Below are 57,671 nucleotides of genomic sequence, written 5' to 3'. Positions count from 1 at the left end.
GCCCTGTTACAGGGTGACCACCATTTTCAAAACGTTGGCGATAAACACTACCGTCACGGGTAATTTCTACCTCAAGCCAACTAGACAGCGCATTAACAACTGAGGAACCCACACCGTGAAGACCTCCAGAAGTCTTATAACCACCCTGTCCAAATTTACCACCAGCGTGGAGAACAGTGAAAATAACTTCAACTGTTGGTTTACCCATGGCATGCATACCTGTCGGCATCCCACGTCCAGAGTCAGAAACAGAAACGGAACCATCCTTATTTAGGGTAACAGCGATAACATCACCAAAACCAGAAAGAGCTTCATCGACCGCATTGTCGACAATCTCCCAAACGAGGTGGTGAAGTCCTGTTCCATCTGTTGAGCCAATGTACATTCCAGGGCGCTTGCGAACCGCATCCAACCCTTCTAGTACCTGAATGGCATCATCATTATAATTATTTACATTAATTTCTTTTTTAGCCAAGAGTGACCTCCAAAATTTTCATCCTTATTATTTTATAAGTTTTCAGAAGAATTTGCAAAAGAAATCAAGAAAGTCCAAAAGATATCTTAAGGCTGACTGACTTTGTCAATTACTAGGCTGTATGCTATAATTATCTCATGAAAATCTTATTGTTAATCCTAATCGCCTACTTGCTAGGTTCCATTCAGACCGGCCTCTGGATTGGGAAACTATTCTTCCATATCAATCTTCGTGAGCATGGCTCTGGAAATACTGGAACAACCAATACCTTTCGTGTTCTAGGTAAGACTGCTGGTACCATCACCTTCTTGGTGGATATGTTCAAGGGTACCTTGGCTGTTCTTCTTCCTATCTGGCTTGGTGTTACAGAGGTTTCACCTCTAGTCATTGGTTTCTTTGCCATTATCGGACATGTTTTTCCAATCTTTGCTGGATTTAAAGGTGGGAAGGCCGTTGCGACAAGTGCCGGGGTGCTTCTTGGTTTCGCCCCACTCTACTGTGTCTTCCTACTCTTGGTCTTTGCCCTAACACTCTATCTAACCAGCATGATCTCATTTTCTAGTGTCACTGCTGCAATTGTTGGACTGATTACCTTGGCTGTGTTTCCAGCCATCCACTTCTTGCTAGATGGCTATGACCTTATTTTCACTGGGGTCCTTACCATCATGGCTTTGATTATTATCTTCCGCCACACTGAAAATATGGGGCGAATCCGTAGGCATCAAGAAAACTTGGTACCTTTTGGACTTAATTTAACCAAACAAAATCCAAATAAATAATACAGATCTATCAACCACTAGCAAAAAGCTAGTGGTTTTCTTGTTCTCCTTATCAAACAATGCTTTCCAAGTCAAAGAATAAAGATCCGAAGTCTACACCTCGGATCTTTTTTAGGCTTAAGCTTTAAAGCTAACTCCATTTTCTTTCAATTTTTTAACTGTCGCAGGTCCGACACCCTTGAGGGCAAGAACTTCTTCTTCAGTCACAGTAGCAAAAGCCTCTGCTGAAGTCAAACCTTCATTGTAAAGAGTCTCTACAAGGTTTGAACGAAGGCCTTCAACTTCTGGAAGTTCTGCAAAAGCTTCAAGACTAAGGTCTTTAGCTGCTACTTCTTCCTTAGCAACTGTCTTAGTTTCAGCAACAGGTTGTGGTGCTACTGGTGGGACTGGTGGAACAGGCGCAACTGGTGGGACAGGGGCTTTAACATTATTGAAAAGTCCTTGTTTTTTCAAACGGTGTTTAAAAGCTTTCTTTTTATTTTTTACTTTAGCCATGTTTAGTATTCTCCTATTTTAATCGACGACACCTTTCCATAAAGTACTGTCGCCATTTTCTTTTTCATCCTCTATTAATAGTGACGTTCCCCGAACAAGCCATCTGGCATATCATGGAAACCTTTGCCAGCACGATAGTTGGCAAACTTGCCAATTAGGAAATTGTAAGCATCCAATTTGGCTTCATAACGGTAACTTGCATCACGTGCACGCTCATCGCCATCTTCTTCCCAGATTTTCTTGCTAGCGGCCAAGGCCGTTTCGTTTACTTTAACTTGGGTAACAACCCAGGCTTCGAAGTCTTTTAGAAATTCTTGTTCGTAGGTCATATTTTCCTCTTCATTTTAAAAACCAGCTTAACGCTGGCTTCATTTTCTACTAATAGTGTGTAGAGCTCATAGCCTTACAGTCTCCTATTATAACAAATAATTAGAAATTTGACTAGGTTCTAAACTCTGCATATAAGGCTTTAATGTCATTTGGACGTGTGCGGCAGCAACCACCTAAAATCTTAACCCCAAACTGATCATGCCAATCCTTGCTGTGTTCCACTAAGGTCAGAGCATCCTTATCCTTAGGTTTCCAAGTCTGCGTACTACCATCATAAACCTCACCTGAGTTGGGGTAAGTAATGAGGGCTTTTCCAGTATTTTTAAGAATAGCAAGAGCCTGATTATAGAGCAGAGGCGAACTACAGTTGATTCCTAGAGCCAAGATTTGGTCTGACTGGGAAACAAGCTGGGCAATCTCATCTAGAGAAGTCCCATCACTGATAGTGCCTGGTTCTTGGACTGTAAAACTGATATAAGCTTCTGCTTCTGGAAATTCTTCAGCCAGAAGTTCAATCAAAGCTTGTGCTTCCAGACGATTAGGAATGGTTTCCAAAGCCAACAAATCGACACCCTGATTTAGGAGAATTTGAATGCGAGGGCGATGAAACTCCTTAAGTTCCTTGATAGTTATCCGACCATAATCACCAGTGTACTCAGAACCATTGGCCAAATAGGCTGCGTAAGGACCGACATCACCAGAAATCAATGGATAAGGACGCTTAGCTTTCTCACTGTCATCCAAAGTTGCCCAGACCTTATCGCGTGCATTCTTTGCCAACTGAACTGTCAAGGCAATAATCTGCTCCGCTTCTTTCTCAGTAAGTCCAGCGTCTATCAAGCCTGGTAAGGTTGCCTGATAAGACGATGTGGTAATCAAATCAGACCCAGCAGCTACATAGGTTTCATGGATTTTTTGAATAACTTCTGGCTTGTCAAGCAGGTACTTGGCTGACCAGAGTTTCCCAGAAATATCATAACCCAAGCTCTCCATCTCTGTTCCCAGAGCCCCATGAAGAATGAGGGGAGATTTATTCTCTAAATAGTCTTTAAATATTGCCATGCAAGGCCTCCTTACCATTTCTTAAAACGAAGGTAGTGATAGATCATTTACACTAAAGACAAAAACTCGGATTTCTCCGAGCTCTTCTTACAATTCTGCCAAAATCGTATCCCATGCTTCATCATAACCGTCACGTGTGACAGATGAAAAGACGATGAAATGGTCATTTTTATCAAAATTGAGTTTTTTCTTAATGATAGATTCGTGCTTGTTCCATTTTCCGCGAGGAATCTTGTCAGCCTTAGTCGCCACAACGATAACTGGAATTTCATAATACTTAAGAAATTCATACATTTGAATATCGTCTTGAGTTGGTTCATGTCGGAGGTCAACCAAGCTAACAACCACACGAAGATTGTCTCGAGTCACGAGATACTCCTCAATCATTTTCCCCCATTTGGCACGTTCTTTTTTGGACACACGGGCATATCCGTAACCCGGCACATCCACAAAGCGTAGCTTGTCGTCAATATTGTAGAAATTAAGCAACTGAGTTTTTCCTGGTTTCCCAGAAGTACGTGCGAGGTTTTTACGACCAAGAAGTGTATTGATAAAGCTTGATTTACCAACATTCGAGCGTCCTGCTAAGGCAACCTCAGGGAGGTCATCTTGGGGATAGTGACTCTTATTTGCTGCACTGAGCAAAATCTCAGCATTGTGCGTATTTAGGACTTGTTCTTCAGCCATAGGTCCTCCTTACGCTGTTTCCAAAACTGGAGCAGCTGTACCGTCAACGGCTTCTTTGGTAATACGAACCTTAGTCACATCTTCCTGGCTAGGAATTTCAAACATGACATCCATCATGACTTCTTCAATGATAGAGCGAAGCCCACGCGCACCAGTCTTACGTTCAATCGCCTTACTTGCAATAGCTTCAAGAGCATCTTGGTCAAACTCAAGTTCAACCCCATCATAAGACAAAAGGGTTTGGTACTGTTTAACCAAGGCATTTCTAGGCTCTGTCAAGATACGAACCAAGTCGTCAACCGTTAACTGTTCAAGGGCCGCAAGGACTGGCAAACGTCCGATAAACTCAGGGATAAGACCGAATTTTTGGATATCTTCAGCCACAATTTCCTGCATGTATGATGAGTCATCATCAATCGCCTTATTATTTTGACCAAAACCAATGATTTTCTCACCAAGACGTTGCTTAACGATATCTTCGATACCATCAAAAGCACCACCCACGATAAAGAGAATATTCTTCGTATCAATTTGAATCATCTCTTGGTTAGGGTGTTTACGACCACCTTGAGGTGGAACGCTGGCTACTGTTCCTTCAATAATCTTCAAGAGGGCTTGTTGAACCCCTTCACCAGAAACGTCACGAGTGATTGATACGTTTTCACCTTTTTTAGCAATCTTATCAATCTCGTCGACATAGATGATGCCACGTTCCGCACGTTCAATATTGAAGTCTGCCGCTTGGATCAGTTTGAGGAGGATATTTTCCACGTCCTCACCCACATAACCTGCCTCAGTCAATGATGTCGCATCCGCAATCGCGAAAGGAACATTCAAGCTACGAGCCAAGGTCTGAGCCAAGAAAGTCTTCCCTGAACCAGTCGGTCCAATCATGAGAATATTTGATTTTTGCAAATCAACATCATTGTCTTCACGACTTTCTGTGAAGTTGATACGTTTATAGTGGTTGTAAACAGCTACCGCCAAGGCACGTTTAGCACGGTCTTGCCCCACGACATAGTTGTTCAAAATATCCAAAAGTTCTTTTGGCTTTGGAGTTTCAGCCAAGTCAGCCAAAACTTCTTCTGCCATTTCCTCACGAATGATTTCTTGTGACAAGGCCACACATTCGTTACAGATAAAGACGCCATTCCCAGCGATAATTTTCTTTACTTCTTCTTGGTTTTTGCCACAAAATGAACAATAAACCATTTCTTCATTACGATTTCCAGCCATTTATTCCTCACTCTTTTCTAAAATAGGGTGCCATAGAAGGCGTGAATAGTATTGACAAGGTTGGTAAAAGCATTTAAAAAGAGAAAAACTGCTAACCCATAACGTTTCTTGCGAAAGGCAGGAATGGCAGAGAGTACACAAAGTACTCCCAATAATGCAGTAAATAACCCAAAAACACTACGTTGCATGAACCTAGTCTCCTTCTTTTTCATAGCGACTTATGCTAAAGTCGTAGGCATTTTTATCATCCTTGGCCACACGTTCGTGTGATACCACTTTAAATGCCGTCATATCTAGTTGTGGAAAATACGTATCTCCCTCTAAATCAGCCTCAATAGTTGTCTTGATGAATGCATCATAATGCCCATCAAAAGCCTTGTAGACACCAGCACCACCAGCAATATAGAGATCCTTATCTTGCTGTTCAAACCAAGCTAGGGCTTCCTCAACACTCGTAACAGTCGTTACACCCTCACAGTCGAAGTCCTTGTCTCGTGTCAAAATCAAGGTTTCACGTCCTGGTAGACAACGACGGTTCATGCCATCAAAGGTCACACGCCCCATGAGAATTGCTGAGCCCATGGTCGTTTTCTTGAAATGTGCCAGTTCAGCAGGCAAATGCCAAGGCATGGTGTGATTCTTCCCAATAACATGGTTATGAGCTTCCGCCCAAATAGCAATGAGTTGTTTAGACACAGTATTTCCTTTTCTTTTTAAGTTTACAATCCATTCTAACAAAAAAAGAGAAAAAGAGCTTGGAAAAACTTTGCCAGCTCTTTATGGGCTTAATTCATAAGCATTTATTAAATTGCTAAGTCAAATTTGAGTTGAGGTTTAACAGGATCATAGTCAACCAATTCGAAATCTTCTGGTTTGATATCGAAGAAATTAGTCCCATCAGGAACATTGAGGACCAAACGTGGTTGGCAATCAGATGGCTGACGTTTGAGAAGTTCTTCAGCTTGCTCAAATTGATTGTCATAGATATGGAGATTGTTGATGAAATAAAAGAATTTACCAACTTTCCAACCAAAGTGCTTGGCAATCATCATCTGAAGAGCCACATACTGCATGGCATTAATATGATGAGCCACCAACATATCGTTAGAACGTTGCGTCAAAGTGGCGTCCAAATAAATGCCCTCGCCCACACGGCGAACGTCAAACATAGTTTGGAAGGCACAAGGCTGAAGTCCTGCTGTCGCCTCGAAGGCCTCGTAATCCCAAAGGGAAATGACATTGCGACGGTTCCACGGATTAACCTCCAACTGTGCCAGCAAACGGTTAATGATATCGTGCTTCTTAACAACCGCTCCATAACGCTGACCGATTGAACGCTTGTCTCCATTATTGGCAGGCACGCCTTCAACTTCCCAGTCATTCCAATAGTGAACATTGTATTTGTCTTCAAGGACATCTAGGCTGTTTGTCTGGTCTTGATAAATCCAAAACACTTCTTTGATGGCAGATTTGATAGCGATAGGACGAAGAGTGGTAATTGGAAACTCTCCCTTGCTCAAGTCATATTCTGCAAAAGCTCCTGTGATGTATTTGGAATTAGCTGTGGTGCCATCCTTGTATTTAGGACGTGCTTGCTCCGACCAAACGCCTTCTTCCATGATTTTAGTGATATTTTCTTTAAAAATAGTGTCTGCTTTTGTCATGATTTACCTCTTTATTCTATTGAAAACAAAGTATTTTTTGAGACTTCCCTTAAGTGATTACGGACGTCTGCGAACTTCTTCGAAGTTCCAAGACTAATTTTTGAGCCTATGGTCTCAAAAATTCCGAGTGTCTGTAAACAAAACACTTTATTTACAGACACTTATCTCACAGCGGAAAGTCTCACTTAACGCTCGCAATGATTTCAATATATAACAACAATTTTACTTTTCTAACATAGCTAAAAAACAAGTAGGTTACCACTTCAATTTTACCCTATTCTGGTGTAAATGAGAAATATAAGCTATGGAATAGCAAAAGTAAGTCGTTTGAAATCCTTTAACCCTCATCAAAAAATGAGATATAACTAACTATCAAAGTTTTTTCAAGGCGAAAGCGCTCTTTTATGGTAAAATCACTATAGATTAGTATCTTTTGGATACTCTACAATGAAGAAAAAAGGAAACATCATATGTCTATTGGAATTGATAAGATTGGTTTTGCGACCAGTCAATATGTTCTAAACATGGCTGATCTCGCTCTTGCCCGTGGGGCTGAGCCTGAAAAATTCAGCAAGGGGCTGATGCTTGATGCAACCAGTATTACGCCGATTACAGAAGATATCGTGACGCTTGCCTCTGATGCGGCGGCTGATATCTTAAATGACGACGATAAAAAAGCTATCGATATGGTCATCGTGGCTACTGAGTCTTCTATCGACCAGTCCAAGGCTGCTGCTGTCTACGTTCACAGCCTCTTAGGTATTCAACCTTTTGCCCGTTCTTTTGAAATGAAGGAAGCTTGTTACGCTGCAACTGCTGGACTTAACTATGCTAAGTTGCATGTGGCAACTCACCCAGATAGCAAGGTGCTGGTTATCGCTAGTGATATTGCCCGCTATGGTGTCGGATCTTCTGGGGAGTCAACTCAGGGAGCTGGGGCTGTAGCTATGCTAGTCAGTCAGAATCCACGTATTTTGGAACTTGCTGATGATAATGTGGCACAAACTCGTGATGTCATGGACTTCTGGCGTCCAAACTACAGTTCAACGCCTTTTGTTCAAGGCATTTATTCAACTAAGCAGTACCTTGACAGTTTGAAGACAACTTGGGCAGCTTATCAAGAACGCCATCAGGCTGATTTTGCTGATTTTGCCGCTTTTTGTCTCCATCTTCCTTATCCTAAGCTAGCTCTTAAGGGACTTAACAAGATTATTCCAAAAGATTTGAATCCAGAGAATAAAGAGCGTCTGACAAACAACTTCGATGCTTCAATTACCTATAGTCGTCAAATTGGAAACATCTATACAGGGTCACTCTATCTTGGACTTCTGTCTTTGCTTGAACAGTCGCAAGACCTTAAAGCTGGAGATAAGATTGGCTTCTTCTCTTACGGTTCTGGGGCAGTCTCTGAGATTTTCTCAGGACGTCTGGTTGAAGGATACAAAGACCTGCTTCGTTCGGACCGCCTAGATACCTTCGCCAAACGTCAACAATTAAGCGTTACTAATTATGAAAAACTTTTCTATGAGGAGGCTCAGTTGGATGACACTGGTTCTACTCAATTCGCTGATTACCAAACCGGAGCTTTCCGTTTAGCTGAAATCTCTGAACACCAACGTATCTATAAAGGAAATTAATATGACAAAACTCTCTTGGACTGGTTTTTCCAAGAAGACACCGCAAGAACGTAAGGAGCATTTGAAAAAGAATGCTCTTTTGTCTCAGGAAAATCAAGATCTTCTGGATAAGGACCAACAACTTACCCTTGAAACAGCCAATCAAATGGCTGAAAATGTTATTGGTCGCTTTACACTACCCTTTGCCATTTGCCCAGATGTGTTGGTAGATGGTGTGACCTATCAGGTTCCCATGGTTACCGAGGAACCTTCAGTTGTGGCTGCTGCTTCCTACGCTAGCAAACTCATTAAGCGTTCTGGTGGTTTCACGACTACAATCCATGACCGTCAAATGATTGGCCAAGTTGCCCTCTTTGACGTTCCTGATAAGGTTGCTGCCTCAAGTAAAATTCAAGCAGCCAGTCAGGACCTTATAGAAATTGCCAAAGAGGCTCACCCTTCTATTGTTAAGCGTGGGGGTGGCCCTCGCAAGCTCTGGACTGAGACTAAAGGAGATTTCCTCATTGTCTATCTAGCCGTTGATACCCAAGAAGCCATGGGAGCCAATATGGTCAACACTATGATGGAGGCCCTGGTGCCAGAATTGGAAAACCTATCAGAAGGTCAAAGCCTTATGGCTATTCTCTCAAATCTAGCCACTGAGAGTCTTGTGACAACGACTTGTCGTCTTAGCACGCGCTTCCTCAGTCGAAATAAGGAAGAGGCACATGACCTGGCTAAGAAAATGGAGATGGCCAGCCAACTGGCTCAGGTGGACCCCTACCGAGCAGCTACCCATAATAAGGGAATTTTCAATGGTATCGATGCCCTAGTTATCGCAACTGGAAATGATTGGCGAGCAGTTGAGGCTGGTAGCCATGCCTATGCTAGCAAGGATGGTAGCTACTGTGGTCTATCCACATGGACTTATGATCAGGAAGCTAAGGAACTTGTTGGAGAATTAACCCTCCCCATACCAATCGCAACCCGTGGAGGTTCTATCGGACTTAACCCTAGTGCTTCTATCGCCCATGACTTGCTTAATCATCCAGATGCTAAAACACTAGCTAGTATCATCGTCTCTCTTGGTTTAGCACAAAATCTAGCTGCTCTCAAAGCTCTGACTTCAACAGGAATACAGGCAGGACATATGAAACTCCAAGCCAAATCCCTGGCCTTGTTAGCTGGGGCTAGTCCTGAAGAGATGCCTCAAGTTTTGGCTGAACTTCTCAAGGCCAAACATATGAACCAAGAAACTGCACAAGCAATTTTGGAGAAACTCAGAAACCATAAGTAGTGCATCAGAATCAATACACTCCGCCTTATCACATAAAAAATAAAGATGTTGGAAATATTATTTCAACATCTTTTTCATATCTTCCAAGTTCTGACTTGACTTGAATTTCTATAATGTTATAATCTAGTTATGAAAACTAGATAAAGAGGTTTTTATAATTTGACAACACAACAATACCCTCTCTGGGAAGAATTACCAGAGATTGAACTCTATTTGGATCAGGTTTTGCTCTATGTCAACCAGGTCACTCAAAGCACTCTGGGACCAAACGACAAGGGGCTAACCGCCTCTATGGTCAATAATTATGTCAAACACGGCCATGTCGCAAAACCCATCAAGAAAAAATATAATGCTGCTCAGGTAGCTAGACTTATTGTCATCACTAGTCTAAAGACCGTCTTTGAGATTTCTGAGATTGCTAAAACCTTAGAAATCCTACGAACAGATGCTGAAAGCCAAAAGAGCTACTACAATGACTTTGTAGCCTGTATGAATGGTCAGTTTCCTCAAGAAGCTCCACAAGTCATACTCTCAGCCTGTCAGACGCTTCAATGCTACCGAGCTACCCATCAACTTTTGAACGACCTTGAAGGAGGAAATAATGTCTAATACTGCTACTTTTAATACTTCTCCCAACCTCAAACTCAGTAAAAAACTTAGCTTTGGTGAGGAAGTGGCAAACAGCGTGACACACGCCGTCGGTGCTGTGGCCATGCTAGTCTTACTGCCAATTACTGCTGTTCATGCCAACAATGGCTACGGCATGACAGCTGCTGTCGGGATGTCTGTTTTCGTTATCAGCCTATTCCTCATGTTTTTGAGCTCAGCCATCTACCATGCTATGGATTACAATTCACCCCACAAGATGGTTTTAAGAATTATTGACCACAGCATGATTTATATCGCCATTGCTGGAAGCTACACCCCTGTTGCCCTCTCACTGGTTGGCGGATGGCTAGGCTATAGCATCATCATCCTCCAATGGGGAACAACAATTTTTGGTATTCTCTATAAAATCTTTGCTAAAAAAATCAATGAAAAGTTCTCCCTCTTCCTCTATCTGATGATGGGATGGTTAGTTATCTTCATTATTCCAGCTATCGTCACTAAGACAGGGCCAGCCTTTTGGGGACTCATGCTTGCTGGAGGATTGTCATACACGGTTGGTGCAGCTTTCTATGCTAAGAAAAAACCATACTTCCACATGATTTGGCACCTCTTCATCATGCTGGCTTCAGCGCTTCAATATCTGGGTATCGTCTACTTCATGCTTCCTTAAGCTAATACTAGACTTCTAGGTGTTATGGTATAATAAGGCATACGGAGGTAAATCATATGAAAAAAGAACTCAGACGAGATCCAAACAACAAAATCATTGCCGGTGTTTGTTCTGGTATCGCTAAATATCTTGACATCGACCCTGTCATTATTCGCCTCATTTGGGCTGCAGCGATTTTCTTATTCGGAACAGGCTTTCTTTTCTACATCATTTGCTGGATTATTATCCCAGAAGAAAGCAAGTGGTAAGTTATCATTGAATATACAAAAAAGGTTTGCCAATTGGTAAACCTTTTTTAGATTGAAGATAAAGTTTTGGGAATTTCTTTAGATAATATCAATCATTAGATGAACTTGTCCAGTGGATGATTTCAGGAATCTAGGAAGCTCCACTATGTATTATTCATATTAGCAAACAATAACCTTATTCCCGTGAAAGTAAGTCTTCATGGTCTCTAATCCACTTTTTTATTTGGTATAAAAGTGGTAAAAAATCTTTTCCCAAATCAGTTAAACCATAATAAACTGGAGAACCTGTACTAGCTTTTCCGTCACGACTAATGATATTAATTGACTCTAACTCACGAAGATTTTGAGCAAGAACTTTTCGAGATATAGTCTTCAACCTTCTTTCAAGTTCTGCAAAATGAAGTCTCTCATTTTCTAACGTTAAAATAATAAATATAGCCCATTTCCCTAACAAAGGTTGAGCAAGCTTGCGTAAATAGATTTCGTTTTTCATGTTACCTCTAGGTACCTTCTTTTTCTCATTATTGAAGTCTGTTACTATTGTACTACATTCGAAAGGAGCAAAGCATGGTATTTTTTAAAACAAGAGAATTCGAATTTGAAACACGACGTGTCATGTGGTACTGTCCAAATGGTGGAAGTGACTTTGCCGAGGTTGAAAATATTTGCCGACAAATCACAGATGGCAACTACGAATCTTGGTATCATGGCTGGAAAAATGGTGCTGAAAAACTATTAAAACGTAGTCAAAGATATTCCTCTAAAATTAGTCGAGGACATGCTTTTTTGCGAGCCAGTCGTTATTTCCAAGCCTCTGAATTTTTCCTTTCCCCTTTGGATAAAAGAAAAATAGACGTCTATCAACTATCAGTTAAATATTTTTATGAGGGACTAAATACGTTAGAAATTCCTTATCGTTTGGAAAACATTCCTTATGATGATATATCGTTACGTTCTCTTTATTTCACTCATAAGACAAAAACATGCAAAGGAACACTCTTTATCTGTGGTGGTTTCGATGCCTTGTTAGAAGAACTTTACTTTACAAATGTTGTTGCAGGAATCGAAGAAGGTTATGATGTCATCATTTTTGAGGGACCAGGTCAATCCTCTGTCCTTAGAGAACATCATCTTCCATTTATTCTTAATTGGGAAAAGGTTTGCCAAGTCGTAATTAATTACTACAAAAATCAAGTTTCTAAACCTTTCATCGGAATCGGTCTATCCTTGGGTGGTTTGCTAATGGCTCGCGCACAAGGAAATAAAAATGACTTATTTGATAGTATTGTTTTATATAATTATTTCCCAAGTGTACTAGAATCCTTCAAAAATAATATCCCTAGAATATTCCATCGTTTCATTGGTGATACAATGCCAAGTTTTGTTGAAAAGTTAGCTATGTTTTATATTCAAAGAAATAAGTTTTTAAATTGGCAGGTTGAACATGCAAAATGGAATTTTGGAGCATCCTCACTATCTTCTTTGATTAATCGCTGTAAGGAATTTAAGGAAGTAACAATTACGGGGCCCGTTCTCGTACTTTTAGCTGCCAATGATATGTATTACGATAAACAACTAGGTTTTAAGTATTTTGAATCCATACCCTCGAAAGAGAAAAAGTTAATTATTTTTGATAAAGAAAACTACTCAAGCGACCTTCACTGTCAGAATGGTTCTGCTTTTGATAGTAATGACGAAATCTTTGAATGGTTAAGTGAAATAGAGTTACCTTAATTTATAGATATATGTAAACAAAAAAGTGATACAGACCTAAATTTCTTACCATTTAGGTCTGTATCACTTTCTTTTTTTATTTTCTCAAGCGGAAAATCAAATAGCTGACATTAACAAGGAGTAAAACACTCCAAAGAATGAGAAAGGGAATATTTCCTCGGACAGCATTGTGCCAAATACCTAGGGCGTATAAGGCCATAAAGACTAGTGAGCCTAGAACTGCTGTTCCCTTATTGTTTTGTGGTTGTTTAGACATATGAACCTCCTTTGATTGCTTGTTCTGATCCGGTTTAAAGCCATAAACCAGAGCGAGAAAAAGTCTGGCTTGGCGTTTGACATCATTTGCCAAAGACCTATGAGACTGGGCATAGATGCCTTTTGGATTGTAGAAAGATTTATCAAACTGTTCAGGCGCTTGCTGTCCCCAACGTTTTTTCAATTTGTTGGGTGAACGAAAGCCCCTAGTCATTCGATTACGAAAATCAGGGTCATGTGGTTGGACCGGCTCCACATCCAGTTGCCAGTGGCGTTTGAAATTACCATAGTTAAAACTGGCACCATTAACCACCCCACTCTCAGTCACCTGCTCCGCATCGACCTCATTGAGAAAGTTTCCCTGACTATCCAGAATAAACTCAATCCGATTATAGAGAAGAATTTTTAGATTAACACTTGGCATCCCATCAGGATAAACCGCCTTGCCATCACAGATAGAAACCTTCTGGTGCAAACGTCCCTGATCAAACATGGTGAAAGGCTTCCATCTCAGATAGACAGCCAAAGCTTCTTTATCTGTCATCCCCGGCTTTTTATAATGCTTTCGCACATACTGGGCCTGTTGACTAGAAATCAGGTATCGTAGCTGATGGATTTGTCGCTCTATAGAAACATTCTTAGACAAACTATCATCAGGAAAAGCCAGATCTACCAATTTCACGACATCCTTCCAGAAGGAATCATGCGGTGCTAAGTCAGGATCAAAATAAGATAAAAGGTGTTGGGTTTCTTCAAGCTCTCCCGATAAATCCTCTGGCATCCCTATATAAGCTAACAATAGCTTTAGTACTTGCAATGGCTGGTAGTCCCTTTGCCAGTCCTCCCATAAGTTTCGAAAGGCTTTTGAACCAATGAGCATCACATCTCTCCTCGATAATATATGTAAATTTAATCAGTCGTCTTTTTGATGAACTCCTCTATCTTTGCTGCTACCTCTTTGGTCTGATAGTGATAAAGATAATGCGGAGAATCATAAAAAGTCACTTCGATATTTTTCTGGTCCTTTGTAAAGCTAGTCGCATAATGCCGCCAGTCCTCCTGGCTAAAACCAGTCCCTTCACCATTCGAGACCATCAGTAAGGTTGGAATTTGTGAATCAATGCTAGAAGTAACCTTTTTCGCATTTTCTTTAACAGACAGGCTCTCATTTAACATAGCCTTTGACAAAATTTGACGATAGGCTATCCGTTGATAGAGGCGGCGGTCATTACTACTTAGATTGGTATTAGGCACATATAAACGACTCGGTAAATACCTTAATAAGCCCAATTGACTTCCCCAACGAGCCATACGTAAGATCTGAGGGTGCATTGTTAAATGAGCGTAACTTTCTGGTAGGGCCCAATCTAAACCAATGATAGCTTTCACTTCACTAGGATATTTTTCCTGCCACAGAAGTGTCTCTAAGGAGGCCATCGAATGAGAGAGGATAATATAAGGACCTGAGACATGAGCCTTGGCTAGGGCTTGTCGTGTCTCTGAAAGAACCTCAGAAACATCTCGGGACTTAGACGTGTCCTCACTGTAACCATAGCCAGCCCTTTCTACAACGACTATTCTGTATCGCTTCGAAAGCCCATCATACAAGTCTTTAAAATCTAGAATAGGAGAGGCCGTTCCAGCACCAGATAGAAAAACTAGAGTTTGTGACCCCTCCCCCTTTACAAAAATGCTCATTTCATGACCATTGACAGACACCATCTGACCGATAGGTTTGAGAGAAACCTTCTCTCTTTGCAAGGCTAATCTGTGATAAGTAAAGCTAGCCAGTAACAAGAGCAGGACTGCTCCCAGCAGAAATAAAAGTCTTTTCCTAAAAACGTGCATGGTTTATCCTACTAAAAAGTCAGCTAGCTTAGCTAACCGACTTTCTGATTTATTCGGCATCTGGGCGTGATTTGCGAGCAATATCAGCAAGGATATTTTCTACAAATTCTGACACAGCTTCAGTGTGTGTTTGTTTTTGTCCATAGCGACGAACGTTAACAGTTCCGTCTTCCATTTCCTTATCACCAACAATCAATTGGTAAGGGATTTTTTGTGTTTGAGACGCACGAATCTTGTATTGCATTTTCTCGTTACGTTCATCCACTTCAACACGGATACCACGGTCACGAAGTTGTTTAGCAACTTCCCAAGCGTAATCTGTGTGGGCTTCATTTGAAACTGGAATAACAGTCACTTGTTGAGGTGCCAACCAAGTTGGGAAGGCTCCTTTATAGTTTTCAATAAGGATAGCTGTAAAGCGTTCCATTGTTGAAATAACCCCACGGTGAATCATAACTGGACGGTGTTCTTCCCCATCAGCTCCGATGTATTTTAGGTCAAAGCGTTCTGGAAGCAAGAAGTCCAATTGGATAGTAGAAAGTGTTTCTTCATTACCAAGGGCAGTCTTCACTTGGATATCAAGTTTTGGACCGTAGAAGGCAGCTTCACCTTCTGCTTCAAAGTAGTCGAGTTCCATGTCATCCATGGCTGATTTCAACATACTTTGAGCATTTTCCCACATTTCATCATTGTCAAAGTATTTGTGAGTATCTTTAGGGTCGCGGTATGACAAACGGAAACGATAGTCAGTCAAGTTGAAATCTTCGTAAACGTCGATAATCAATTGAAGCGTACGTTGGAACTCATCTTTGATTTGTTCAGGTGTTACGAAAGTATGACCGTCATTAAGTGACATTTCACGCACACGTTGAAGTCCTGTAAGAGCACCAGATTTTTCATAACGGTGCATCATACCAATTTCAGCGATACGGATAGGCAATTCGCGGTAAGAGTGCACATGGTGTTTGTAAACTTCGATGTGGTGAGGACAGTTCATTGGACGAAGGACAAAGGCTTCACCATCTCCCATATCCATTGTTGGGAACATATCTTCACGGTAGTGATCCCAGTGACCTGAAGTTTTGTATAGCTCAACTGAGGCAATTGGTGGAGTGTATACGTGTTGGTAGCCTGCTGCTACTTCCTTGTCCACGATGTAGCGTTCCAAGACACGACGAATTGTCGCACCGTTTGGCAACCAGAATGGAAGACCTTGACCAACCTCTTGAGAAATCATGAACAAATCAAGTTCTTTACCAAGTTTACGGTGGTCACGTTCTTTAGCTTCTTCAAGGCGTTTAAGGTAAGCCTTGAGATCTTTTTTATCGAACCAAGCTGTACCATAAATACGTTGCATCATAGCATTATCGCTATTTCCACGCCAGTAGGCACCTGCAACATTCAAAAGGTGGAAAACTTGGATACGACCAGTTGATGGCACGTGTGGGCCACGGCAAAGGTCAACGTATTCACCTTGACGGTAGATTGTCAAACCACCTTCGTCTTCTGAGTGTTCTTCAATCAATTCCAATTTATATGGGTCATTTTTGAAGATTTCACGCGCCTCGTCTTTAGTCACTTCTTCACGAATTGATGGGAAGTTTTCTTTAACGATTTTCTTCATTTCTTCTTCGATACGAGGAAGATCTTCGTTAGAAATTTGACCAGCTTCATTGTCAGTATCGTAGTAGAAACCATCTTCGATAGCTGGACCAACACCCAAGTGGATGTCTGGGAAGAGGCGACGAGCTGCTTGTGCAAACAAGTGGGCCGCTGAGTGACGCAAAATTGGAAGGGCATCTTCGTGATCAGGTGTCACGATTTCGATGCTTCCATCTTCAGTGATAGCACGTGTAGTATCAATCAATTTACCGTTGAATTTACCAGCAAGAGCTTTCCTAGCCAAAGAGTTGCTGATAGATTGTGCAATTTCAAAAGTTGTAACGCCAGATTCGAATTCACGAACAGCGCCATCTGGGAAAGTAATGTTAATCATAATTAAGATGTCAGAGCCCTAAAGGAAGAGCCCTTTCGTCCTTTCTATTTAATGTTTTTGTTGTAATAATTTGTTTCTAGAATGCTTTGCAATTCTGTCTTATGCCAACCAGCACCAATCATCATCTTGTTGATATTAAATTCTAATTCCCTACCATCAGTTAGGACGAAGCAAAGTTTGTAACCAATAAACAAACGTTTCTTAAACTGATATGACTTGATCATCTCTTCAGGCAGTGTAGCGATAATCTCCCCTAATTTTCCTAAAGGTGTAATAGAAATAATGAAAATCTCTGTTTCTGTAAAAACAATTAGGAAATAGGCATTGGCTGTTCCACCAAGTCTCTGGGTAGCATAGATAGCGTGCATAGTCTCAGCAAGACTAGCATCCACACCGTGGTCAATCAAGTAGGCCTTGATAGCTTCAAATTTGAACCCCATCATATTCTCCTTCAACTAAAAAGATAGTGCCACTTCATTCTAAACAGTCCTTTTTGTAATCAATAGAAAGAATATTTAGTCACAAAGTAAAGCTTTTCTATCTATACTAGACATTCTAAAAATTTCAAAGTATCCCGAACAACATAAAAAGCGACATCCTCAAAAGGACGTCGCAACGTGGTTCCACCTTAGTTCGTGTACGACAAAAAATGCGTCTGTCCTACACCTCTGATTGGCTCTAACGTGGCCACCGTTTTATGTTTGCATAAAAAATTTATCGAGTAGTCCCAATCATGTCCTCTGCGTGATTCCCAGCGACACACGCTCTCTGAAAGATTTCCCATGACTGATATGTCTCTATGCGTTATTATAGCATGAAACTGTAATTTTTCAAGCTAATTATCTTTTTTATTAATCAATTCTAAGATTTTATCTGACTAGGAAAATCTGATAGCTTTCCTAATCCAATAGTTTCGTGATATTTTTGATTTTCTTGACCTGTTTGGCTGATCCTTTAAGGATACGAACAGAACCATTAACAGGCAAGGTAATAGCCTTGGTTGGCAAGTAAGTCACCATACGCGTCAAGCGTTTCATGGTACTATCTTCACCATTCAAATCATTGTGGAAATCCTTAGAAATCGTGAGGTCCAAGTAATACTCATAGACACGTTTTCCAAAGTTTTCGGCAGAAATTTCATAGAGCTTCTCAGCCCACTTTGTCTCATCTTTTTCCGGCGTTGCTATAGCCGCTTCCAAAATTGCCCCAGCTAAATCATTATCATGATAATAAAGCGTTCCAAACATCTGGTCCGTAATCACATTATCCAAATAAGGATTTCCATGAGCAATAATCGGAGTACCGCTAGCCAAGGCTTCCAGATAGGTCAAGCCCTGAGTCTCACTGGTTGATGCCGAGATGAAGAAATTAGCAGCCTTATAGTAAAGAGCTGTTTCGCCAGGTGCAATCATACCTGTGAAAACCACCTTATCCAGAATACCAAGTTTCTTGGCTTGGGACTTCAGGTCTGGTAGGTAAGGGCCATCGCCAGCAACAACTAACCGAACCTTATCGTCTTCCTCTAAAACCGAAGGTAGAGCCGCCAGAACTGCTTGGATATTTTTCTCATAAGAGACACGAGACAAGCTCAACAACATGGTTTCATCCGAAGCAATACCAAGCTTGGCTCTCAAGTCCGCTACATCTTCTTCGGTAATCTCTGGACGCTGGAATTTTTCAAGTTCAATGCCTGTTGGAATGACCCGTTTTTCAGCAGCAATCTTGTACTTGAGTAAAAGGTCATAAACAATCTCGCTCGGACAGATAACCCCATCCAGATCGCTCATAAAGCCACGAACAATGTACTTAACCATACTTGGACGGATGACCATACCTTTGGCAATATAGCGGACATAGTCTTCATACTGAGTATGATAGGTGTGCACAACAGGAATCCTAAGTTCACGCGCAATGGCAATCCCTAGAAGCCCCAAGGAGAACTCTGTCTGCGTGTGAATAATATCAAGCTTGTACTGTTTTGCAATTTCTAGAGCCTTAGAAAAGCCACGATAAGCCACTCGGCGATCCTTAAAAGCAAAGAAAGGCACACTAGGAATACGGACAATCTGCCAGTCTTCATAGCGGTCAACATCTCTATCAGTCGTGGTAAAGATAAAGACTGTATGCCCCATTTTTTCCAACTGCGTCTTCAGTGTGCGAATACTGGTCGCAACACCTGATACCTGTGGAAAATAGGTATCTGTAAACAATCCGATACGCATTTAAATCTCCAATACTTCTTTGTAGGCTTCAACAAGTTTTTGGGCGACATCATCAATCGAGCGACTTTCCGCAACCTTGTAACCTTCTTCACGTTTGTCCACTTTACCATCGATAATATCTTGCAAGGCAACTACAAATTCGTCCACGTTATGCCCGAATGAAGCAGATTTGTCATCAACCCAGCCCTCATAAACAGGAATATCACGCAAAACCACATGTTGGTGACTGGCAAAGGCCTCTAGCACTACGATTCCTTCGGTTTCCTCATAGGACGGAAAAAAGAAGGCATTAGCACCACTCATAGCTCCCTGGAAGACAGCTCCCTTGAAGTAACCTGGGAAGCTGACATTATCAGGGTGCTTGCCATTGACAATGTCTCGAATCTTCTTAGGAATCAGCCATTTGCTGATACTCCCTAACCAAATGAAACGAACATGGGGCATCTTTTCAGCAACCTTGACGAAATCTTCAATTCCTTTTCGTTGGAAATAAAGACCCGCACAAATAACCACTGGCTGTCCTTCCTCGATACCAAAGTAGTCTCGGAAAACTTCTTCCTTACGTGTATCCTTACCGTATTTTTTCAGATCAATCCCATTTGAAACAGCAATGATTGGTGTGGTAACTCCGTAAGACTGAATCAATTTTTTGGAATACTCAGATGGTGTAATCACGTAATCGGCCTTTTGATACATGTGGGCCAAATATTTCCCAAAAAGTGGGGCCAAAAGGTTAGAACCGATGAATGAATTCTCAAAGTCTTCACGTGTCGAATGACCATGCATGATGACCTTCTTGCCACGGCGTTTTGCAGCATGCAACAACATCAAGCTACGTGGACCATAAGTATTAATATGAACGACATCGTAATCACCCAAGATGTCCGTTGTATAGGGAATCCCCGCCAAGTCCAAGGCATGCATCTGATGGTGGAGAGCCCGTCCGATTCCTGATTTTTCAAGAACCGATTTTCCTTCAAGATAAAGTAGAACTTTCATACTCCTCATTATAGCTTAATTTAGTAGAAATTTCATCCTGCAGTTGGCTTTATCTTGATTTCTCATTTAATGAGATAGGCATTCCAACACTAAAAAAGATCGAGCATTCTCGATCTTTTAGGTCATCATCTTAAACGTCTTTACGGCGACGATGGCTATATGCTACACCCATGACTGCTGCCATTTCTGCTGCCACACCGAGGGCAAGCAAGGCAGTATCGTTAGCTTGACCAGTCTCTGGAAGTTGAGGTCCTGATTTCTCAGAGGATTGAACTGGCTTAGCTGGTTTTGGCGTCACTGGTGGAGTAGGCGGTGTTGGTGGTGTCGGCGGAACCACTGGTGGTTTAGGTGGGACACTTGGTGGTGTCGGTGGTGTTGGCGGTGTAGGAGGTTTTGGAGGAATGTAACTATTGTTAAATTCTGTATCCAAAGGAAGAAGAACTGCTGCTACAAGCAGATTTTCCTTTTCACCCACAGTCTTGGTAACAGTCACCTGGAATTTAGCTACCATGTTATCATAAACCACATCGGCTTCATTGCCCTTGACTTCTTCAACAGTGTAGTAGTAAACACCTGGTTTGTCATAGACAATGTTTTCAAAACTAATGTTTCCTTTTGAATTATTGGTCACTGTTTGGATAACATTACCCTTGTCGTCCTTAAGAACGAAGCTAAATTCACCATCTTTGAGGTTACGGCCCGTAAGAACCTTGGTCAATTCGAATTTGGCCTTGGCTGGTTGCACTTCTTTAACATAGTTATTAAAGACAGTGTCTTTTGGATTAGCGACCGTTGATACCAAAGCATCGCCATCTCGGGTCACTGTAATCCAGACAGTCGCTTTCATACCATCATAAATGATATCTTCGTTAGTTCCCTTAACTTCTTCAACAGTATAAGTGTAAGTTCCTGCCTTATCAAAGTGAAGTTCACTAAATGCAACACGACCATCAGCTGTATTACCAACAGTTTCGACAATATGGCCTGCACTATCTTTGAGGACAAATTGGAACTCATTAGCAGTCAAAGTTTGGTTAACACCTGCCTTAGTCAATTCCTTACTGAACTGAATAGCAGCTTTAGCTGGAGTCACAAACTTGTTGTTAAAGATGGTGTCTTTTGGATTAACTACGGTTGAAACAAGAGCATCACCATCACGTGTTACCGTGATAGAAACAGCAGCTTTCATCGTATCATAGACAATTGCATCATCCTTACCTGCAAGTTCTTCAACAGTGTAGTTGTAGGTACCTACCTTATTAAAGGTCAACTCACTAAAGGCAACCTGACCGTCAGCTGTATTTCCAACAGTTTCAAGGACTTTTCCAAAACGGTCTTTAAGGACAAATTGGAATTGATCTGCTTTTAGATCTTGCTTAACACCTGCCTTGGTCAATTCCTTACCAAATGCAATTTTGGCCTTGGCTGGTGTTACTAATTTATTGTTAAAGATAACGTCTTCTGGATAGACAACCTTGGCAACCAATTTAACTTGGTTATCTACAGTTTCACGAACAACCTGAATAGTGATATTGGCTTCGAGTTTGTCGTATACCACATCTTCGTCATTTCCTGGAACTTCAGTCACACGATAATGATAGACGCCTGGCTTGCTAAGTGAGAGATCTGAAAAGACAATTTTACCCTTGGCATCATTAGTGGTTTCCCCTAACTCAACAGGATTGGCACCATCAGTCACATCAAGGAGTTTGAATGTAAACTCTTTATCTTTGAGGTCTCTACCGGTCAATTCCTTCTCAAGTTCAAGATTGAAATGAGCGAGGTTATCCCCGATGGCATCTCCACGACCTCCAACCAAGCGAATGGTTGACTTGTAAGAATCAGAAACAACATCGGCATGAAGCTTAATGCGGTTGACAGGGTTGGTTGCTTCTTCAACAGGTTGTGTCAAACGGGTTTGATACCAAACATAAACCATGCGGTCTAACTGATTAAGTTTAAGCTCAAAATGGGTGTCGTCATAAGAGAAACTCTTAATCAGGTCCATAGCTGATCCCTTGTCAATCCAAGGATCTGCCGAATCAATGTAGCGGAGTTGCAAAGAACCGTCCACAAATCGTTGATTGTCAGACCAAGTGTCAATCAATCTCAAGTTGTTAAGAACACGACGTGAGTAGTTAAGACGCATCTGCCAATTCAAAAGCGTAGGATCATTCTTGTCTTGACTACCCCACTTAGAAATAACCTCTTGACCTGGAGGAGGTGACTGCACTTTACCCACTGAAACATGAATGATACGTCCCTCAAAATCAAGAGTGAGATGTTCCCCTTCATCTACTTCTTCAGAATAAAGGGTATCCAACTCCAAACTCATGAGCTTATTGTTGGGATGTGTTTGGAAATAGTTATTAAAGGTCGTTGTGACACGATTCTTCTCAGGATCAATTTGAGCCAGACCTACAATTTGATTGTCTGGATTATAGACATTGATATCGTAGCTAGTACGGAAACGCAACTGCTCAGGCAAATTAAAAATGACCTGATCCCCTTCATTGATAGTCATATCATCAGGGAAAGGAATATTGTGGTAGACAACCTTGCTAGTAGCGTACTTACTATTTCCGTTCGGAAATTCTATTTCCACATCAGGATTTTGAACAGTGATTTCAGTTCCTGTCTTTGTCACCTTGACATCCGCTGGGATCGGACGACTTAGGTTGGTAACCTTAAGTCCGAAATTATCAGACGAAGCGGAACTCGTATTGTTTGCTGCAGCGAGGTCGCTAGCGCTAGCTTCTCGTGTTTCATTGACTGTAACAGGTTTCTCACTGAGCCCCTCACTAGTCTTATCTTGTGATGAACTTGTTTGCTCAGAGCTTGCAACCGTTTGCTCTTGAAGCGCAACTTCACTAGAAACAGCAGTTACTAAGATAGCACTGGTACTTTCTGCTTGAACGGTAGGTTCAGCTGTCACTTCTTGACTTGAGGCACTAGTGCTTGTCCTTTGGCCCCCACCATCAGACTCACTGGCTTCCTCAAGTACACTCGTCGCTGGTTGGCCTTTAGGCTCTTCAGCTTGATCTGCTTTGGCGGTACTTACACCAAAAACTGCAGACGAAAGTAAGACCGAAGCAACGCCCACCGTAAACTTACGGATTGAGAAACGCTGCCTCGAATCACCGAATCGGTTATTCATGATTCTATCCTCCCATTTTTACAAATCTTAACATTTTTGCAACCCTTTTCATTCTGAATTATACACTATTTTCAGAACTTTGCAAGATAATTATTTACCCCTTTGGAGGTTTTGTAAAGCTTTCTAAGATATCAATAGATAGTGAAATTTTCAAACCCTTATATTATAAGCTTTCTTTCGGAGTCTCTCTTTTAATATTGTTTTTCTTTCTCATTTTATTGACATAATTTTAATTAAATTTCCGTCTGAAAAATGCTAAAATTCAGATTTTTTCTTTAAAAAATGAGAAGGTTTTCTTATTTAAAAGCAGAAAAAAACTGCCATTCTTAAAGGAATAACAGTCGTCTTTAAATTTATTAAGAAAATGAGCATAAACACTCATTTAAAGTATTTTAGGCAAGCTCTTTGAGAAACTCCACTAAGATAGCAGCTGATTGTTTCCCCGCCTGAATAATGAATTCGTCAAAAGTAATATTAGCGTCATGGGCTGCTGTATCACTCATAGCACGAACAACGATGAAAGATTTCTTGACACTGTGTGCAGCTTGAGCAATTGCTGCTCCCTCCATCTCTACAGCCAAGACTTCTGGAAAATGCCCCTTAATAATATCAATCTTGTCTTGACCTGCAATGAAGCTATCACCAGTCGCAATAAGACCAATTTTAGAGTCGATAGAGGCTTGAGCCAAAACCTTTTCAAAAGTCTCTACAAAGCTAGGGTCACTTTCAAAGTAGAGTGGTTGCATAGACATTTGCCCATAGTCATAGCCAAATGCTGTCAAGTCAACATCGTGATAGGCCAATTTTGATGCCACAACGACATCTCCAATTTTAAGTCCAGGTGCTACTGCTCCTGCAGAACCAGTGTTAATGAGGGCATCAACGCCAAAGTGGTCTGCCAAAACAGCCACAGACATGGCTGACATAACCTTACCAACACCTGATTGCACCAAAACGACGTCGTGTTTTCCCAAGCGTCCTGTGTAGTAGGTATTGCCAAGAACAGTTTCTTCAACCTTATTTTCCAATTGCTCCACTAGAAGCACTAACTCCTGCTCCATGGCAGCGATAATTCCAATTTTCATATAGTTCCTTTTCAGCTTGTAATCTTGTCTGAATCAGTAGACAGAGCTATCTGACTCATAGACTTATTAGAAATAAAAGACAGCAATGAAGAGAATAATCAAGAGGACGACAACCCAAAAGAGGATGCGATTAAGCTTGTGTTGGAATTGATTGCGTTTAGCATTCTCAATCCGACGGCTCTTGTAAGCAGAGGGCTGATAATTAGCTTCATAGTCCTCATCATAGAACTCTTGATCATAGTCCTCATAATAAGGATGTTCCTCTAAATCGATTTCCCCACGCTTAGCCTGCTCAATGACATCGTCAGTCAAAAGTGGCTTACTCATAACTTATTTTCCTCCAAAATGAAGTGCATAGTATTGGAGAGCGATGATGGTTTTAGCATCTTGAATTGCACCTGAAGCTACGAGTTCCATACATTCCGCATAAGTCAACTCATAGATTTCAAGAAACTCATCTTCGTCAAGTGGGCGTGGATTTTCAACAGGCTTGAGGTTTGTAGCCACATAGAGCTTGATTTTTTCATTACAGAAACCAATGGCTGTGTAAAACTCATGAATCAATTTAAGTTCACCCTTATACTGAGTCTCCTCTTCAAGTTCACGCGCTGCTGCAGCCATCTCTTCACCAGCTTCACCGACTTCCAGTTTACCCGCAGGAATCTCGTAAGAAACTGCCTCAATAGCCTTGCGGTATTGCTTGACGATGATGATTTTTCCTTCTGGGGTAACCGCTAAAACAGCTACTGCTCCCTTGTGAAAGATGAGTTCACGACCAGCTGTCTTACCGTCTGGCAAGAGGACTTCGTCTACTGCAACTTCAAAAATATGTCCCTTAAATTTTGACTCACGTTTAAGTGTTTTTTCTTCAAACTCCATGACTTGACTCCTTTAATCTATGACCCCAATCTAAATCATCTCTCCAATAGAAGTAAGACTTAGATAGGCTTAAGCCTACTTATGTTGGCTTGGGTGGTGAGGTTTCTTAATGGCATAGCCTTCTTTATTGACCTGACGGCCACGTCCAATGGCTACGCTGTCCGCTGGCACATCATCTGTAATAGTTGAACCAGCTGCTGTGAGGGCGTTATCCCCAATTTCAAGCGGTGCAATCAAGGTTGAATTGCTTCCGATAAAGACGTTGTTAGCAATTTGGGTCTTGAATTTATGTTGACCATCATAGTTAACGGTAATTGTTCCAGCACCAAAGTTAACGTCAGAACCAACTTCCGCATTACCAATGTAGGTCAAGTGACCAGCCTTAGTATTTTCACCGATGGTAGAACCCTTAACCTCGACGAAGTTACCGATATGAACGCCTTCTTTGAGAATTGAATCCGGACGAACATGGGCAAATGGACCAACAGTAACACCTTCTTCAACCACTGAGTGCTCAATCATAGAGTTAGTGATAACAGTATTGGCACCGATAGTTGAATCAACAATATAAGTCCCATTGGTAAGCACTGACTCTGCACCGACTTTAGTTTGCCCTTTAAGCGTAACATTGGCTTCAATGACAACGTCTGGCTCAATTTCCACATCCACATCGATATAAGTAGCGTTTGGATTTTGGAAAGTAACACCATTAACCATGTGAGCTTGGTTGATGCGACGACGCATAACATCTTCTGCCGTAGCCAAGGCAACACGGTCGTTAACCCCGAGACTTTCTTCAAAGTCACGAAGAGTGAAGGCACCTACTTTTTCACCATTCTCACGGAAAATAGAAATAACATCAGTCAAATAGTATTCCCCTTGAGCGTTGTTAGTGTTGATATTTTTAAGTGCTTCGAAGAGACGTTTATTGTCAAAGACATAAGTCCCTGTATTGATTTCTTTGACCTGTTGTTCGAATTCGTTGGCATCTTTTTGCTCAACAATCTTAGTCACTTCGCCATTTTCGTTACGGATAATACGACCATAACCAAACGGATTGTCCGCAGTTGCAGTCAAGATAGTGGCAACATTTTTGTGATTAACATGGAAATCAATAAGGTTTTTAAGGCTTTCACCGGTAATCAAAGGCGTGTCACCGGCGATAACAAGCGTTTGCCCTTCAAGTCCAGCCAACTCTTCTTCAGCCATCATTACTGCGTGACCAGTCCCCAACTGCTCAGTTTGCATAGTGAAGGCAGATTGACCGTCCAAAACCTCACGAACAAGCTCAGCCTTGTGACCAATAACAGTAACGTTTTTAGCTGGTTCGATAGCTGAAACTGCACGGAAGACATGCTCAAGCATAGTGATGCCTGAAACCTTGTGCAATACTTTTGGAAGATCTGATTTCATGCGAGTTCCTTTACCCGCAGCAAGGATAATAGCGTAATTACTCATTTTCTTTTTCCTTCTTAAGATTTATTTGTGATGGTTTCCTTCGAGGCGGTCTTAGCCTTGAGCCCCAAATCTCAGGACCTCAACCTCCCACTGGGATAGCCTACGAAAGAAAGGGGCCTTGAAAACATAGTCTCTCATTTCTTAGAAAAGATGTCCTCATAACAGACGTTTTTTAGGGCCTCTGATTATCTATAATCGCCCTATTATACCATAAATGAAAAGGTTTTGGCAGAATGAAAGGTAATGAAAAAAGAGCTGACGCTCTTTTTCTAAGAATAGTTATCCTATAACCATTCTTTGTATTTCTTAATATAGATATGCTTCACAAAGGTAACACTAAGCATATACAAAGTAATGATGATAAACAAGAGAATGAAATAGAGACCGTTTAGATGGCTGAGTTTTAAGAGACTAGCCAATGGACTGTATGGAAGAGAAGTCACAAAGAAAGCAGCAAATAAGGTTGTCACAACAACTGATAGTGCTGGGTGACTTTGAATAAATGGTAGTTTTGGTGAACGTAACATGTGGATAACCATGGTTTGAGACCACATAGATTCGATAAACCAACCTGTTTGGAAAATAATGATAAAGGCTGCTGCTTCTGGTGAACCATGAACATAGCCATGCCCCAAAATCATTGGCACAATGATGAAATAGAGCAAGATATATGTCAAAATATCAAATACGGACGAAATAGGTCCTATCCAAGCCATGAAACGCATGATTGATTTGGCTTCCCAGATATGTGGCTCTTTAAGAAATTCCTTGTCCACATTGTCAAATGGAAGGGCGATACAAGAGATATCATAGACAAGATTTAGGACAATCAAATGCACAGGTGCCATTGGTAGGAATGGTAAGAAAATGCTGGCAAAGAGGAGAGAAAAGATATTCCCGAAATTTGAAGAAACGGTCATCTTGATATATTTGGTCATATTAGCATAGACCTTCCGTCCTTCAACCAAACCTTTTTCCAAGACCATTAAATCCTTATCAAGCAAGATAACATCTGCAGTTTCTTTGGCGATATCAACAGCTGTATCCACAGAAATCCCCACATCTGACACCTTCATGGATGGGGCATCGTTGATACCATCACCCATATAGCCTACCTTATGCCCATTTTCCTTAAGGCTTAGGATAATTCGTGCCTTTTGGTCTGGGGATAACTTAGCAAAGACTGTTGTCGTTTCCACAGCCTTAGCCAAATCTTGATCTGACATGGTATCAAGATCACTTCCAAGTAGAATGTGCGTCACATCTAGACCAACTTTTTCACAGACAGCCTGTGTCACCTTATCATTGTCTCCAGTCAAAATTTTTGTGGTCACACCATATTCCGCCAAAGCCTTGATAGCAGGTGCTGCTGATGGTTTTGGTGGGTCAAGGAAGGCAAGATATCCCGTCAAAATCATATCACTTTCATCTTCGACACTAAAGACGTCATTTTCATTAAGCTGTGATTTGTAGCTAACACCGAGAACACGCAAACCTTGTTCATTCAACTGTGCAACTTCCGCAAGGACTTCCTCACGAACATCGTCAGTCAATGGGATAATGTCTCCCTTGTATTCCACATAGTTAGAAACAGAGAGCATTTCTTCAAGGGCACCTTTTGTCACCATGCTAACAAATCCATCAGTGTCTTGAACAATGACACTCATGCGACGACGTTCAAAATCAAAAGGTAGCTCATCAATCTTGTGGAAGGTCTGGTCAAGGTCACGAACGATGTCATGTTTCTTAGCTTCTCTTTCAGTTCGGCTAATAATGGCACGGTCCATAAGATTTTTTAAGCCAGTTTGGAAATAAGAATTAAGATAGGCTCTCCGAAGTACTGATAGGTCAAGGTCACCATGGATATCAAGAGGGTACTCAAGAACGATTTCATCCTGAGTCAGGGTTCCTGTCTTATCCGTACAAAGGATGTCGATAGCCCCTAGGTCTTGAATAGCATTAAGTTTTTTGATGACCACCTTTTCCTTGGCCATAATAATAGAACCCTTGGCAAGACTGGCTGTGATAATCATCGGCAACATTTCTGGGGTCAAACCGACTCCCACACTAAGGGCAAAGACGCCGGCTTCAAGCCAGTCCCCATCTGTTAAACCGTTAATCACAAAAACAACAGGAACCATAACTAACATGAGTCGAATCAAGAGCCAAGAAATGGAATTCATCTCACGTTCAAATGAAGTTGGTTCGTCATAAGTATTGATGGTCTGCTCAATTGCTCCCATCATGGTTTCATCACCAACAACTAAAACCAAGGCAGTTGCACGACCAGAGATAACATTAGTTCCCATGAAAGCAAGGCTCTCACTTTCAAGCAGGCTCTCTAGATTTTGACCATCTGCTTTAGCCAGACAAGCTTTTTCCACAGCATCGCTTTCACCTGTCAAGCCAGACTGTTGAACAAAGAAATCACGAGAATCTAGTAAGACCACATCAGCCGGAATCATATCTCCCGCACTTAGTTTGACCACATCTCCAACCACAATTTCATCAATTGGGATTTCTTGCTCACTGCCATCTCGAAGTATTGTTGCTGTATTGACAATCATGCGAGACAAATTACTGGCAGCCTTGTCGCTACGAAGTTCTTGAATAAAACGGATACCACCAGATATCAAAACTAGAGTGACAATGATGATAGAAGTCGTTGGGTCTTCTTCACCCGGTTTAGCAAGCCAGACATTGGTGATAAAGGAAACCAGAGCAATGACTAAGAGAATAACAGTAAAGGGATTGATGATAGATTCATAAATCTTTTTGATGATAGAATCCTCTTGTCCTTTAGTTATGACATTTTCCCCATAAAGGTCACGGTTTTCTTCTACTTGGTCTTCCTTCAAGCCATCCAAATGAGTCTTGTAGCGAGTAAGGGTTGTTTCAAGTGGCTCTTGAAGAGCAGCAATAAGTCTTTCTTTATTTGTTGACATTGGAATCTCCTTATTTAATCAGGAGCCAATCACTTATGGAGTCCCTAAGACACTAATCAGCGATTGACTGGTTAGGTGCGGTTCGGGGTGATCGTCGATTAGTCTCATAGGTTTCTCCTTTCATTTTTTTACATAGTGGGTGGACCTCAGACAAAAGAAAAGAGTCCTACCCATATACAGGTAAGACTCTATAAACTCGAGGTTGATTTTTTAATAGATTCTGTCAAAAAATGGACCGTTCAAGCTTTAGCTCCGCAAGGCGATGAAATGAGCTTAGTCTTGACCTTGGCGATCAGGACTGTTGACCAACGAGTAGTGTCTCCACTGCTTTGCGGTAGTCATCCGTATCCTTGTGGTAGCCTCACCTACCGTATTTCACTGAAAATAATACTCCTAAGGCGGTAACTTGTCAAGGGGAAAAGTTACTTTTTTGCTTGAGTGGGTAATAAAAAAAGAGCTTCCGCTCTTTTTTGTAAGATATTCTTTTGTAAAATGGATTTTTTTAGACTTTCCTTAAGTGAGTAGGGACGTCAGCGAACTTCTTCGAAGCTCCATGACTAATTTTTGAGCCCCTTCACTTTTTAATTTCTAGGCTCAGGCTAAAACAGTTCCCCAAACTGTTTTACTCTCAAAAATTCCGAGTTCTAGAAATACTTGTATTTCTAGAACTTTTCTCACAGCGAAAAGTCTCGTTAAGTGCTCGCTAGAAACAAATCAAATCAAGAATGTTATTATTTATCCTTGACCGGTGTTAAAATGATGTCTCCATAATATCATCGCCTAGAGAAATTGTTTTATCATCTTTAAAAATTAAAAAAGAGCACTTGGATCTTTCCTACTTTCTTTGCTTGATATAAGTCCCTTGTAGCTTACCATGTAAGATGTAATCCACAGATTTGAGCTCATCAACAGTTCGACAATCAAGGGTACACATGATGAGACGAAGGTCGTCCTTCCAGCCATTAACGATAGCTACAACCTTATCCACAGGGTAACGTTCCACCAATTCAAGAACTGTTCGCGAGAGGCCAACGCCTTTTGCTCCAAGGACCAAGCATTTGACCATATCAAGTGGGTTTCGCACGCCACCTGAGGCTAGGATTTCCACAGCTTCACGAAGGTCTTGGGCTTGCAAGAGGGTCTGAACGGTGCTTTGTCCCCAGTCATTGAGGTAATCTCGGTTACCGCCTCTACTATTTTCAATATAGGCGAAGCTAGTCCCACCACGACCTGAGATATCCACAGTTTTGATGCCCTGAGACATGGCGTAACGAATGGTTTCCACATCCATACCAAAGCCGACCTCCTTAAGCACAAGAGGAACCTCTATTTTCTGTGCATAAGCCGCCACATTTTCCTTCCAGGTATGGAAAATACGCTCTCCCTCAGGCATGAGAAGCTCCTGCATAAGATTAACATGGAGCTGTAAAAAGACTGGGTTCATAGCTTCCACCGTCTTAATGCCCAGGTCCACAGACTTATCCACACCGATATTAGTTGCTAGGTCTAAGTCTGGAAACTCTTGGCGATAGTCAAAGGATTCTGGTGCTTCCCCCTTTAGAGCAGCACTGTAGGAACCCGTCACCATGAGAATACCTGTTCGACTGGCCACCTCAGCTAGTTTTCGATTGACAGCCCCACCCTTGGCAGAACCACCTGTCATGGCATTGATATAAAAGGGAAAATTCCAATCTCGTCCCGCAAAATGTGTGGACAAGTCAATCTGATCTAAATCATAAGTCGGTAGAGACTTGTGGATAAGTTCCATATCGTCAAAACTATTGTAGGGCGACTGGTACTTAAGGGCATAACGGATGTGATCGTCTTTACGATTTGTCATAGGTTATTTCTTTACTTTCTTGCGTGATAATGTCTACTTAGCTGACCCCTAAACCTCATACAAAAGCTCTATATCTTCCTGCTGCCAGCGATTAACTAGGCTATCTCGGCTAGCTTGGTCAAAGGCAAAGGCAATACCACAGTCACCACCACCTGCTCCAGAAGACTTAGCAATGGCATCTAGGCCTTGCTCAGCTTCTTTGAGTTTTTTCAGCTTGGCCACATAAATATCTGGACTAACTGATTCCAACTGGTCACTGACAGTTTGAAGGCTGCTCTTAAGTAAATTCTTATTTCCTGTTTCCAGTGCCTTGAGGGCATCTTGGACGGCAACTTCTGTTTCACTTAAATACTTGCTTGATATGCGAGATTTAGCCATTTTAACCATATCTTTTGAAATAGCAGCTTGCTTGGTCCACCCCACCAAAAAGTGAGCTTTGAGAACTGGCACTACAGGACTGATACGATAGCCCCAGTCTTTTTCCAAAAGCTCTGTTAGAGTTATTTGGTCTATAAGCTCTGCTATTTTTTCACGGTCAAAGGAACGATAGGAAATCAAATCCTCGTATACGATACAAGCTAAATCTCCCATAGAACCATTATCTCCCTGCTTGAGGAGGGTGTAACTAGCTAGCTTAAAGAGAATGTCTTTGGATAAGTCTTTCTGAAGGGCTGCTGCCAAGGCCTTGAGGGTCAATACCACAACAGAACCCGAAGAACCGATACCAAATTTAACCCCATCTCGTTCCAACTTTCCAGTGATGGAAAGGTCCAGAGCGGGTAACTTCTCACCACAAAAGGCCTCAAAAGTATTCAAAGACTCTTGAATGAGGGCGTAATTTGCGGCTGGCTCACGACTAACACTATAGTCAAACATGTCTGAGGACAACTGGGTAGTTTGTGCTTCCTTGACCTCTGCTGACATGAAAATGGGAATAAATTGGATTAGGGCTGTCTGCCCAGCTGTTAAGACTGAGTATTCTCCAGCAATGTAGAGTTTCCCACCTGTTTTTACTGTGACCTGATTGACCGACTGCTTAGTCATCTGGCAACTCCTTGGTGCGTGAAACGATGACCTGATAGTCCTTACGGAAATGGTCTGCTAGGCGGTCCAGGTCTTCTTCCAGACAAAGCACCTTAACATTTGGTCCTGCATCCATTGTGAAATAACATTGCTCACCAGAAGCACGGAGAGCCTTAACCTTGTCCATAGCCTGATAAGAGGCTTCCGTTAGATAAGAAAATGGTGGGTTAGCCGTACTTGTTGTTTGGTGCATACGAAGAGCATTAGCTTCAGTGAGCTCACCGACTGCTTGGAAATCATTATCCTTGAGGTAGTCTAACATAGCCTTGTAATCCTGCTCAGACTGTTTAATCCACTCTGGGAAAGAGGTCGATGTTTCGGTGCACAATTTCATACCGTCCCGGCTTGATACGGGTTTCTTTTGATCTGTCAAAACCAGCATAATCATGGCCAATTTAAGTTCTGTTTCAACCGGGTAAACCTCACCACTATCCTTGTCCCAGGCTGCCAATGGTCCAAAGAAAGAACGTGATGATGAGCCTGAAGCAAACTTGGCAATTTGGGCTAATTCAGACTGCGTTTTTCCGACTTGGAAGAGCTCGTTAGCTGCTTTAACTAGGGCAGAAAGTCCTGAGGAACTTGAGGATAGACCCGCTGCTGTTGGCATGTTGTTCCAAGTTTCAATCTTGACATGTTGGTTTGGATTAGTACGGAAGAGATCTAAAACCTTGCTGGCCTTGGTTGTTTCTTTTTCCCCTTGGAGCTCATCATCGATATACATGACATCACCAGTCGCATCCTCAGTCAGAAAAGATAACTTGGTTTCCGTATACATATTTTCCAAAGTCAGTGAGATACTACTGGTTGAAGGAATCATACGCTCCGCATCCGCCTTACCCCAGTATTTGACAATAGCAATATTTGCGTACGATTTGACGCTTACAGGCTTTCTATCCACGTGTTTACGGCTCCTTTTTCTTGAAGTTTTTTAGCAATCGTTCGGGCTTGGTCTTTAGTACTTGTCAGGGCAATAATACAGCCACCAAGTCCTCCGCCTGACATCTTGGCTCCCAGTGCACCATGCTCCAGAGCAGTTGCTACTAGAAGATCCGACAAATCACAAGACACCCCTAAAGATTTAAGGTGATTATGGGCTTGAGACATGAGCTGACCAAGAAGCTTTTGATCCTTGGCTTTGAGGGCACGTTCTGCCTTCTTACTTAATTCGCCCAGTTGGTTGAGATCTGACAAGGCATCTAAACCAATGGCTTCAACCTTTTCCACGGCCTCACGGGTATTTCCATGGATACCCGTATCAGCAATGACCAGATAGGCACCTAAATTGACCTCGATTTCCTTGAAACCGATATTACGCGTAAAGCTAATGGCTTGGTCACTCAAGCAGGTCTTTGCATCTAAACCACTAGGTTTACTATGGGCAATGGTCTCCGCCTGATGAACTAGCATTTCCAAGGTCTCCTGGCTAAGCTCCTGATCAAAATAATCAAAGACCGCTCGAATTGCCGCAATGGCTACAGCCGCAGACGACCCCATGCCACGCTTTTCAGGGACACTAGACTTAATAGCATAGCTGATAGGCTGATTCTTGATTTCCAGATAATTAAGCGCTGAAAAAATCGCTGTCGTCAAGGGATCTTGAGCTTTGAGCGTCAAAGGAGTCTCAGCCGCCTGAATCTGACAGACAACCTCAATATCCTTAAGAGGGAGGGCAAGGGCAGGATGACCATAAACAACCGAGTGCTCCCCCATCAAAATAATCTTACTGTGAGCCTTGCCCACTCCTACTTTCTTAGTCATAAATTACACACACTCACAGACGAATTTGCAGGCGAGTGTCTTTCTAGATTTTTCATACAGATTCTAGTGGTGACTCAAGGTCAATCATGCATTCAAAGAGACAAAGAGCACCAATCTAAAGAATTTTCTTATAGCACTTCTATCTTATCATCAAAGCGCAAAAAAAGCGACATCTAACCTAGAGTGTCGCTTTGTATTAGAGATCTGGTCTTATTTTGATATTTCTATCTTAAACTAGTACAATACCAATGAGGTTTTAAAATGATTGATGTCAAAAAACTAATTAAACAGAACTCCGAACTAATGGCACTATTAAAGATTATCCACTCTTTTCAACTAAATGACTGTTGGCTTTGTGCTGGAACTATACGCAATTATATTTGGGACTACTTAAGTACTGGAAATACATCTTCTAATATAAATTTTTCAGATATAGATGTCATCTTCTTTGATAAAGATATATCATATGAACAAACTCTTGAAATAGAAAATCAAATAAAGAGAAGACATCCTGAATACAATTGGGAAATAAAAAATCAGTTTTATATGAATATACATAGCCCTAATACTGAAAAGTATATTAGCTCTACAGATGCTGTTTTAAAATTTCCCGAAAAATGTACTGCCATAGCCGCTAGACTAAATGACAATCAGGAACTAGAGGTTTTTATTCCCTTTGGAATAGACGATTTAGTTAACTTCAGAGTCTCTCCCACACCACATTACTTTTCAGATAAAGAACGACAAACTGTCTATAACGAGAGAGTAAAGAAGAAAAATTGGAATACAATATGGCCAAACATTTCTATAGAATTTATCGAATAGATTAAACTATGATTTGAGATTTACTTTTTACAAGACTTTCCGCTGTGAGAAAAGTTTCAGAAACTCGGAATTTTTGAGAGTAAAACAGTTCGGGGAACTGTTTTAGCCTGAGCCTAGAAATTAAAAAGTGAAGGGGCTCAAAAATTAGTCATGGAACTTCGAAGAAGGTCGCTGACGACCGTACTCACCTAAGGAAAGCCTTAAAAAACTTTTCTTCTACGTTAAAAAAGAGCCTCTCGGCTCTTTTCATTTTAAATCGCAAACAAATCATTTAGGTTCTCAGCCATAGTTGGGTGAGTAAAGATTTGTTTAGCCAAATCTGTGTATGGGATACCATGGTTCATCGCTAAGGCAATCAAATTAATAATTTCATGAGATTCTTGACCAAAGAGGGTTACACCCAAGATTTCCTTAGTTTCAGGATTTACCACAGCTTTGAAGGCACCACGCAAATCACCGTTAACATGACCACGAGGCATACCAGCAACTGGAAGTTCCTTGACAGCAACCGGTCCACCTGCTGCTCTGGCTTGGTCTTCAGTAAGACCAACTTGTGCCAAAGGTGGGTTGAGGAACATAGCAGTTGGAACAGCTCCACGTGTTTCAAGGTTATAGCTGCCATCACCAGTTAGGTAATTAAAGACAATACGGAAATCGTCTAGTGAGATATAGGTAAATTGAAGACCACCATTAACATCACCAACTGCAAAGACACCAGGAACACTTGTTTCCAAATGTTTATTGACCTGGATACCACCGCGCTCAGTCAAGGCGATATCAGTATTTTCCAAGTGAAGAGGTTCGATATTAGCCTTGCGTCCTGTCGCATAGAGGAGTGCATCAAAACGGAACTCGCCTTTGTCAGTAACAACGACAACTTCATCACCGTCATTTTTCACTTCGGAAGTTTTAACACCTTGCTCAAAGACAATGCCGTCCTCTTCCATGTATTCCTTGGCCAACTTAGCAATAGATGGCTCCACACGTGGCAAGAAGCTAGTCGCTGCATCCAAGACAGTCACTTGACTTCCCAAACGGTTATAAAGGCCAGCAAATTCAAGACCGATATTACCACCACCTAAGACACCTAAACGTTTTGGTAAGGCTTTAAGGGTTTGAATACCAGTTGAATCGTAAACATGCTTAGTTGTTGTCAAGCCAGGAATAGGCAAGACATTAGACACGGCACCTGTATTGATGACAATAGTCTCAGCTGTTAGCTCTTGGCGGTCATCACCAGCCACTACTTCAATAACCTTATTTGACACAAAATGTGCCTCTGCATCAATGACATCAACGCCATTGTCTGCCAACATTTTATAATTCTTAGCATTAAGACGACCAGTCACTGCACCACGTTCTTTCATGGTATCGTCAAATGACCAGCCCTTCTCAGCCGCAACAATCATAGTCTTAGTTGGGATACAAGCAATATTAATGCAAGTACCACCATACATCGCTTTACTGCGCTCGATGACAGCAACTTTCTTACCAGCTGCATTCATCTTAGCAGCCAGAGTTTTACCGGCTTTACCGAAACCGATAACAATCAAATCATAGTTTAACATTTCTGTATCCTCCTATCTATTGCCATTCTATCATTTAATTTTTCAGACTGCACATATCTGATCCGTAAATCAAAAAGGGGAAGTTTAGTAACCTCCCCCTAGTTCAATATAGAAGCTAAACTGTAAGACTTTAAAATAGTCTAGCTAGAAATAACTACTTTTTAGACTCACCCCATTTTCCTAATCACATAGAGGGAAACGAATCATAAAGCTACTCCCAACATCTTCTTTAGACTGAATATCAAGTTCTGCCCGGTGTAACTCTGCAATATCTTTGACAAAGGATAAACCTAACCCAACACCACTATTGAGCGATTTGTTTCGAGAATCTTCGACCTGATAAAAACGGTCCCAGATTTTATTGAGCTGGTCTTCTGAGATACCAATACCATCATCTGCCACTTTTAAAAGAGCCTGATTGTCCACCCTTTCAAGAGTAATGGAAATACTAGTACGAGTAAATTTCATAGCATTACTCAGCAGATTATCTAGCATTCGGATGACAAGTAACTTCTCACCCTTTATCCATAAATTGGGTTCAATAGCTACTTTAAAATCAATAGCTGATTCTGCCCACTTTCTTTCTTGTGCCTGGCAATATTCTGATATCAGGCTTGACAACGATAATCTTTCTAAATCATTCCAATTAAGCTTCTGAGTTTTAGACAACTCCAAAATTTGCTCCGTCATATTTTTCATTAATTTCGCCTGACGGTTTATGATAGTATGGGATTCTTTGGATTCTTCCAGACTATCAGCATATTTCGAACCAAACTCACTTTCAGACAAGATGACAGAAAGTGGTGTTCTAAGTTCATGAGAAACATTTTGATTAAACCGCTTTTCTTTCTCAAAAGTCGACTGGACCGATGATATCATGTCATTAAAAACTTTGGTCAATCGTGTCGTTTCAACATAAGACAGCTTATAAGAAGAGGAAACACGTTTAGTGTAGTCTCTACTTTCTGTAATCTCTTCCGCCATCTGAGTCACATCTTTAATTGGCACAAATGCACGTTTTAAAATTCGACGTCCTACCCATGCCATACCAAGAATTGAAATGGGAGCAAGAATAGCTATCGAAATTAAAAACAAGGTTAATTCCTTACTCAGTCCAGATGCGGTTCGCACACCACGAATCCACTTTCCTTTCTTGGCATTATAAACATCGTAATAATAATAGTTCATTTGTGAACTGCTATAGGTAGATAATTTACCAGACTTAAAGGAAGCATTCGCATCAAAATCACTTGGGAGTGCCCCTTTTTCAAACTCCTTATTTTGATTGTAGAGTGCAAAATAGATACCATCATCAAAGGATTCAAAATCATCAAGATCCGTAGACAATTCTACCGTTTCTTGTTCCAACTCACTTCGTGATTCATAGTCAGACCAAGTTCCTGATATGATAAAAGAGGCTACAAACATGACAATGAATAGTAAGGAGACAAACACTGTATACCAAAGTGTTACCTTCGAAATTATAGAGAGTTGTTTAGTCTGATTCTTCATTTTTGAAAACATAGCCCATGCCCCTCTTTGTCTGAATAATTGACGGATTCCCCAATTTCTTTCGAATATTCTTGACTAGCACATCAATGATATTCGATTCTCCCACATAATCAAAATCCCAAATATGCTCTCTAATTTGCTCCCGACTTAAAACAATATTCGGGTGTCTAACCAGGCATTCAAGAAGTTCAAATTCCTTAGAGGTTAAGTCAATCAGCTGGCCATTTTGAGTCAACGTTTTTTTCACAAAATCTAGACAATAGTCTCCAAAAACCACACTACTGGTTAGATTTTCCCTATTATCTCTTCGAAGCATGACACGAATTCTAGCTAACAATTCATCGAATTCAAAAGGTTTTACGAGATAGTCATCTGCACCAGCATCCAAACCCGTCACCTTGTCTTCTAGTGTATCTTTTGCCGTTAACAACAAAATCGGTGTCTTAATATGATGATTTCTCAAGTAGGACAATACCCCCAAACCATCTAATTTAGGCATCATAATATCTGAAATAATCACATCATACTGTGAAACTTTGATGTAATCCAATGCCTCTTGACCATCATAAGCCGAATCAACACTGTATTTTTGTGTCTTTAATAATTTCACTATGCTTCGGTTCAAGTCAACTTCATCTTCAATTACTAATATTTTCATAGACATCTACTCTCACTCTCTTATCCCATATTATATCATGTTCGTATGAAAAATCTCGGCTAGTAAAGGACTAGTCGAGATTTAGATTATTAATAACTAAAATTAATCTTTTTCTGTTTCAATGTCTTCTTCTACAATTTGGCCTGTATTAGCATCAAGTTCAAGATCAATCTCTTTCTTGCCCTCAGTTAGACTAACGTCATAGACAAGTGTATTATTCTCAACATCTAATTGCAATTTTTCAATAGTAGACTTAGGATATTTAGATTTAACCTGACTTTCAGCACCAGCTAAATCAATCTTATAACTAGCATTAATCAATTGCTTATCATCCTTATCCTTGGTCAAGTCTTTCGTTTTAGACTTCAAGACATCCCCTGTCTGACCATCAATTTTGTACTCCTTCTCATTTTGACCATCAAGAATAGTAATTTCAAAAACAGTTTTTCCAAACTTAGCCTCTTGCTCATAACCGATTACCTGACCACTTTTTGATTCATTGAGAGCTTTTTCTTTGGCTTGGTCTACCGTCAAACTTGATTGGGTAGTTGACCCAGTACTTTTAGTAGCTTTAGCAGTATTAGCAAACACTACTACTGAACTACATGCGAGACCAAGTGATGCAAGTGTGATAACTGTTTTTTGTTTAATTGTTTTTTTCATGATATGTTCCAACTTTCTTTTTTATTAACTTATCAAGTTTCTCTTGATGATTTTATTTTAGCTAAGAAAGATGAATCTAAAATGAATAAATAACTTTTTTACTATTTTTTTTGATTTTTTTAGAGAGAGTAAGTGGTTAGATTTATTTTTATGAGTTTGCTGCCTAAGCATTCTTTCGCAGAAATTCTAATATCATTTTATTAAATTGATTACTTTCAATAAAGGCCGCGTGCCCCAGTTTGCTAAATTCATAATAGGAAGCATTTGGAATGCTATTTGCAAGTTCCCTGGCGCCATCCACACCCAGAACCAAATCATTTTTAGCTCCCAAGACAAGAGTCGGACAAGTGATTTTATCAAGCGAACTATAGCAATCAAAGGCTAGAATTGACTTGGCTAAACCAACAAATCGATGGCGTTTTTCCTTGCTTACAGACTTCAAAAATAATCTGTTAATCACATATAATTTCTTTAAAACAGGTGACGAAAATGATTTACTCATCGAATCCTTATTTAGCTGGTCCATATCGTTATTTTCAGCCATCTCAATCCATCCTCTGATGGTTTCTCTACTAATAGCATTATTTCGAGAGAATGTCAGAGCTAACACCAGACTAGTCACCTTTTGAGGATACTTGATAGCAAACAGCTGAGCAATCATACCACCTTGTGATATGCCTATGATAGAGGCATTAGCAATATGCAATTCTTGTAAAGAATGGTAGAGGTCATCAGCCATATTTTCAATTGAAATACCTTCTTCGATATAATCCTTTCTATCAAAAATATAGACCGTATACTCCTTAGCATATCGATAAAATAGCGAGTAAATGGCAAGGTTGGACATATCACCTAATCGTTGCAAACTTAATCCCGTAATGATAATAAGAGTTTTGTCTCCCTTACCAAAAGTGACATAATCTACACCTGGGTCCGACAAATGATTTCTTTGAATGCTAAACATTATCTACACACTTTCATTGTAAGATTTAAGTATTATCATGCGTCCGGGGCATTATTTGATGCCATGATGATAATACTTACCAAGACAACAAAGGTAACTTGCCAAAGAATGAAGGCCAAGAAATCCCCACCTTTAAAAATAAGCAGATCACAAAGTAAAATAGCCAACAGCACAGCATTTTTTCTAAAAAGTTGGTCACAGTTTTTCCAAAAAGTCTCAAAAGAAATATTGGCTCCTATCTTACGAACAAACTTCACATGATAAATAATCTCAACCAGGGATGCCACAGCTACTGTAGTTAGCAGTTCGGTCAAAGAGACATCCATACGAAAACCAAAATAAAGAACGAGAAGTTGAGAGAAAATAATTGCTGTGATCACACGAATATGGTTGGCCACGATAAAACCTCCTAATGGCAAACATGAATAAAATACCTTATAGATACTCATTACTGCCCTTAATATGTCTACTCATTATAGCATAAAATAAGAGCAAAATTAGAAAAATTCTAACAGTTTCGGCTTTGTAGCATTTCTTGTCTCAGACCACAAAAAAAGAGTCAACCAAATCATGGTGCGACTCCTCTTTGTTTATGCTAAATAATCTATTTATGCCAATTCATCAATTGATGTATACTCTCTGTCTAAGCCCTTTGCAACCGGTTTGCTAGTAATATGACCTTGGTAGGTTGTAACCCCTTGACGCAGACCTTCGTCGTCGTTAATGGCTTTTCTGAATCCTTTTCCTGCAAGGGCTTCGATATAAGGCAAAGTGACATTGGTAAGGGCAATAGTTGATGTACGTGCTACAGCTCCTGGGATATTGGCAACGGCATAGTGAAGAACACCATGTGTTTCATAAACGGGCTCATCGTGAGTGGTCACGCGATCCGCAGTTTCAACAACCCCACCTTGGTCAACGGCAACGTCAACAATAACTGAACCTGGACGCATTTGTTTAACCATATCGTTAGTAACAAGTTTCGGTGCTTTAGCACCTGGGATAAGAACAGCACCGATAACCACGTCAGCATCTCGGACACTCGCTTCAATATTGAGCGGATTTGACATAAGTGTTTGAATTTGGCTACCAAAGACCTCTTCAAGGACAGACAAACGTTTAGCACTGATATCAAGGATAGTCACTTGAGCTCCAAGTCCAAGGGCAATGCGGGCTGCATGTGTCCCTACGACACCACCACCGATAATAGTCACTTTCCCTTTAGGAACACCAGGTACCCCACCTAGGAGAACGCCAGAGCCACCCTCTTGTTTGGTCAAGAAGTGAGCACCGATTTGAACGGCCATACGTCCTGCAACTTCACTCATTGGAACCAAAAGTGGTAGGTGACCTTCTTGGCTACGTACTGTTTCATAGGCCACACCTGTTGTCTTAGCATTGACCATAGCATCTGCCAATTCTGGAGCTGCTGCCATGTGCAAGTAGGTAAAGAGTAAAAGATCCTCACGAAGGAAGCCATATTCTGCTGCAAGAGGCTCCTTAACTTTAACCACAAGCTCAGCTGCCCATGCTTCTGCAGCAGTTGCAACGATTTTAGCACCTTGATTGGCATAATCTGCATCCGCAAAACCAGAGCCAAGGCCTGCATTTGTTTCGATTAACACGACATGTCCCTTAGCCACAAGACTTTGGACACCTGCAGGCGTTAGAGCCACACGGTTTTCGTTATTTTTGATTTCTTTTGGAATACCAATTAACATACGTTTCTCCTTATTCGGAAGTTATAAGGTCAAACATCAAAAAGATGACTTGACCACTCCCTATCTATTTTTGAAATGATAACGCTTTCATTTTATCTAAAAAACTCAAAAATAGCAAGTGAAAAATCTTCCCTCCCTTTCTAAGTCCTGAAATCTTGCTTCTAAAATACGACAAAAGAACCCAACCAATCGGCTGGGTTCTTAAGTGTAAACTAAATGATCAAAAGATTTTTTCTCCTTAAGCACGTCCTCCTTTTCAATATCAAAAGTAGTACCAATTTAAAGTTCTTAAGCTTTATTTAAAACTCTTAACAAAATAATCAAAGAGTCCTTGGTCTTTTAAGAGCTTATGTCCCAAGAGAAACTCAGCATACCACTGAACACCTATAAATGGGGCGTCAGTGAAGCTCTCAACTCCCTAACACTAACAAGTTTTTCATTACTGGTAATACCGATTAAGGGAATGGTCATTTGCCTTTCTCCTTAAAATAGTCAAGTAGGAAAAGGGCGTTTTCCACATAGTAATTAACAGCTACTGGCAAGGCCTCATCTTTCACAAGGAAATCATCATGGTGCCAGTCTGGTGCATTTTCTTCACCATTTGAGCCAACAAAGGCAAAGACTCCTGGTATTTCCTTTTGATAGGCCGCAAAGTCTTCGCCCCCTGTTGATGGCAGCGTTTCAATCACTTCTGCGAAGGCCTTAGAATTTTCAAAGATAAGTGGTGTGAGCGTCTGGTCATTGTAGGTTACGTAAGGTGAATTGCCCCAAGTAATGTCAACTTGAGCACCAAACTGGTCTGCTGTCGCCCGAACGACCTTTTCAAAGCGGGCAATGACATCTTCACGAACCTTAGGCTCAAAGGTACGAATCGTTCCTTCGAAAAAGCCCGCTGCTGGAAGAACATTCCAAGTATTTCCAACTTCGATATGAGTAACTGACAATACTGCTGATTCAAAGGGCGATACCGTACGAGCAACAATCTGTTGTAAATTGTTGATGATGGTCGTAGTGACCAAGACCGTATCCACACCCAAATCAGGACGGGCAGCATGGGACGAAACACCTTTAACATCAACCCTAAACTGCTCCACACCTGCCATGATAGCTCCCGAACGAAGACCAATCTGACCAGGTTTCAAGTGAGGATTATTGTGATAACCGATGATAGCTGACACACCGTCAAGACCACCCGCTTCAATGACCTGATAGGCCCCTTGGAAATTTTCCTCGGCCGGTTGGAAAATCAAGCGAACAGTCCCCTTAAGCTCGGCTTCTCTTTCTTTTAAAAGCTGAGCAGCTCCGAGAAGAGAGGTCTGGTGAAAATCATGACCACAAGCATGCATGGCCCCATTGTCGCTGGCATAAGGAAGTCCTGTCTTTTCCTTGATCGGTAGGGCATCAATATCAGCACGCAAAGCAATAATCGGATGACCTGACCCAATCTCAGCGATAAGTCCCGTCTTCAAGGGATAATTTAAAGGCTCAATACCTAGATTTCTCAAATAGCCTTTCAAAAAGACTGTCGTCTCGTGCTCCTCCTCAGAAACCTCTGGATGTTGGTGAATCTGATGACGTGTCTTTGCTAAATGATCGTAAAATGCTTCTGTCATAATGAACCTCCCTCTCTGATTAGACTTGGTCATTGCTCCTGACTTACTTCAGTTCTCAATCGAATTGATACCATCATACCACCAGAAACAAGGCTTGAAAAATTAAAAAAACTTATGGAATGCCATAAGTTTCACTTATACCCCTAGAAAAGACTGTCGTTATGGGCCTTACAGTATTAAGGGTCATGATAGAGGGAACCTATCATGAGATTGAAAGTTCCTATCGCACTTTAAACCACATAAGGCTACTAGCCAAGATAAGTACGTAAGATTGCTTTTTCCGCTTCGGTCAACGTTCGGTAGGAACCTACAGCTATCCCTTCATCAAGCTTAAACTCTCCAAAAGAAATACGCTTAAGATAGGTTACCTTGACGCCATAAGCCAAAAACATCTTTTTCACTTGATGAAACTTGCCTTCCGAAATCGTAATTCTAGCACAGCTCTTGTCACTCGCAGAACTTAAAACTTCCAGCTGAGCTGATTGACAAATAGTACCATCCTCAAAGACAACACCAGACTCAAAAAATGCAGGTGCATCAGGCCCAAGAACATCATTGACCTCGACATAATAAGTCTTAGCCACATGATAACGTGGGTGAAGCAGGGCAAAGCCCAAAGGCCCATTATTGGTAATTAGCACCAAACCTTCCGTATCTCTATCCAATCGCCCAACAGGATAAAGCCCCTCTCGCTGATCTTCAGGCTTAATCAAATCAATGACTGTTTGGTGTTCCTTGTCCCTACGAGCTGACACTACACCTGCTGGCTTATTCATAAGGTAGTAGACTTCTGGGGCATGCTCCAGTTCCTTACCAGAAACCGTGATGGTTTGAAGACTAGCATCCACATTAAGATTATCTTGTTCAGCCAAGATGCCATCCACGTATACCTGACGGCTACGAATAAGCTTCTTGACTTGATTGCGAGAACCATAGCCCGCCTGTCCTAATAATTTATCTAAACGCATAACCCTATTGTACCACGGATAAGCTTGGTCTAGCAGACTAAAAAAGCCTACCTAACATGGTAGACTTATCCATTATTAACACTTACACATTCACGTGGAAGATATGCCCGACCAAGAAGGTTACAAGCATGGTCAAGAGTCCTACTGTCAAATTACGCAACATAGCTTGTTTAATAGGTGCTTTTCCGAGCTTAGCACTGACATAGCCAGTCAAGAGCAAAGTCAGGGCAACCACAACCACTGTTACAGGAATACGGTAAGGCTCTGGGAACAGCATGATAGCTAGTGCTGGTGGCAAGGAACCAACCGAAAAAGCAAAGAAACTAGATACGGCAGCATGCCATGGATTGGTAATTTCATCCAAGTCCACTCCATATTTTTCCTCAACCAAGACCTTAATAGGATTTTTACTGAAGGCTTGATTGACCTTGACTTCGGCTGCTGTTTCGCAATCCCCCTGACTGAGGAAGGTTTGGTACAAACTCTCTCTAGCTGCTTCAGGTGAGCGATCCAGGAGAGCTTGTTCCTTAGCGATGGCAGCTTCTTCGGTATCTTTTTGCGTTGAGACACTGACATATTCGCCACCGGCCATCGAAAAGGCACCGGCAAAAATCGCTGACAAGGCAGAAATCAAAATAAACCAGATGTTTGATGTCGCACTAGCCACACCGATAACCACTCCCGCAATGGAAATGATTCCATCATTGGCACCTAAAACACCAGCTCTCAAAATATTTAAACGCTCTGCAAAATTCTTATCTTCCAATTTATTTACTCCTTATTTAGAATCATTCTAAAAAATATTATAACAGTTATTTAGAATGATTACAAATAATAAAACTAAAAAGTAAAATGTTTAAGGTTCACTCCAGTCACACACAAACTCCAAAGCTAATAAAGCTACCTTGTCCTTTTCATCCAAATCTGCATGATTCATCAAGTTACGGGCATCCCAATTACCTTCAGAAAGGTGGTCTGCAGCATAGAAGAAATGACAGATTTCAACACCTCTAAACTTTGCTAAAGCTGCAACTGCAGAACACTCCATATCCACACAAATGGCTCCTGCTGCCTTTCGAGCTTTGAGTTTACCATTCGTCTCACGGTAAATGCCATCAGTTGTCCAAACTTTGCCTTCCTTATGAGAAATCTGACGTTCATTGAGATAGGAACGAAAACGGTCTAAAACACCCACATTTACCGCAATCTCATCGCTGGCTTCCACATAGTGAAAACTCGTCCCTTCATCTCTAAGGGCATGACTAGGAATAATAATAGAAGTCTCTTTAATATCTTCATCAAGAACACCACAAGTCCCAAAGAGTACAAGTTTATCAGCTCCCAAGGCGAAAATATCCTCTAAAATAGCCACACAGGCAGAGGCGCCTACAGGTGCATTAAAAAGAGCCAACTCCTGCTCAGCAATAACAAGCTTATAAATCGGAATAGCCACATTCGCCATGGACGTCTCATAGATAAGTTCATGGGGAAACATCTCAAGCATTCGTTGAAAGGTCGAACGAGAAAAACAGGACACAGCTATTTTAGGAAACCCCTCAAGAGGCTCATTCAAGTCCTCGGGATTGATAATCGCTTGTCTATTCGCATCAAATTCAGTTAGTAGCATACGTGACCTCCTTAATTTTAGGACCCATTATAACATAAAAAAATCAGACCAAAAAGAACGGTCTGATTCTATCACTATTTATTCTTCATTCTCCAAATCGTCCAGCTGTTTTTCAAGACGTCTTTTCTCATATCTTCCAAGTGCTGTGAGAGCCCAATTCATAAAAAAGACAAAGGGAATATACAAAATATAAGTAACTGGCCAAGCCATGAGATATCTAGGATCCAGGGGATTATTATGATAGACATTGTGGTTGAACCGATAGTTAGCTGACATTATCATAAGGGTGATAAGCCCAGTCACCAGTAAACAACCTAAGACTGTCATTCCAGAACCCCCAAATGTGTTAACACTAAGTCGTTCAGATCTATAAATAGACCAAATCCATGCTATCAACATTGGAAAAGTCAAGTAATTAGAGGTGATGACCCCCTTGTTAAAGAAGGAGCTATAGACCAAGCATGCAAGTGTCCCTGCAATCATTATGTAAAAACATTCGGCAGCAACCTTATTATTTAGAGCTTTTTCGCGTTCATCTGTAACTTTATTATTAACAAGCTTAAATTTCATCATCTTTACTTCCTTCCTAAATCTCCCAAAACAGTTGATCCAAGGTCCTGTCCAGTGTTTTGCAAATGGCAATACATAGGGCTAGACTGGGATTGTACTTTCCAGCTTCAATCAACCCTATGGTTTGTCTTGTTGCACCTACCGCTTCTGCCAAGTCACCCTGGGTCATATCATGCTCTGCTCGAGCTGCTTTTAAGCGTAAATTCTTTGCCACATGCCCCCTCCTTTTTCATCATATCTGATATTATCGTCGAAATTGACTAGGTTCACCATCTGTTTTCATCTTAATTATACACTATATATTTCCATTTGCAATATATATATGTCATTATTTTAGAAATAAATTGCAAAAAAAGAGCCGAGAACTCTCTCAGCTTCTTCACTATTTAAACTTAAGCAGGTGTTACATCCAAGCTTTCACCAATTGCCGCAAGACGTTCGACAACTTCTTCTTGGTTCAAACCATTTTCAGAGACATAACGGTTGCGTGGGTGAACACGGCATTCATGTGAGCAGCCACGAAGGTACTTGTCTTCATTTTCCTCTGAAGCAAGCATACGACGGTTACAGAATGGGTTACCGCAGTTGACATAGCGTTCGCAAGGCGTCCCATCGAACCAATCCTTACCGACAACGACAGGATCTACATGGTTGATGTCAACGGCAATACGCTCGTCAAAGACATACATCTTACCATCCCAAAGCTCCCCTTGAACCTCTGGATCTTTTCCGTAAGTCGCGATACCACCGTGCAATTGACCAACATCTTTGTAGCCTTCACGGACCATCCAACCTGAAAATTTCTCACAGCGTACACCACCAGTACAGTACACAACCACGCGCTTGTCCATGAACTCTTCTTTATGGTCACGGACCCATTGTGGCAATTCACGGAAGTTGCGAATGTCTGGACGAATGGCTCCACGGAAGTGACCAAGGTCATACTCATAGTCATTACGTGTGTCAAGGACAACTGTGTCCTCATCTAGAAGGGCGTCTTTAAACTCTTTTGGTGACAAGTAAGCACCCGTTGTTTCAAGCGGATTGATGTCGCTGTCAAAGTTATCATCCTCTAAACCAAGGTGAACGATTTCCTTCTTGTAGCGAACAAACATCTTCTTGAAAGCTTGCTCCTCTTCCTCATCAATCTTGAACCAAAGGTCCTCCATCCCTGGAAGGCTGTGAACATAGTCCATGTATTTTTGAGTGGTTTCATAGTCACCAGAAACCGTTCCATTAATTCCCTCGTCGGCGACCAAGATGCGTCCTTTCAGACCGATTGACTTACAGAAAGCCAAGTGGTCAGCCGCAAATTGCTCAGCATTTTCGATGGGAAGGTATTTATAATAAAGCAATACTCGAATAGGTTTTGCCATTGTATGTCCTCTTTCTTTATGAAATATCTATATCTGTTGTTTGATAGTCAAAGTCAACTTAACTATTATAGCGCTATCAAAGAGGGCTAGGCAATTGATTTGCTTGGAAGTGACTTTTCACAAAAGAAAAAGGCTGAGCGCTAAATGCCTCAACCTGAGTTTCGTGGATTGATTTTCCACAAGATAGCATTACAATTTCGCAGCAGCAGCCTCATCCAAGATAAGAGTCACGTCTGGATGATGTTGCAAGACACTAGCTGGCACTTCCTCTGTCACTGGCCCCTTAACCATCTTGAAAATGGCATCTGCCTTCTTGTCGCCATAGGCAAACAAAATGATTTTCTTGGCAACCATAATGGAAGCAATCCCCATTGAAATAGCCTTTGTAGGGACTTGGTCACGACTGGCAAAGAAACGGCTATTGGCTTCAATGGTGCTGTCAGTCAAGTCAACCACATGGGTTTGACTATCAAAAGGCGTACCTGGCTCATTAAATCCAATATGCCCATTACTTCCGATACCTAAGATTTGCAAGTCAATGACATGTTGGGACAAGATGTCATCGTAATCCTTGGCCGCCTGTTCTAAATCTTCAGCCATGCCATCTGGTAGGAAGCTCTCTTTAAATGGCTTGGCATCAAAGAGTTGAGCTTTCATAAAGGCATGGTAGCTCTGCTCATGGTCTGGTGCTAGTCCGACGTATTCATCCAAATTAACGCTGTAAAGTTCCGAAAAATCCAAGTCGCTTTCAACCATCTCTTGGTAAAGGGCGATAGGTGAACTACCTGTCGCCAATCCCAATGTCTGAGCACCCGCTGCAAGGCTCTCTTTAAGAATATCAAAGGCAACTTGGCCTCCCTCAACTTGATTTTTAACTAAAATCTTTTTCATGCTATTCACCTCGATATTGGTATATACCATTTTTTCTTTATTATCTCTTTTTTTAACCTTTTTGTCAAGCGCTTTCACTCGATAAGTTTAATGACGGTCGTCCTATATCGTGCTATAATAAAAAGGCTGAACATTTTTAAACGAGGAAAGAAATGAATACAAACGATTTTGATTTTGAACTGCCAGAGGAACTGATTGCTCAAACACCCTTGAAGCAACGTGATGCCTCTAAACTCTTAGTCATTGACCCTGTAACCAAGGAAATGACTGACACCCACTTCGACCACATCATCGACCAGCTTAACCCTGGCGATGCCTTGGTCATGAACAATACACGCGTGCTTCCTGCCCGCCTCTACGGTGAAAAGCCTGATACCCATGGCCATGTGGAATTTCTCCTTTTGAAAAATACCCAAGGGGATCAATGGGAAGTTTTGGCTAAACCTGCGAAACGCCTTAAAGTAGGCGCTAAGGTCAGTTTTGGTGATGGCCGTTTGACTGCCACTGTCACTGAGGAACTAGATCACGGTGGTCGAATCGTAGAATTTAGCTACGACGGTATCTTCCTTGAGGTCTTGGAAAGTTTGGGCGAGATGCCATTGCCACCTTATATCCATGAAAAATTAGAAGACCGTGACCGTTACCAAACGGTCTATGCCAAGGAAAATGGCTCCGCCGCTGCTCCAACAGCTGGTCTCCATTTCACACCTGAATTGCTTCAAAAGATTGAAGCCAAAGGCGTAAAATTGGTCTACCTCACCCTCCATGTTGGACTGGGAACCTTCCGACCTGTTTCTGTTGAGAATGTCGACGAACATGAGATGCACTCAGAGTTTTACACCCTCAGTCAAGACGCTGCCGATACCCTTAATAGCGTCAAAGCCGCTGGAGGCCGCATCATTGCAGTAGGAACTACTTCAATACGAACACTTGAGACAATCGGCAATAAATACGATGGTCAACTCCAAGCCGACTCAGGCTGGACCAATATCTTTATCAAACCAGGCTACCAATTTACAGTCGTAGACGCCTTCTCAACCAACTTCCACCTTCCAAAATCAACCTTGGTGATGTTGGTTTCAGCCTTTGCTGGTCGTGAATTCGTCCTTGATGCCTATAAACACGCCGTCCAAGAACGCTACCGCTTCTTCAGTTTCGGAGATGCCATGTTCGTCACACGACCTGCTGAGAAATAAATATTAATTTTGAGACTTCTCTCACTGGGGAAGTCTCTTTTATTGCTCGTTAAAATCAGCAAAAATCCACCAGTTATGAACTGATGGATTATTTTGTTTATTTCTCTGCAAACTGACTATTATACAAATCGTAATAGAAGCCTTTATCTGCAAGAAGGGATTCATGGTTCCCTTGTTCGATGATTTGACCATCTTTAAGGACCAAAATCTTGTCTGCCTCTTGGATAGTTGACAGACGGTGAGCAATGACAAAGCTTGTTCGACCCTGCATGAGAGTCTTCATAGCCTTTTGAATCAAGAGTTCCAAACGGGTATCAACTGATGAGGTTGCCTCGTCCAAAATCAAGATTTTAGGATCAGCCAAAAGCGCACGCGCAATGGTCAAAAGTTGCTTTTGTCCCAGTGAAATGTTACTTGATTCCTGGTTCATTTCCATGTTGTAACCGCCAGGTAGCGTACGGATAAAGTGGTCCACATTGGCAGCCTTAGCGGCTTCAACAATTTCTTCATCAGTTGCCTCAAGATTACCAAAGCGAAGATTTTCCTTGATAGTTCCTTCAAAGAGCCAAGCATCCTGAAGCACCATACCAAACTGTTTACGATAATCCTGACGTGATAAGTTACGAATATCATGACCATCAACCGAGATAGAACCAGCCGTCACATCATAGAAACGCATGAGAAGATTGATAATCGTTGATTTTCCGGCACCAGTTGGGCCGACAATGGCGACCATTTCGCCAGGATTGACTTCAAGATTAAAGTCACGAATCAAAGGTTTATCGGCCACATACTGGAAGTCCACATGCTTAAAGCTAACTTGGCCAGTCAAATCTCCGTCAAGCACTTCAGTAGCATCATTAGCCTCGTCTGGTTCATCCATCAGTTGGAAAATACGGTCCAAGGAAGATTTAGCACTTTGCAATTGTCCAGCCAACTGAGTCAAGTTCTGAATAGGTTGGTTAATCTGCCAAACATACTGAACAAAGGCCTGCATATTACCAATCGTCAAGCGACCAGCCAAGACTTGCAAACCACCTAGAACAGCGACAATTAGATAGGTCAAGTCAGATAAACCGTTAAGAACAGGCATCATGAGTCCTGAAATGAAATTAGCCTTAAAACCTACCTTCTGAAGGTCTTCCGTGATTTCTTTAAAATCATCCAAGGATCTATCCTCACGGCCAAATAGCTTAAGCACATTGAAACCGGTCAGATTTTCTTGAACAAAACCATTAAGAGTACCTAGAGCATCAGCCTGTTGTTTAAAGTAGGGCTGAGACTTACTCATGATAAAGCGGGCACCAAAGAATGTAATCGGAATAGTGATGACAACTATAGCTCCCAATTGAAGATTAAGGTAAAGCACTGTTCCAATAACCAAGGCTAGAGTAAAGACGGCATTAACAACCTGCAAAAATGACTGCTGCAAGGCATTAGATACTGTCTCGACGTCACTGGTAAAGCGTCCCAAGAGGTCCCCAAACTGGTGCTTATCGAAGTATGACACTGAGGTACGATTGATTTTCTCGGTCATCTCATTTCGCATATCTTGAACCGTTGCTTGCACAGCATTGGTCATAAAATAGTTGGAATAATAAGCAGCCAACTCATAAATAAGACCACGCAAGAGATAAACAACCAAAACCAAACCAACATAGGAGACGTTGATATGAGCGCCTTCCACACCTTTGATGATGGCCAGCGTATTTTTAGTCAACTCGGTAATAGCTAAACCAATGACTACGGGTTCAAGGACACTCATGATGACACTAACAATTTTCAAGAAAATGGCTAGGTAAAGTGGGAAACGATAAGCCTGCAAGTAGGACCAAAGGCGGCCAAAACTTGAGGAATGACTTGTTTTTGTTTTATTTTTCTTCATTTTGACCTCCTTCTAGTCTTCCGTAAGACTCTTTTGATTCAATTGAGAATTAGCAATTTCACGGTAAATCTCATTGCTTTCCATAAGCTCTTCGTGGCGGCCACGACCCACGATTTCACCCTTATCAAGAACGATAATCTGGTCTGCATCCATGATAGTTCCCACACGTTGGGCAACAATCAGGACTGTCGCATCTTGAGTCACTTCTTTTAGACGACGGCGCAAGGTCGCATCAGTCTTGTAGTCCAAGGCAGAGAAGGAATCATCAAAGATATAAAGATCAGGACGTTTAACCACCGCACGTGCAATCGACAAACGCTGCTTCTGTCCCCCAGAAAGGTTGCTACCACCCTCAGCCAAGTGAGAATCGTAGCGTTCTTCCTTACTGTCAATGAATTCCTTAGCTTGAGCGACATCCGTAGCTTGATTCAATTCTTCATGACTGGCATTTTCCTTACCATAACGGATATTTTCACCGATGGTTCCTGTAAAGAGCAGGGCTTTTTGTGGAATAAAGCCAATCTTACGACGCAGAGCCTTCAGATTATAGTCACGAACATCCACACCATCAACAAGAATGCGTCCAAGCGTTACATCATAAAAGCGTGGAATCAACTGCACAAGTGATGATTTTCCTGAACCCGTAGATCCGATAAAGGCAATGGTTTCACCAGGTTTAGCCTTGAAGGAAATATTGTGTAGGACAGGACTCTCAGTTTCACCGGGATAGGCAAAGGTAACATTGTCAAATTCCAAATATCCCTTAGTCTCGGTTTCTGTCACGCCATCTTCATTTGGATTGATAGAAATCGGCATGTCCATAATTTCCTGCAGACGTTCACTAGATACCGCTGTACGAGGATACATGGTAAAGAGATTGGCTAGGAAAAGGAAGGACAATAGTGCATGGAAGCTGTACTCAATAAAAGCAACCAAGTCACCGATTGCTAAAGTCCCAGAACCTAATGGCTCAAGAGCAAACCAAACAATTGCCACAATCATAGCGATGATGATTTGCACAAAAAGTGGCTCGGTCAAACCAGTCAATTTAAAAAGTTTGTTTGAATTATCCGCATAGACAGCATTTTCAGAAGCGAACTTCTTCTCTTGAAAATCTTCTCTAGCGAAAGCTCGGATGACACGAAGTCCAGTCAGATTTTCACGAGCATACTGGTTAATCTTGTCGAGAGTTGCCTGTTGTTTTTCAGAAAGCGGACGCGTTTTTACCGCCACATACCAGACTACTACGGCTAGGAAAGGCAAGGAGATTGCCACAATCCAAGCCAAAGATGGACTTGTCGTCAAAATCAAAAAGACACTGGAAACCATCATCAAAGGAGTGATAACCCCTAGCTTAAGAACCTGATCCGCAAACTGCATAAGCACAAAAGCATCTGATGTAATACGAGTCACCAAAGAGGATACCCCAATCTGCTCATACTCGTAGTGGGAATACTCCTGAAGCTTAGCATAAATGTCATTACGCATGACTTGCACCATAGTAGTGGTCAACTTACCAACCGCATAGGACAGAAGTATACGACCAACAATCCCAGTCAAAACTACACCAAACATGACCCAAGCATAAGCGTAAAGCTTATCAACATCACCACGGTTTATTCCCTCATCAATCATTCTGGCAAGAACCGTCGGCAAACCCAAGTTAGCAATAACAAATAAAATGGCCGCCGTAAAATTCATTGCTAGCCACTTAGGATAACGTCTGAGATAAGACCAAATATAAGCCATAAATTTCTCCTTTTCTTTTTAGCATTTACCATACCTTTAAGATTTTTATAGTTATTTACAACCACTAAAGCCGTAAAAGACACAGAAAAAGGGCGTGACAAGCACGCACATCACCTACATTCTAACAAATGAAAATATTAAAAGCAATAGAAAAAACCAGAGCTGATGCCCTGGTTTTCTTTATTAAGCGACTTGATATGTTCACGGATAAAAAGAGGTTCACCAAGTTCCTGCTCCAAATCTTTTAACTGACGACTGAGTGTCGGCTGAGTAATCATCAGCTTCTCAGCTGCCTTGGAGATACTCCCCTCCTCAGCAATAGTAATAAAATAACGAAGCACTCTTAACTCCATGCCATCCTCCTAATTTTCCTCATAAGATTTAAACGGTTGATTCTTCTCAGGATATCGGTCTGGTGTAATGGCGAGTCCCATTTGCTCTTTTTCGTGATATAACTCTTTCATAAGCGACCACATCATCAACACTAGTACTATAGAAAATGGAAAAGCGACAATAATGAGCGTGTTTTGTAAAGCTGTCAATCCACCAGAAAACATGAGTGCAATAGCAATCAAGGCCAGCATGACACCCCAAATCACCTTTTTACGATTACTTGGATTTAGATTGCCATCTTCAGACAACATGGCCAAAACATAGGTGGCAGAATCCGCCGAGGTCACAAAGAAGGTTAAAACTAAAATAATTGCCAGGAGTGAAAGGACACTTCCCAGAGGATATTCATTAAAAGAGGCAAAAAGAATTTCTTCTGTGGCAAAACGTATCAAATTAACCCCCGAATCTTGTAGTGAAGTAGATAAGGTACCAAAAGCAGAAAACCAGATAAAACTAAGGACTGTTGGTGCCAAAAGCACTACTGTCAAAAATTCGCGAATAGTCCGACCTTTTGAGATACGGGCAATAAAGACGCCCACAAAAGGTGACCAGGAAATCCACCATGCCCAGTAAAAAATGGTCCATTGGTTAATCCAAGCCCGCTTGGTCTCATCAAAAGCCGCCGCCCGAAAACTCATACGGAAGAAGTTTTGAAAATAAAGGCCGATAGAGTCTGTCATGGTGTCAAATATCTTAACCGTTGGCCCCAAAACTATGACTCCAGCAAGCAAGACAATAGCTAAAATCAAGTTTGTATTAGATAGGATTTTAACACCCTTTCCTAAACCTGATAAGGCAGAAATAAGAAAAAGAATTGTCGCAATGATGATAATGATGACTTGCACAAGACTATTATTAGGAATACCAAAGACATAGGAGAGACCACCATTGATTTGTGAGGCACCAAAGCCGAGCGTTGTCGCTACCCCAATCACTGTCGCAATAATGGTGATGGTATCGATAATGGTTGCTATTGGTCCGTCCGCATATTTTCCAAAAAGAGGCTTAAAGACGACTGAGAGCTGATATTTCTCCCGTTTACGAAAGCCAAAATAAGCCAAAGACAATCCCACCAGGGCATAGACCGCCCAAGCATGAAATCCCCAGTGAAAAAAAGTAAAACGAAAAGCATCTGCGAGAGCATCCGCACTGCCTATTTCTGCATTGGGCGTCGAGATAGCAAAGTGACTCAAAGGCTCTGCTGCCCCATAAAAGACCAGACCAATCCCCATTCCAGCAGAAAACATCATGGCAATCCATGACGTCGTCGAATGCTCTGGCCGACTCGTGGGATTACCCAAGCGAATCTGCCCTATCGGACTTACAATTAAAAAGACACAAAAAATTAAAATCCCCGTAACCAATAACAAGTAAAACCAGCCAACACTAGTTGTTAAGAGATTTTTTAAGTAAGAACTAATATTTTGAAACTGCTGGGGAACAAAGAGCCCTAACAAGACTAAAATAAATATGATGACGAGTGAAAGCTGAAAAACTTTTGTTATTTTAGAATGCTTCACCATTTTACCTCCTTATGTGTTCTTAGTTATAAAAAGTTTTTGAGAAAACTTAAAATTCTATATGGTTTCATTGTAACACAATTGTTTAATTTATACATATAACAACCGAATACATCCAACATATTCGCACCGTATTCTTCAAATATTTGACTAATCTTTTGAGAAAGAGATCCCTTTTTCTTTTGCAATATTCTTGATTTTAGCTTTGAAACTATTAGCATTTGAAAATTTCACGACAAGACCTCCACATATGATTGTAGTTTTTCGGTTACTTTAAATAGTTGTGCATAGTGATACAACTTGGCATAATCAACAGCTCCTTTTTTAAAGTAAGCTTGAAAAGCTGGAGCAATAACTTGAATATCGACATGATAAGCTGTTCTCAAACACTCCACTAATGTTCGTTCCATATCATATACTGAGATAAACTGTCCAGCCTGTCGCTCCAGTCTAATAATACCGATTTCATGATACTTTCTAGCGACAATTGGCTTGACACCAGCTTCTTTCATTGGCCTCGTATTTGTCCCGAAAGGAAAAGTCATCACAGGCTCAAATGGAATGGTAAGGGACAGACCATGTAACCAAAGTGCTGTTTCTAAGGATGGAAAACGGTACTGTAAACTAAAATAGTCATCGATATAGGTATCTGGCAGATGATAGATACCTCTTTCAATTGATTCCACTTTCCCTTTTGAGACTAATTGATTCAGTTGTTGATAAGAAAAGTTAAGCTCTTCCATATCACGAAAAGTTATTACTCCATGATTATTTTTAATATAATTATAAACGGGTTTCTCTAACAAATCCGTATCACCACCTCCAAAACAATATGCTAACAAATCAAGTCATTGTTAGCATATCCTTTTTTATTTCGTCGTATACGCAAAACTCAAGTTACTATCCACTCCAGATAATTTACAGAAGGTATAGTTTGGATTGCCATTGTAATTGGTTTCGGAGATAAGGAATGAGCCATTTGGGTAGAGTTTTTCGACGAAAGCCACATGTCCGTATTCTGCTGGTGTGCCATGTCCTCCTCCCGCAAAGGAAATAATAGCTCCTGCTTGTGGACTTGTCGCCAAAATCAAAAAGACACTGGAAACCCTCATCAATCATTCTGGCAAGAACCGTCGGCAAACCCAAGTTAGCAATAACAAATAAAATGGCCGCCGTAAAATTCATTGCTAGCCACTTAGGATAACGTCTGAGATAAGACCAAATATAAGCCATAAATTTCTCCTTTTCTTTTTAGCATTTACCATGCCTTTAAGATTTTTATAGTTATTTACAACCACTAAAGCCGTAAAAGACACAGAGTCAAAACCACCCGTGAGAACGGGTGGCTTGCTCTTCGGCTGAAAGCCTCTGCTACCGGCCGAGACCTAAAGGCCTACCGAATGGTTTCCCTTCAGCACCACCTTTGCTAGCTGACCCGTCTAGCGGGTCTCTTTAAGATTACTTTCTCTTATTCTTCTCACCTGTAAACGGATCATACTCCTCAAATAGACTTAGCTGATCTGCTATCACGTCTTCTTGTAATTG

The 57,671-nt window shown here is 41.3% G+C and carries 54 protein-coding genes, 3 pseudogenes and 1 riboswitch (1 of these 58 running past the window's edge); of the genes and pseudogenes, 9 read left to right on the top strand and 48 right to left on the bottom strand.

The window, feature by feature from the left end:
• Positions 1 to 475: the 5' end (the start) of a DNA topoisomerase IV subunit B gene (gene parE, locus H7T99_RS06845; protein ID WP_013990942.1), read on the bottom strand. The gene continues 1,475 nt to the left of window position 1, outside the view; the window shows 475 of its 1,950 coding nt (coding positions 1–475); it begins with the start codon at positions 473 to 475; its stop codon lies off the left edge, out of view.
• Between the two features lie 137 nt (positions 476 to 612).
• Between parE and plsY the strand changes: the two genes are divergently transcribed.
• Positions 613 to 1,254 (top strand): glycerol-3-phosphate 1-O-acyltransferase PlsY, encoded by a 642-nt coding sequence (gene plsY, locus H7T99_RS06840; RefSeq protein WP_002886068.1) that lies wholly within the window; start codon positions 613 to 615, stop codon positions 1,252 to 1,254.
• Between the two features lie 117 nt (positions 1,255 to 1,371).
• Here the strand turns inward: plsY and H7T99_RS06835 are convergent, their stop codons facing one another.
• The 8 genes from H7T99_RS06835 to H7T99_RS06800 form a co-directional block, all read right to left on the bottom strand.
• Positions 1,372 to 1,749 carry a helix-hairpin-helix domain-containing protein gene (locus H7T99_RS06835; RefSeq protein ID WP_002885939.1) on the bottom strand — a complete coding sequence of 126 codons (378 nt, stop codon included), beginning with the start codon at positions 1,747 to 1,749 and terminating at the stop codon, positions 1,372 to 1,374.
• Positions 1,750 to 1,823: 74 nt separating this feature from the next.
• The gene (locus H7T99_RS06830; RefSeq protein ID WP_002886199.1) at positions 1,824 to 2,078 is read right to left on the bottom strand and encodes a DUF1912 family protein; all 255 of its coding nucleotides are present in this window, start codon (positions 2,076 to 2,078) and stop codon (positions 1,824 to 1,826) included.
• A gap of 112 nt (positions 2,079 to 2,190) precedes the next feature.
• Entirely contained in the window at positions 2,191 to 3,141 is a 951-nt protein-coding gene (gene mmuM / locus H7T99_RS06825) for a homocysteine S-methyltransferase (RefSeq protein WP_070839780.1), read from the bottom strand.
• 87 nt (positions 3,142 to 3,228) lie between these two features.
• On the bottom strand, positions 3,229 to 3,828 hold the full coding sequence (gene yihA / locus H7T99_RS06820; RefSeq protein ID WP_002885996.1) for a ribosome biogenesis GTP-binding protein YihA/YsxC: 600 nt from the start codon (positions 3,826 to 3,828) through the stop codon (positions 3,229 to 3,231).
• A gap of 9 nt (positions 3,829 to 3,837) precedes the next feature.
• The gene (gene clpX / locus H7T99_RS06815; RefSeq protein WP_002890340.1) at positions 3,838 to 5,064 is read right to left on the bottom strand and encodes an ATP-dependent Clp protease ATP-binding subunit ClpX; all 1,227 of its coding nucleotides are present in this window, start codon (positions 5,062 to 5,064) and stop codon (positions 3,838 to 3,840) included.
• Positions 5,065 to 5,081: 17 nt separating this feature from the next.
• On the bottom strand, positions 5,082 to 5,252 hold the full coding sequence (locus H7T99_RS06810) for a hypothetical protein (RefSeq protein WP_002886174.1): 171 nt from the start codon (positions 5,250 to 5,252) through the stop codon (positions 5,082 to 5,084).
• A 4-nt stretch (positions 5,253 to 5,256) separates the two neighbouring features.
• Positions 5,257 to 5,760: a dihydrofolate reductase gene (locus H7T99_RS06805; protein ID WP_013990945.1), complete on the bottom strand. Its 504-nt coding sequence runs from the start codon at positions 5,758 to 5,760 to the stop codon at positions 5,257 to 5,259.
• Positions 5,761 to 5,867: 107 nt separating this feature from the next.
• Positions 5,868 to 6,728 carry a thymidylate synthase gene (locus tag H7T99_RS06800; RefSeq protein WP_037602096.1) on the bottom strand — a complete coding sequence of 287 codons (861 nt, stop codon included), beginning with the start codon at positions 6,726 to 6,728 and terminating at the stop codon, positions 5,868 to 5,870.
• A gap of 470 nt (positions 6,729 to 7,198) precedes the next feature.
• On the opposite strand from H7T99_RS06800, the gene H7T99_RS06795 reads away from it, so the two are divergent.
• The 5 genes from H7T99_RS06795 (at position 7,199) to H7T99_RS06775 (ending at position 11,168) form a co-directional block, all read left to right on the top strand.
• On the top strand, positions 7,199 to 8,365 hold the full coding sequence (locus tag H7T99_RS06795; RefSeq protein WP_037602094.1) for a hydroxymethylglutaryl-CoA synthase: 1,167 nt from the start codon (positions 7,199 to 7,201) through the stop codon (positions 8,363 to 8,365).
• Between the two features lies 1 nt (position 8,366).
• Entirely contained in the window at positions 8,367 to 9,641 is a 1,275-nt protein-coding gene (locus tag H7T99_RS06790) for a hydroxymethylglutaryl-CoA reductase, degradative (RefSeq protein ID WP_037602092.1), read from the top strand.
• Between the two features lie 159 nt (positions 9,642 to 9,800).
• Entirely contained in the window at positions 9,801 to 10,250 is a 450-nt protein-coding gene (locus H7T99_RS06785; protein ID WP_002885964.1) for a DUF1836 domain-containing protein, read from the top strand.
• Positions 10,243 to 10,920: a PAQR family membrane homeostasis protein TrhA gene (gene trhA / locus H7T99_RS06780; RefSeq protein ID WP_002886236.1), complete on the top strand. Its 678-nt coding sequence runs from the start codon at positions 10,243 to 10,245 to the stop codon at positions 10,918 to 10,920. Before H7T99_RS06785 ends, trhA begins: the two co-directional genes overlap by 8 nt.
• A 56-nt stretch (positions 10,921 to 10,976) precedes the next feature.
• The gene (locus tag H7T99_RS06775; protein WP_002886147.1) at positions 10,977 to 11,168 is read left to right on the top strand and encodes a PspC domain-containing protein; all 192 of its coding nucleotides are present in this window, start codon (positions 10,977 to 10,979) and stop codon (positions 11,166 to 11,168) included.
• A 175-nt stretch (positions 11,169 to 11,343) separates the two neighbouring features.
• Here H7T99_RS06775 and H7T99_RS06770 read toward each other — a convergent pair whose 3' ends face one another.
• On the bottom strand, positions 11,344 to 11,661 hold the full coding sequence (locus H7T99_RS06770; RefSeq protein WP_037602090.1) for a winged helix-turn-helix transcriptional regulator: 318 nt from the start codon (positions 11,659 to 11,661) through the stop codon (positions 11,344 to 11,346).
• Positions 11,662 to 11,735: 74 nt separating this feature from the next.
• On the opposite strand from H7T99_RS06770, the gene H7T99_RS06765 reads away from it, so the two are divergent.
• Positions 11,736 to 12,902, top strand: coding sequence for a dipeptidyl aminopeptidase (locus H7T99_RS06765; RefSeq protein WP_037602087.1), 1,167 nt, complete (start codon positions 11,736 to 11,738; stop codon positions 12,900 to 12,902).
• A 76-nt stretch (positions 12,903 to 12,978) separates the two neighbouring features.
• Here the strand turns inward: H7T99_RS06765 and H7T99_RS06760 are convergent, their stop codons facing one another.
• From H7T99_RS06760 to mvk, 16 genes are all read right to left on the bottom strand, one after another.
• A complete protein-coding gene (locus H7T99_RS06760; protein ID WP_037602085.1) occupies positions 12,979 to 14,037 on the bottom strand; it encodes a DUF3114 domain-containing protein in 1,059 nt (352 codons plus the stop codon).
• A 29-nt stretch (positions 14,038 to 14,066) separates the two neighbouring features.
• Complete coding sequence (locus tag H7T99_RS06755; protein WP_037602083.1) at positions 14,067 to 15,005, bottom strand: alpha/beta fold hydrolase; 939 nt, start codon at positions 15,003 to 15,005, stop codon at positions 14,067 to 14,069.
• Positions 15,006 to 15,054: 49 nt separating this feature from the next.
• Positions 15,055 to 17,001 carry a threonine--tRNA ligase gene (gene thrS / locus H7T99_RS06750; protein WP_037602081.1) on the bottom strand — a complete coding sequence of 649 codons (1,947 nt, stop codon included), beginning with the start codon at positions 16,999 to 17,001 and terminating at the stop codon, positions 15,055 to 15,057.
• A 44-nt stretch (positions 17,002 to 17,045) separates the two neighbouring features.
• Positions 17,046 to 17,441: a hypothetical protein gene (locus H7T99_RS06745; protein WP_037602079.1), complete on the bottom strand. Its 396-nt coding sequence runs from the start codon at positions 17,439 to 17,441 to the stop codon at positions 17,046 to 17,048.
• A gap of 459 nt (positions 17,442 to 17,900) precedes the next feature.
• A complete protein-coding gene (locus H7T99_RS06740) occupies positions 17,901 to 19,223 on the bottom strand; it encodes a glycosyltransferase family 4 protein (protein ID WP_037602077.1) in 1,323 nt (440 codons plus the stop codon).
• Positions 19,224 to 20,222, bottom strand: coding sequence for a glycosyltransferase family 4 protein (locus H7T99_RS06735; RefSeq protein ID WP_037602075.1), 999 nt, complete (start codon positions 20,220 to 20,222; stop codon positions 19,224 to 19,226).
• 130 nt (positions 20,223 to 20,352) lie between these two features.
• A complete protein-coding gene (locus H7T99_RS06730) occupies positions 20,353 to 23,379 on the bottom strand; it encodes a Spy0128 family protein (protein WP_048790629.1) in 3,027 nt (1,008 codons plus the stop codon).
• A 392-nt stretch (positions 23,380 to 23,771) separates the two neighbouring features.
• Positions 23,772 to 24,464, bottom strand: a complete 693-nt coding sequence (locus H7T99_RS06725; protein WP_037602073.1) for a 5'-methylthioadenosine/adenosylhomocysteine nucleosidase — start codon at positions 24,462 to 24,464, stop codon at positions 23,772 to 23,774.
• Positions 24,465 to 24,530: 66 nt separating this feature from the next.
• Entirely contained in the window at positions 24,531 to 24,791 is a 261-nt protein-coding gene (macP, locus tag H7T99_RS06720) for a cell wall synthase accessory phosphoprotein MacP (protein ID WP_037602071.1), read from the bottom strand.
• Positions 24,792 to 24,794: 3 nt separating this feature from the next.
• The gene (locus H7T99_RS06715) at positions 24,795 to 25,343 is read right to left on the bottom strand and encodes an NUDIX domain-containing protein (protein ID WP_037602068.1); all 549 of its coding nucleotides are present in this window, start codon (positions 25,341 to 25,343) and stop codon (positions 24,795 to 24,797) included.
• A gap of 75 nt (positions 25,344 to 25,418) precedes the next feature.
• The gene (gene glmU, locus H7T99_RS06710) at positions 25,419 to 26,801 is read right to left on the bottom strand and encodes a bifunctional UDP-N-acetylglucosamine diphosphorylase/glucosamine-1-phosphate N-acetyltransferase GlmU (RefSeq protein ID WP_037602066.1); all 1,383 of its coding nucleotides are present in this window, start codon (positions 26,799 to 26,801) and stop codon (positions 25,419 to 25,421) included.
• Positions 26,802 to 27,085: 284 nt separating this feature from the next.
• Complete coding sequence (gene mgtA / locus H7T99_RS06705) at positions 27,086 to 29,746, bottom strand: magnesium-translocating P-type ATPase (protein ID WP_037602064.1); 2,661 nt, start codon at positions 29,744 to 29,746, stop codon at positions 27,086 to 27,088.
• A gap of 224 nt (positions 29,747 to 29,970) precedes the next feature.
• Positions 29,971 to 30,126: riboswitch (M-box (ykoK) riboswitch) on the bottom strand.
• 455 nt (positions 30,127 to 30,581) lie between these two features.
• The gene (gene fni, locus H7T99_RS06700) at positions 30,582 to 31,586 is read right to left on the bottom strand and encodes a type 2 isopentenyl-diphosphate Delta-isomerase (protein ID WP_037602062.1); all 1,005 of its coding nucleotides are present in this window, start codon (positions 31,584 to 31,586) and stop codon (positions 30,582 to 30,584) included.
• 48 nt (positions 31,587 to 31,634) lie between these two features.
• On the bottom strand, positions 31,635 to 32,630 hold the full coding sequence (locus tag H7T99_RS06695) for a phosphomevalonate kinase (protein WP_037602060.1): 996 nt from the start codon (positions 32,628 to 32,630) through the stop codon (positions 31,635 to 31,637).
• On the bottom strand, positions 32,623 to 33,567 hold the full coding sequence (mvaD, locus tag H7T99_RS06690) for a diphosphomevalonate decarboxylase (protein WP_037602058.1): 945 nt from the start codon (positions 33,565 to 33,567) through the stop codon (positions 32,623 to 32,625). The genes H7T99_RS06695 and mvaD overlap by 8 nt, the downstream gene beginning before the upstream one ends.
• Positions 33,549 to 34,427: a mevalonate kinase gene (mvk, locus tag H7T99_RS06685; RefSeq protein ID WP_037602056.1), complete on the bottom strand. Its 879-nt coding sequence runs from the start codon at positions 34,425 to 34,427 to the stop codon at positions 33,549 to 33,551. Before mvk ends, mvaD begins: the two co-directional genes overlap by 19 nt.
• A 261-nt stretch (positions 34,428 to 34,688) precedes the next feature.
• Between mvk and H7T99_RS06680 the strand changes: the two genes are divergently transcribed.
• Entirely contained in the window at positions 34,689 to 35,252 is a 564-nt protein-coding gene (locus H7T99_RS06680; RefSeq protein ID WP_037602054.1) for a nucleotidyltransferase family protein, read from the top strand.
• Between the two features lie 251 nt (positions 35,253 to 35,503).
• Here the strand turns inward: H7T99_RS06680 and H7T99_RS06675 are convergent, their stop codons facing one another.
• The 15 genes from H7T99_RS06675 to H7T99_RS06605 form a co-directional block, all read right to left on the bottom strand.
• Positions 35,504 to 36,820 (bottom strand): FAD-containing oxidoreductase, encoded by a 1,317-nt coding sequence (locus H7T99_RS06675; protein WP_037602052.1) that lies wholly within the window; start codon positions 36,818 to 36,820, stop codon positions 35,504 to 35,506.
• 180 nt (positions 36,821 to 37,000) lie between these two features.
• A complete protein-coding gene (locus tag H7T99_RS06670) occupies positions 37,001 to 38,344 on the bottom strand; it encodes a sensor histidine kinase (RefSeq protein ID WP_037602050.1) in 1,344 nt (447 codons plus the stop codon).
• Positions 38,316 to 38,990 (bottom strand): response regulator transcription factor, encoded by a 675-nt coding sequence (locus H7T99_RS06665; protein WP_037602124.1) that lies wholly within the window; start codon positions 38,988 to 38,990, stop codon positions 38,316 to 38,318. The genes H7T99_RS06670 and H7T99_RS06665 overlap by 29 nt, the downstream gene beginning before the upstream one ends.
• Before the next feature lie 102 nt (positions 38,991 to 39,092).
• Positions 39,093 to 39,653 carry a PepSY domain-containing protein gene (locus tag H7T99_RS06660; protein ID WP_037602048.1) on the bottom strand — a complete coding sequence of 187 codons (561 nt, stop codon included), beginning with the start codon at positions 39,651 to 39,653 and terminating at the stop codon, positions 39,093 to 39,095.
• A 163-nt stretch (positions 39,654 to 39,816) separates the two neighbouring features.
• Positions 39,817 to 40,617 (bottom strand): alpha/beta fold hydrolase, encoded by an 801-nt coding sequence (locus tag H7T99_RS06655; protein ID WP_037602046.1) that lies wholly within the window; start codon positions 40,615 to 40,617, stop codon positions 39,817 to 39,819.
• Between the two features lie 35 nt (positions 40,618 to 40,652).
• Positions 40,653 to 41,015 (bottom strand): hypothetical protein, encoded by a 363-nt coding sequence (locus H7T99_RS06650; RefSeq protein WP_037601547.1) that lies wholly within the window; start codon positions 41,013 to 41,015, stop codon positions 40,653 to 40,655.
• Positions 41,016 to 41,225: 210 nt separating this feature from the next.
• On the bottom strand, positions 41,226 to 42,338 hold the full coding sequence (gene ald / locus H7T99_RS06645; protein WP_037601550.1) for an alanine dehydrogenase: 1,113 nt from the start codon (positions 42,336 to 42,338) through the stop codon (positions 41,226 to 41,228).
• A gap of 467 nt (positions 42,339 to 42,805) precedes the next feature.
• The gene (locus H7T99_RS06640; RefSeq protein ID WP_037602044.1) at positions 42,806 to 43,951 is read right to left on the bottom strand and encodes an amidohydrolase; all 1,146 of its coding nucleotides are present in this window, start codon (positions 43,949 to 43,951) and stop codon (positions 42,806 to 42,808) included.
• 248 nt (positions 43,952 to 44,199) lie between these two features.
• The gene (locus tag H7T99_RS06635; protein WP_037599696.1) at positions 44,200 to 44,919 is read right to left on the bottom strand and encodes a 16S rRNA pseudouridine(516) synthase; all 720 of its coding nucleotides are present in this window, start codon (positions 44,917 to 44,919) and stop codon (positions 44,200 to 44,202) included.
• Positions 44,920 to 45,001: 82 nt separating this feature from the next.
• On the bottom strand, positions 45,002 to 45,685 hold the full coding sequence (locus H7T99_RS06630) for a VIT family protein (protein WP_037599694.1): 684 nt from the start codon (positions 45,683 to 45,685) through the stop codon (positions 45,002 to 45,004).
• Between the two features lie 90 nt (positions 45,686 to 45,775).
• A complete protein-coding gene (locus tag H7T99_RS06625; RefSeq protein ID WP_037602041.1) occupies positions 45,776 to 46,546 on the bottom strand; it encodes a nucleoside phosphorylase in 771 nt (256 codons plus the stop codon).
• Positions 46,547 to 46,624: 78 nt separating this feature from the next.
• Positions 46,625 to 47,119, bottom strand: coding sequence for a DUF6773 family protein (locus H7T99_RS06620; protein WP_037602039.1), 495 nt, complete (start codon positions 47,117 to 47,119; stop codon positions 46,625 to 46,627).
• Between the two features lie 13 nt (positions 47,120 to 47,132).
• Positions 47,133 to 47,330 carry a helix-turn-helix transcriptional regulator gene (locus H7T99_RS06615; RefSeq protein WP_014621323.1) on the bottom strand — a complete coding sequence of 66 codons (198 nt, stop codon included), beginning with the start codon at positions 47,328 to 47,330 and terminating at the stop codon, positions 47,133 to 47,135.
• A gap of 178 nt (positions 47,331 to 47,508) precedes the next feature.
• Positions 47,509 to 48,492 carry a rhodanese-related sulfurtransferase gene (locus H7T99_RS06610; RefSeq protein WP_037602037.1) on the bottom strand — a complete coding sequence of 328 codons (984 nt, stop codon included), beginning with the start codon at positions 48,490 to 48,492 and terminating at the stop codon, positions 47,509 to 47,511.
• A 189-nt stretch (positions 48,493 to 48,681) separates the two neighbouring features.
• On the bottom strand, positions 48,682 to 49,383 hold the full coding sequence (locus H7T99_RS06605; protein ID WP_021144539.1) for a glucosamine-6-phosphate deaminase: 702 nt from the start codon (positions 49,381 to 49,383) through the stop codon (positions 48,682 to 48,684).
• A gap of 152 nt (positions 49,384 to 49,535) precedes the next feature.
• On the opposite strand from H7T99_RS06605, the gene queA reads away from it, so the two are divergent.
• Entirely contained in the window at positions 49,536 to 50,579 is a 1,044-nt protein-coding gene (queA, locus tag H7T99_RS06600) for a tRNA preQ1(34) S-adenosylmethionine ribosyltransferase-isomerase QueA (protein ID WP_021144540.1), read from the top strand.
• A 97-nt stretch (positions 50,580 to 50,676) separates the two neighbouring features.
• Here the strand turns inward: queA and H7T99_RS06595 are convergent, their stop codons facing one another.
• From H7T99_RS06595 to H7T99_RS06565, 7 genes and pseudogenes are all read right to left on the bottom strand, one after another.
• Entirely contained in the window at positions 50,677 to 52,464 is a 1,788-nt protein-coding gene (locus H7T99_RS06595) for an ABC transporter ATP-binding protein (RefSeq protein ID WP_021144541.1), read from the bottom strand.
• 12 nt (positions 52,465 to 52,476) lie between these two features.
• Positions 52,477 to 54,213 (bottom strand): ABC transporter ATP-binding protein, encoded by a 1,737-nt coding sequence (locus tag H7T99_RS06590; RefSeq protein WP_037602034.1) that lies wholly within the window; start codon positions 54,211 to 54,213, stop codon positions 52,477 to 52,479.
• A 185-nt stretch (positions 54,214 to 54,398) separates the two neighbouring features.
• A pseudogene (locus H7T99_RS06585) lies at positions 54,399 to 54,566 on the bottom strand (LysR family transcriptional regulator); the annotation flags it as partial.
• Between the two features lie 9 nt (positions 54,567 to 54,575).
• On the bottom strand, positions 54,576 to 56,129 hold the full coding sequence (locus tag H7T99_RS06580; protein WP_013990980.1) for a BCCT family transporter: 1,554 nt from the start codon (positions 56,127 to 56,129) through the stop codon (positions 54,576 to 54,578).
• Between the two features lie 227 nt (positions 56,130 to 56,356).
• Positions 56,357 to 56,968 (bottom strand): type IV toxin-antitoxin system AbiEi family antitoxin domain-containing protein, encoded by a 612-nt coding sequence (locus H7T99_RS06575; protein ID WP_037602032.1) that lies wholly within the window; start codon positions 56,966 to 56,968, stop codon positions 56,357 to 56,359.
• Between the two features lie 27 nt (positions 56,969 to 56,995).
• Positions 56,996 to 57,211 (bottom strand): annotated as a pseudogene (locus H7T99_RS06570) (CHAP domain-containing protein); the annotation flags it as partial.
• A 373-nt stretch (positions 57,212 to 57,584) separates the two neighbouring features.
• A pseudogene (locus tag H7T99_RS06565) lies at positions 57,585 to 57,671 on the bottom strand (IS200/IS605 family transposase); the annotation flags it as partial.

Origin of the sequence: Streptococcus sp. 17.1, assembly GCF_016648655.1 — a bacterium.
Taxonomy (GTDB): Bacteria; Bacillota; Bacilli; order Lactobacillales; family Streptococcaceae; genus Streptococcus; species Streptococcus salivarius_E.
Note: the sequence above shows the minus strand (reverse complement) of the source record. Positions and strands in the feature narration are given on the sequence as shown.

Excerpts from the sequence above, each read along its gene's own strand:
- mgtA (WP_037602064.1), bottom strand. The coding sequence starts at position 29,746 with ATGTCAACAAATAAAGAAAGACTTATTGCTGCTCTTCAAGAGCCACTT.
- H7T99_RS06810 (WP_002886174.1), bottom strand. The coding sequence starts at position 5,252 with ATGCAACGTAGTGTTTTTGGGTTATTTACTGCATTATTGGGAGTACTT.
- plsY (WP_002886068.1), top strand. The coding sequence starts at position 613 with ATGAAAATCTTATTGTTAATCCTAATCGCCTACTTGCTAGGTTCCATT.
- H7T99_RS06775 (WP_002886147.1), top strand. The coding sequence starts at position 10,977 with ATGAAAAAAGAACTCAGACGAGATCCAAACAACAAAATCATTGCCGGT.
- H7T99_RS06740 (WP_037602077.1), bottom strand. The coding sequence starts at position 19,223 with ATGCGTATCGGATTGTTTACAGATACCTATTTTCCACAGGTATCAGGT.
- H7T99_RS06800 (WP_037602096.1), bottom strand. The coding sequence starts at position 6,728 with ATGACAAAAGCAGACACTATTTTTAAAGAAAATATCACTAAAATCATG.
- H7T99_RS06660 (WP_037602048.1), bottom strand. The coding sequence starts at position 39,653 with ATGAAAAAAACAATTAAACAAAAAACAGTTATCACACTTGCATCACTT.
- H7T99_RS06695 (WP_037602060.1), bottom strand. The coding sequence starts at position 32,630 with ATGACTAAGCAGTCGGTCAATCAGGTCACAGTAAAAACAGGTGGGAAA.
- H7T99_RS06605 (WP_021144539.1), bottom strand. The coding sequence starts at position 49,383 with ATGAAAAAGATTTTAGTTAAAAATCAAGTTGAGGGAGGCCAAGTTGCC.
- H7T99_RS06635 (WP_037599696.1), bottom strand. The coding sequence starts at position 44,919 with ATGCGTTTAGATAAATTATTAGGACAGGCGGGCTATGGTTCTCGCAAT.
- H7T99_RS06665 (WP_037602124.1), bottom strand. The coding sequence starts at position 38,990 with ATGAAAATATTAGTAATTGAAGATGAAGTTGACTTGAACCGAAGCATA.
- ald (WP_037601550.1), bottom strand. The coding sequence starts at position 42,338 with ATGTTAATTGGTATTCCAAAAGAAATCAAAAATAACGAAAACCGTGTG.
- H7T99_RS06640 (WP_037602044.1), bottom strand. The coding sequence starts at position 43,951 with ATGACAGAAGCATTTTACGATCATTTAGCAAAGACACGTCATCAGATT.
- yihA (WP_002885996.1), bottom strand. The coding sequence starts at position 3,828 with ATGGCTGAAGAACAAGTCCTAAATACGCACAATGCTGAGATTTTGCTC.
- H7T99_RS06625 (WP_037602041.1), bottom strand. The coding sequence starts at position 46,546 with ATGCTACTAACTGAATTTGATGCGAATAGACAAGCGATTATCAATCCC.
- mmuM (WP_070839780.1), bottom strand. The coding sequence starts at position 3,141 with ATGGCAATATTTAAAGACTATTTAGAGAATAAATCTCCCCTCATTCTT.
- H7T99_RS06735 (WP_037602075.1), bottom strand. The coding sequence starts at position 20,222 with ATGAAAGTTCTACTTTATCTTGAAGGAAAATCGGTTCTTGAAAAATCA.
- H7T99_RS06770 (WP_037602090.1), bottom strand. The coding sequence starts at position 11,661 with ATGAAAAACGAAATCTATTTACGCAAGCTTGCTCAACCTTTGTTAGGG.
- clpX (WP_002890340.1), bottom strand. The coding sequence starts at position 5,064 with ATGGCTGGAAATCGTAATGAAGAAATGGTTTATTGTTCATTTTGTGGC.
- H7T99_RS06590 (WP_037602034.1), bottom strand. The coding sequence starts at position 54,213 with ATGGCTTATATTTGGTCTTATCTCAGACGTTATCCTAAGTGGCTAGCA.
- H7T99_RS06610 (WP_037602037.1), bottom strand. The coding sequence starts at position 48,492 with ATGGCAAAACCTATTCGAGTATTGCTTTATTATAAATACCTTCCCATC.
- H7T99_RS06835 (WP_002885939.1), bottom strand. The coding sequence starts at position 1,749 with ATGGCTAAAGTAAAAAATAAAAAGAAAGCTTTTAAACACCGTTTGAAA.
- H7T99_RS06755 (WP_037602083.1), bottom strand. The coding sequence starts at position 15,005 with ATGCACGTTTTTAGGAAAAGACTTTTATTTCTGCTGGGAGCAGTCCTG.
- H7T99_RS06680 (WP_037602054.1), top strand. The coding sequence starts at position 34,689 with ATGATTGATGTCAAAAAACTAATTAAACAGAACTCCGAACTAATGGCA.
- thrS (WP_037602081.1), bottom strand. The coding sequence starts at position 17,001 with ATGATTAACATTACTTTCCCAGATGGCGCTGTTCGTGAATTCGAATCT.
- H7T99_RS06715 (WP_037602068.1), bottom strand. The coding sequence starts at position 25,343 with ATGGAGTTTGAAGAAAAAACACTTAAACGTGAGTCAAAATTTAAGGGA.
- H7T99_RS06725 (WP_037602073.1), bottom strand. The coding sequence starts at position 24,464 with ATGAAAATTGGAATTATCGCTGCCATGGAGCAGGAGTTAGTGCTTCTA.
- H7T99_RS06765 (WP_037602087.1), top strand. The coding sequence starts at position 11,736 with ATGGTATTTTTTAAAACAAGAGAATTCGAATTTGAAACACGACGTGTC.
- H7T99_RS06830 (WP_002886199.1), bottom strand. The coding sequence starts at position 2,078 with ATGACCTACGAACAAGAATTTCTAAAAGACTTCGAAGCCTGGGTTGTT.
- H7T99_RS06745 (WP_037602079.1), bottom strand. The coding sequence starts at position 17,441 with ATGGGGTTCAAATTTGAAGCTATCAAGGCCTACTTGATTGACCACGGT.
- H7T99_RS06675 (WP_037602052.1), bottom strand. The coding sequence starts at position 36,820 with ATGTTAAACTATGATTTGATTGTTATCGGTTTCGGTAAAGCCGGTAAA.
- H7T99_RS06595 (WP_021144541.1), bottom strand. The coding sequence starts at position 52,464 with ATGAAGAAAAATAAAACAAAAACAAGTCATTCCTCAAGTTTTGGCCGC.
- macP (WP_037602071.1), bottom strand. The coding sequence starts at position 24,791 with ATGAGTAAGCCACTTTTGACTGACGATGTCATTGAGCAGGCTAAGCGT.
- trhA (WP_002886236.1), top strand. The coding sequence starts at position 10,243 with ATGTCTAATACTGCTACTTTTAATACTTCTCCCAACCTCAAACTCAGT.
- glmU (WP_037602066.1), bottom strand. The coding sequence starts at position 26,801 with ATGAGTAATTACGCTATTATCCTTGCTGCGGGTAAAGGAACTCGCATG.
- mvk (WP_037602056.1), bottom strand. The coding sequence starts at position 34,427 with ATGACTAAGAAAGTAGGAGTGGGCAAGGCTCACAGTAAGATTATTTTG.
- fni (WP_037602062.1), bottom strand. The coding sequence starts at position 31,586 with ATGACAAATCGTAAAGACGATCACATCCGTTATGCCCTTAAGTACCAG.
- H7T99_RS06670 (WP_037602050.1), bottom strand. The coding sequence starts at position 38,344 with ATGTTTTCAAAAATGAAGAATCAGACTAAACAACTCTCTATAATTTCG.
- queA (WP_021144540.1), top strand. The coding sequence starts at position 49,536 with ATGAATACAAACGATTTTGATTTTGAACTGCCAGAGGAACTGATTGCT.
- H7T99_RS06655 (WP_037602046.1), bottom strand. The coding sequence starts at position 40,617 with ATGTTTAGCATTCAAAGAAATCATTTGTCGGACCCAGGTGTAGATTAT.
- H7T99_RS06795 (WP_037602094.1), top strand. The coding sequence starts at position 7,199 with ATGTCTATTGGAATTGATAAGATTGGTTTTGCGACCAGTCAATATGTT.
- H7T99_RS06620 (WP_037602039.1), bottom strand. The coding sequence starts at position 47,119 with ATGATGAAATTTAAGCTTGTTAATAATAAAGTTACAGATGAACGCGAA.
- H7T99_RS06580 (WP_013990980.1), bottom strand. The coding sequence starts at position 56,129 with ATGGTGAAGCATTCTAAAATAACAAAAGTTTTTCAGCTTTCACTCGTC.
- H7T99_RS06760 (WP_037602085.1), bottom strand. The coding sequence starts at position 14,037 with ATGCTCATTGGTTCAAAAGCCTTTCGAAACTTATGGGAGGACTGGCAA.
- H7T99_RS06790 (WP_037602092.1), top strand. The coding sequence starts at position 8,367 with ATGACAAAACTCTCTTGGACTGGTTTTTCCAAGAAGACACCGCAAGAA.
- H7T99_RS06730 (WP_048790629.1), bottom strand. The coding sequence starts at position 23,379 with ATGAATAACCGATTCGGTGATTCGAGGCAGCGTTTCTCAATCCGTAAG.